The following is a 56,332-nucleotide window of genomic DNA, read 5'->3' as shown; positions in this document are numbered from 1 at the left end:
CGCGCCACGTGCTCGAAGGGCCGGGTATAGCCGGCACGCTCGAGGGCGAGCTGGGTGCGGTCGTCCATCGGCATCCCCTCCGCCTCCCAGCTGGTGCCGGCGGATCCCACCTCGATGCTGCCCGTCAGGCCCGCTTCCTCGACGGCGACGCGCAGCATCACGGCCGCGGCCGGGGAACGGCACACGTTGCCGGTGCAGACGGTCAGCAGACGAAGGGGCTCCATGGCCCTATTGTGCCAAGGTCCGCAGGAGGGGAGCGCCGAACTGCTCGGGAACGTACACTGGGGGCTGACTGCATGCGGTGCCTGCGGCAACGCGGAAGCAAGACCGCCCGGGCTTGATCGCCCGCGACCACGCAACGACGGCTCAGGAGGACACCCATGGCCGAAATCATCCGCGCCCACGACGACGACTGGTCGCTCGTGCGCGAGATCCGTCTCCGGTCCCTCAGCACGGACCCTGCCGCCTTCGGGCAGAGCTGGGACACGGAATCCACCTACGAGGACTCCGTCTGGCAGGAGCGGGTGCGGGATGCGGCCTGGTTCCTGGCGATCGAGGACGGGCAGCCGGTGGCTGTCGTCGCCGCACGCCACGAGCAGGACTCGCCCGCGAACGAGCGCGAGCTCCAGGCCATGTGGGTCACGCCGAGCTCCCGCCACTCCGGCATCGCCGGCGATCTCGCCGAAGCGGTCTTCACCTGGGCCGGCGCGGACGGCGCCGACACCGTCACGCTGTACGTCGGCCCGGAGAACGAGGGCGCCCGCGCGCTCTACGAGGCGCTGGGCTTCTCCGACACGGGCGAACGCTGGGAGATCGTCGAGGACGATCCGGACAGCGCCTGGCTGAAGATGGCCCGCGGCATCTGAGACCGGTGGGGATCTCCTCCGGCGTCGCCTCCGCCCGCAGTGCGCTGCGCGTCGTCGCCTCGCGCTCCCAGACCGACCGTCCGCACTGGGCGGCGCGGATCGAGGACATCAAGAATGCGGTGATGGGTCGAGCTCTGCGCGGACTGCACTGGGAACTGCGTCTGCAGCCGTTCCACGGCTTCGGCTCCGGTGCTCGGGTCCGGGTGCTGGCGAAGGTGCTCTACGCCTCCCCCGGCACCCCGGCGGACTTCCACGACCAGCCGGTCCATGACATGCGCACGATGGCGGTGCGCGGATGGCGGAACTTCGCCGGCCAGGTCGCACCGCACCGCACCGTCCATGTCCTGCTCGGCGATGAGCAGTTCACCGTCCGCGCCGACCGGTCCGGCATCGTCGACGCGGATCTCGAGATCGCCCTCCCCCCGGGACGCCATGAAGCGGTGCTGTGGACGGCCCCCGGCAACGAGGTGACCGCAGCCATCACCGTGGTCCCGGACCAGGCCGAGGTGGGCCTGGTCAGCGACATCGATGACACCGTGATGGTGACCTGGCTGCCGCGCCCCCTGCTCGCCTTCTGGAACGCCTTCGTGGTCCATCAGTCCTCGCGCCAGGTGGTGCCCGGGATGCCGATGCTCTACCAGCGTCTGGCGCGCGAACATCCCACGATGCCCGTCTTCTACCTCTCCACCGGGGCCTGGAACGTCTTCCCCGTGCTCGAGCGCTTCCTCTACCGCAACGGGTATCCCGACGGTCCGCTGCTGCTCACCGACTGGGGGCCCACCAACACCGGGTTCTTCCGCTCCGGTCCCGACCACAAGCACCGGGCCCTCACCCGGCTCGCGGCGGAGTTCCCGACGATGCGCTGGATCCTGATCGGCGACGACGGCCAGCACGACCCCTCGATCTATGCGGAGTTCTCCCGGCGCCACCCGGACCAGGTCGACTCCGTGCTCATCCGCCAGCTCACCGAGCCCGAGCAGCTGCTCGCCCACGGCTCCCGGCGACCGCGCGAGCACACCGCCCCCCTCCCCGCGACCCCGCTCACCCTGGAGGCGCCCGACGGCCACGGCCTGCTCGCCGAGCTGCAGCGCACCGGGAAGATCCCCTCATGACCGCTCCGCGGACCCGCGGGACCCGGCACAGCACCGAGGTCACGCTGCGCCCGGCGAACGGCGGGGATGTGCCCGAGCTCGTGGACCTGGTGCAGGCGGCCTATCGGGGCGAGGGCGGCTGGACCACCGAGGCACATCTCGTGGACGGGCACCGCACCGATGCCGACGAGGTCCACGCCATGCTCGCCGACCCCCGGGTCACGCTGCTGGTGGCGGAGCTCGGCGGTGAGCTGGCCGGCTGCTGCTACACGCGCCGCGAGCCCGCGGATCCGCACGGGAGCGACCGGGCGGAGCTCGGCCTGTTCGCGGTGCGCCCCGCGGTCCAGTCCCGCGGGCTCGGCGGGCGCCTGCTCGAGGCCCAGGCCGAGCTGCTGCGGAGCGCCGGCGTGGGCGTGCTGAGGATCCAGGTGCTGCAGGGCCGGCCGGAGCTGCAGGACTGGTACCGGCGGCACGGCTTCGCCTCCGTCGGCACGGCGGTGCCCTTCGCGGGCAACCCGGACTGGCTCAAGGTCGCCGGCCTCGGCATGGACGTCATGGAGCGCCCCTTGCGCTGACCGCTGCGCGCCCCCGCCGGGCGGACGCCGAGTCGCTGCCAGGTCGCTGACGAGCCACGCGCCAGAAAATGTCCCGGGACGACCGATGAGCGCGAGCACATGGGTCTTCCCGGGACATTACTGTCTCTGCACGGCGCGACGGGGTGGCGCGGGACGGCCGGGCGCAGCGCCGCCGCTCCCCCTCGGCGCGAACGCTCAGCCGGTGTTCTTCAGCCCCGCGGCGACACCGTTGATGGTGGTCAGCAGTGCACGCTGCAGCTCGGGCGAGAGCTCCTCGCCCCGCTCCGTGGCGGCCCGGGCCCGCTGCAGCATCGCGACCTGCATGTAGGAGATCGGATCCAGGTAGCGGTCGCGCACGGCCAGGGTGCGCTTGAGGATCGGCTGGTTGTCCAGCAGGCCCAGCACGCCGGTGAGCCGCTCGATCTCCGCGACCGAGAGCTCGTACTCCTCCCGGATCCGGTCGAAGAGGTACCACAGCCGCTCCGGCACCAGCGAGTGCACGTAGTGGGCGGCGATCTGCATGTCCGTCTTCGCCAGCGTCATCTCGACGTTGCTGATCACCGTGCGGAAGAAGTGCCAGTTGCGGTACATCTCGTGCAGGTCGGGCTCGAGCCCGGCCTCCCGCGCGGCCTTCAGCCCGGAGCCGGCGCCGAACCAGCCGGGCACGATCTGCCGCGACTGGGTCCAGCCGAACACCCACGGGATCGCCCGCAGGCCGTCCAGGCCCTTCTCCGAGGTGGCACGCTTCGAGGGCCGCGAGCCGATGTTCAGATCGCCGAGCTGCTCCACCGGGGTGGCGGAGACGAAGTACTCCGGCAGGTTCTCGTCGTCGACCAGCGTGCGGTAGCGGGCGAAGGACGCATCGGAGACCGACTGCATGACCTCCCCGAAGCGGTCGAGGGTCTGCGCCGGGGTGCGGGGCGCGGTGTGCAGCGCCGAGCCCTCGAGCACCGCGGCCAGCGACAGGTCCAGGTTCTCCCGGGCCAGCGAGGGCAGCATGTACTTGTCGGAGATGACCTCGCCCTGCTCGGTGAACTTGATCTCGCCCTCGAGCACGCCGTACGGCTGGGCCAGGATCGCGTCATAGGTGGGACCGCCGCCGCGGCCGACGGAACCGCCGCGACCGTGGAACAGCCGCAGGGTCACCCCGTGGCGGGCCGCCGCATCGCGCAGCGAGCGCTGCGCCTGGTGGATCTCCCACTGGCTGGTGATCACGCCGGCGTCCTTGTTGCCGTCGGAGTAGCCGAGCATGACCTCCTGGCGGTCGCCGCGCAGGCGCACGATCTTCCGGTAGGAGGGATCGCTGAGCAGCTCGTCGAGGATCTCCCCGGCGTGGCGCAGCTCCGAGACCTCCTCGAGCAGCGGCACGAAGCCGATATCGGCCCGGTGGTCCTCGCTGCCGGCGATGCTGATCAGCCCGGCCTCGCGGGCCAGCAGCGCGGCCGCGAGGACGTCGTCGGCGCCGTGGGTCATCGAGATGATGTAGGTCTCGATGGCGGAGGTGCCGTAGAGGCGGTGCGCGTCACGGATCTCCCGGAACACGTTGAAGGTGATGCGAGTGGCGTCATCGAGGATCGACTCGTCCTCGGTGATCGCGGACCCCACCAGCGGCCGACGGCTGCCGAGCTCGCGGCCCAGCACCACGGTCCGCTCGGACCGGCTGAGCTCGGTGTAGTGACGATCCAGCTCCCCCACCCGGTCGAACAGGCGGGCCAGCACCTCGTGATGCTTCTCGGAGTGCTCGCGCACGTCGAGGGTGGCGAGGTTGAGACCGGAGGCGGCGAGCACCTGCTGGGCGACGGCGAGGGCGCCGTCGGCGACGCGCTCTCCGCCGTGCCGGCGCAGCGCCCCGCGCAGCACCCGGAAATCGTCCTGGAGCTCGGCGCTGTCGCGGTAGTCACGACCGTGGACATGGCCGTCGCCGGAACGGATGCGCTCCTGGGTGGCGCGGAGCTTGGAGCGCATCGCTCCGAGCTTGAGACGGTAGGGCTCCTGGCGGTACAGCTCCTGCTGGACCGGGTCGACCTCGGTCCCGTGGGAGAGGTCCTCGCGCAGGCTCTCCAGCAGCTGCTCGTCCTCGCCGGTCAGCTCGCTGGAGACCGAGAGCTCGAGGATCAGGTCGGAGATCACCTCGACGGCGAAGTCGATCGCCGTCTCGGCCTGCAGCTCCAGCACCTCGCGGGTGACCTGGGCGGTGACGAAGGGATTCCCGTCACGGTCGCCGCCGATCCACGAGCCGAAGCGCAGCGGCACCTGGTCGTCGCGCATGTCCGCTCCGTGCTCTTTCAGCTCCTCGCGCAGGTCGTCGAGCATCTCCGGCATGGTCTGGCGGAAGATCTCCCGCAGGTAGTAGAGGGCGTTGCGCGCCTCGTCCTGCGGGGTGGGACGGTGGCGGCGCAGCTCATCGGTCTGCCACAGCGTCTCGATGAGCTCGGCGAGGTCGCGGTCCTGGCGCCGCCGCTCGACGGAGTCCTCCGCGGTCTCGTCGCCGAGGATGTCCGAGATGCGGCGCAGCTTGGTCAGCACGGCCCGGCGGGAGGCCTCGGTGGGATGCGCGGTGAAGACCAGGCGCACATCGAGCGAGTCCACCGCCTGCTGCAGGCCGTCGGCGCCGAGCTCCTCATGGATGGCGCGCACGGTGCGCGGCATCCAGGAGTCGGCGGCAGGGCGCTCGTCCAGCGCCCGCACCCGGTAGACCTGCTCCGCGGCGTTGGCCAGCAGGAAGTACTGCGAGAACGCGCGGGTCAAAGTGGTGGCCTGCTCGATGGGCAGGGCGGCGAGGCGGTTCTGGACGTCGAGGGCACTGGCCTCGGACTCGGAGGACTTCGCCTCCTTGGTGAGTTTGCGGACCTGCTCGACGAGGTCGAGCATCTCCTGACCGTGCTGGTCGGCGAGGGCGCCGCCCAACAGGGTCGACAGACGGCGAACGGTGGCTCGCAGCGGGGCGTCGATATGGGGGTCGTCGCCGACGACGGGGAACTCGCTCGTCAACGTGGGGACGGCGATGGCGTCGGGATCTGGCACAGGGCCTCCTGGGGTCGGCACACCGGGAAGCGGCCGCCGACAGCACTCAGGGCGACCGCAGCGGCGCGGAACGAACGGGGACAGACTACAGCGGGGGCCGCCGCCGCATCCGTCGGGGACACTCGGCGGACAGCCTCACGCCGTCACAGCACAGCGCGCAGGAAGTCCTGGGTGCGCTGGTTCTCCGGATCGCTGAAGATCTTGTCCGGCAGGCCCTCCTCGATGACGGAGCCCTGGTCGAACATCATCACGCGGTCGGAGACGTCCCTCGCGAACTGCATCTCGTGGGTCACGATCAGCATGGAGATGTCGGTCTCGGCGGCGATGTCCTTGAGCACCGCGAGCACCTCGCCCACCAGCTCGGGGTCCAGCGCCGAGGTGACCTCGTCCAGCAGCAGGATCTCCGGGTCCATGGCCAGGGCCCGGGCGATCGCGATGCGCTGCTGCTGACCGCCGGAGAGCTCGTTGGGACGGGCGTCCTTCTTCCACGCCATGCCCACCTTGTCGAGCAGGGCCTCGGCCTTGGCCTCCGCCTCGGCCTTCTTCAGCCCCATCACGTTGACCGGGGCCTCGATGATGTTTTCCATCACGGTCATGTTGGGGAACAGGTTGAAGTGCTGGAAGACCATCCCGATGTCGGTGGTGGTGCGGCGGCGGCGCTTGTCCGGGATCCGCACGCGCTTGCCGCCCTGCTCCTGGTACTGCAGCGGGGTCCCCCCGATGTGGATGTATCCGCCGGTGAGCTCCTCAAGGGTCATCACCAGGCGCAGGATGGTCGTCTTGCCCGAGCCGGAGGGCCCGATCAGGGTGACGCGCTCACCCTTGGTGACCGTGAAGTTCAGGTCGTCCAGCACCGTGTTGTCGCCGAACTTCTTGACCACGTCGCGGAACTCGATGTGGGGCACGTCGGCCGTGCCGGGAGGGGCTGTGTTCTCAGGCAAGTTTCTTCTCCAGTCGTCGGATCAGGAGCGAGGTGGGGTAGCTGGCGGCCAGGAAGATCAGTCCCGCCAGGGTGATCGCCTCGGTGTAGCGGAAATTGTGCGAGCCGTAGTTCTGTGCGACCCGCACGAGCTCCGGGATGTAGATCACGACGAAGAACGGGGTCTCCTTGAACATGGAGATCGCGTAGTTGCCCAGCGCCGGCAGGGTGTTGCGGATCGCCTGCGGGACGACCACCGCCCGCCAGGTCCGCACCCGCGGCAGGGAGAGGGCCGTGGCCGCCTCCCACTGCCCGGTGGGCACCGAGTCGATGCCGGCGCGGTACACCTCGGCCATGTAGGTCGTGTAATGGATGCCCAGCACCCAGATGCCGATCGCGAGCGTCGAGTCGAAGTACGGCGACAGCACGAGGTTCGCGAACACCAGCTGGACCACCAGCGGGGTCATCCGGATGAACTCGACCACCCAGGTGACCGGGGCGTTGATGATCGTCGGCGCGCTGCGCCGGACGATCGCGACGACCAGGCCCAGCACCAGGGCGATGAGGGTGCCCAGGACGGTGGCCAGGACGGTGATCTTGAAGCCGTCGAGCAACAGTGAGGGCAGGACCGCCGCAGCGTGGTCCCAATCCCACCAGGACGAGTTCGGGTTCATGCCAGACCACCTTCTCCCGCGGTGCCCGCCTTGGCGGTGGCCCGGTCACGGACGACGCGCGCCGAGCGGCCGCCTCCGGGGGTGCTGCCGGGGGCTCGGAAGAGCGAGCGCCACGTATCTTTCAGGGCCGGGCCGCGCCCGATCTGGTGCTTGGCCCGGATCTCCAGACCGTTCATGAGGATCACGATCAGCCAGGCGATCAGGTAGTAGGCCAGCAGTGCGAAGGAGTAGGCGAACCAGGTACCGGTCCGGTCACGCAGCTGCTCGACCTGGAAGAAGAGGTCGTACAGGGTCACCGTGCCGACGATGGCGCTGCCCTTGAGCAGCTGGATCCAGAGGTTCGACAGCGAGGGGAGCATCAGGGCCCAGGCCTGGGGGATCACGATGCGGAACATGCCGCGGGCCGGGCTCAGGCTGAGCGCGCTGATCGCCTCGTACTGCCCCGTGGGCACCGAGCCGATCGAGCCGCGCACGACCTCCGCCGCGTAGGCCCCGTAGTTCAGACCCAGGGCGAGCACGCCGACCAGCAGCGGATCGAGCTGGAAGCCGAAGGGGTACGGCAGCTGTGGGAGCACGAAGGCGAGCCAGAAGAGCTGGACCACGAGCGAGGTGCCGCGGAAGAACTCCACGAACACCCTCGCCACGCCGCGCACGATCAGGTTCTTCGCGAGCAGCGCGAGGCCGAAGGCGAACGCGATGAACAGTGCGAGCGCGGCACCCAGCACGCTGGCCAGCAGCGTGATCATGACGCCGTCGAGGATCATCGGCATCCGCTCCAGCACCAGCTGGAGGTTCGGGCCGAGATCCTGAATGAAGCCGATCACTCCATCCATCGGGGTATCACCTCTCGGGCGACGAACGACCCGGCACGGCCCGCGAGGGCTCGTGCCGGGACGACGTCATCGATGGAGCAGGGGATCACTGCAGGGAGGAGAGGTCACCGGAGCAGAGGATCTCGGTGGTCATCTCCTCGGGCGGCAGCTCCTCCTGGGTGAAGCCGAAGTCGCCGACGATCGAGAGGTAGCGCTCGGGATCGGCGATGATCTCGGCGAGCTTCTCGTTGTAGGCATCCAGCAGGGAGGTGTCCTCCTTGCGGAACACGGTGCCGCCGGCGCCGACCTGCTTGACCCCGTCGATCTCGGCGACGAAGCTGTCGGTCACCTCGACGTCGTCGACGGTGTTGTCGGCCAGCCAGTTCAGCGAGATGGCGGTCAGCGCGAAGGCTGCGGCGTTGCCGGCCTTGAGCGCGTCCACGCCGTCCTGCGGGCCGCCGACCTCGATGCTGTCCAGCCCGAGGTCCGCCGCGTAGCTGGACTCGATCGCACCGGACATGGTGGCCACGGTCAGACCGGAGTCCACGAAGGACTGCATGTCCACCAGTCCCTCCGGGTTGCCCGTGGGGACCATCAGTGCGGTGGTGTACTGGAACTCGGGCTCGCTGAAGGCGGCCTGGGCACAGCGGTCCGGGAGGATCGACATGCCGGCGCTGACCGCGTCGAACTGGCCCGCGTTCAGGCCCGGGATGAGCGAGCCCCAGTCGGTGAGCTTGCCCTCGACGGTGTCGATGCCGAGCTCGCCGAAGATCTCGCGGTGCATGGCGACGGTCGCGCCCTGGAGCTCGCCGCCGTCCTCGAAGCTGTAGGGGGCCTCACCGGCGAAGCCGACGGTGATCGTCCCGGCATCCTGCAGCCGGCTCAGCAGGTCGCCCCCGCCGCCACCGCCATCGCTGCCTCCGTTGCCACCGGCGTCTCCGCCTCCGGTGCTGGTGCGGCTGCAGGCGGCGAGGCCGCCCAGTGCGGCGGCCGACAGGACGAGACCGCTCCCTCGGATGAAGCTGCGGCGGTTCTGCATGTCAATGCTCCTTGGCGTGTGTCTCGTGGTCTGCAGTATCGACGATGTCCTGAGACCCTACAGGTGTCGGACAATCCGGCGATCTGCGGATCGAATCGATGCCCACGCTAATCCCACTGCCGGACCGACGCCGGGAACCGGCTGTTTTCGTCATGGGATCGTGATCCAGTGGAATCTGCATGCGCCGCCTGCGAACACGTGGTCCGGATCGGCGGGATGTGACGGCGATGACTCCCCCGGCGGCTGTCACGGACACGCCGGGGACGGATGATTAGATGACGCCCCGCGCGCCCTTCGCGCACGAGCCCAGGAGGAATCCATGCGCCCCCGCCCCGAGACGGTCCAGCTGCCGATGATGCAGCCGATCCGTCGACCCTCGATCATCGATCAGGCCGAGCTCGAACTGCGCAATGCGATCTATTTCGGTGATCTCCGCCCCGGCGACACGATCCCCGAGGTCCAGGTCTCCAAGCAGATGGGGATCTCGCGCTCGTCCCTGCGCGAGGCCTGCCAGCGTCTGGTCCGCGACGGTCTGCTCACGCAGATCCCCGGCCGCGGCCTGTTCGTGACCAGGATGGATGCCGGGACGATGTCGGACTTCATCGACTACCGGCTGGGCATCGAGATGCAGGCCGCCTCGATCGTGGCCGATCGGATCTCCGCGCTCCGCACCGCCGGCGACGACGCGGCCGCCGAGGAGCTGCTGGCACCGCTGCGGGACACCCTGGAGCGGACCCGTCGGGCGCTCGCGGCCGAGGAGGTGATCGAGGCCGGCAACGCGGATCTGGACCTGCATCAGCAGCTCGCCGAGATCGCCCGGAACCGCTTCCTGATCTCCGCCATGAGCACGATCGTGATCCTCACCCGGATGGGGAGCTTCTCGGATCCGCTCGGATTCGGCGTCCGCGCGGACATCACCGCCGCGCACCAGCGGCTGCTGGATGCCCTGTCCGCGGGCGACGCCTCGCGGGCTCGCGCGGTGCTGCGCGAGACGCTGCAGGAGCTCGCCGCCCGGCTGCGCAGCGGGGTGCACACGCAGCAGGTGGTGCGGGATCCCGATCTGCTGGAGTCGGACGGGCCGGAGTGGACGGCGCTGAACGAGCAGTGACCCCCCGCCGCCGCCGGTCACGGCGAAAGGCCCCTCTCCCGCGATATCATCGCAGGTGAGGGGCCTTCTCATGGGCGGAGACGAGAGGATTTGAACCTCCGAGGCGATTTTGGTCGCCTACTCCCTTAGCAGGGGAGCGCATTCGGCCGCTCTGCCACGTCTCCTGGCGCCGCACCGGTGCGCGGCACGCCGAGCCAGCATACGGGAGCGGGCGGAGTGCTCCAAAGCGGGAGCACGCAGATCACGTCACACTTGCGCCGAGGTCCTCCGTCGCCGGCCTCACAGGCCGAGCTTCTCCTGCAGCAGCGCGATGTGCGTCGGGGTGCCCACGCGGTACTTCACGAACGTCAGCACACCCTCGGCATCGATCGCGAAGGTCGAGCGGATCGTGCCCTGGACCAGCTTCCCGTACATGTTCTTCTCGCCCCAGGCCCCGTAGGCCTCCATCACCTGGCGCGACTCGTCGGAGGCGAGGGTGTACGGCAGGTCCTGCTCGGCGATGAAGCGATCCAGCTCCTCCACGGGATCCGGGGACACCCCGATCACGCGGTAGCCGGCGTCCAGGAAGAGCTGGTGATTGTCGCGCAGGTCACAGGCCTGCGTGGTGCACAGCGCGGTGTTCGCCGCCGGGTAGAACCACAGCAGGGCCGGGGCGCCGGCCAGCGCGGCGAGGTCCACCCTGCCGCCTCCGGCGGTGGGCAGGTCGAGGGCGGGGGCGGCCTCCCCGACGCTGAGCTTCACGGGTGCGGGCGACATGGATCTCCTGAGGACGAGAGGGGGGCCGCCAGCCTATCGTCGGCCCTGTCGCCGGCCCAGCCGGCGCCGACCGAGGTAGGTCTCGCGGAAGCGGCGCTCGGCGTGCCGGTCACCGAGCAGCAGCAGCTGTCCCGGGGCCGAGGGGATGGACTCGGTGTCATAGCCGAGGGTGCCGTCCTCGTCGAGCACGGCGACGATGTGACAGCCGGTGCGCCGGCGCACCTCGTCGTCGCGCACCGAGCGACGCGCCAGCGCGGCGGGCCGCGGCACCAGGAACAGCTCATTGCCCTCGGCGACCAGCACCCGGTGGCTGAGCCCGGCGCGGTTCCACAGGTCGGTCGCGCCGATGGTGGCGTAGGAGAGCACGCTGTCCGCCCCGGCGCGATAGAGCGTGGCGACGTTGCGCTCATAGGTGGCGCGCGAGACCATCTGCAGCTCGGGACGCAGCCGACGGCAGAACAGGGTGAGGTAGACGTTCAGGTCGTCGTCGCGCGGCGTGACCAGCACGGCCGAGGCGCTGTCGAGACCCGCCCGGCGCAGGATCCGCTGATCAGCGGCATCCCCCGTGACCACCGCGTAGCTCGCGGTCCCCTCGAGCACCGAGTAGGAGTTCTCGACCCGCCCGGGCTCCAGCTCGACGATCGTGTTGGGCACCCCCTCGTCGCTCAGCGCACGGGATGCGGCCCGCCCCACCCGGCCGCCGCCGAGGATCACCACCGGGTCCTCGGAGACCGCACGGCTCTGGAACTGCGCGTCGTAGCGGGCGAGGTCCTCCTCCTGGCCGGCGAGCACCAGCACGGTCGCGTCCGTGATCCGCAGATCGGGGGTCATCGCTCGCAGCCGCCCCTTGCGCATGATCGCCAGGATCCGCACCCGGGAGCGCAGCAGGGGCAGCGCCTCCCCCAGGGTCAGGCCCACCAGGCCGGTGCCGCGGGCCGCCGCCTCGGCGATGATCGTGGAGCCGAAGCTGCCGATGGCGTGGAAGCGTCCCGTCGAGCCCAGCACCCGGGAGGCCATCTCGCGTCCCAGCACCTGGCCGAGCTCGAGCACGTGGTCGGCGCCCGCGAGATCGAGCACGTCCACGGAGACCGGCTTCGAGGCGGTCACGGCGACGGGCACCTTGGCGGCGGCCTGCCGCACGGTGAAGGCGACGTTCGTGTTCGCGGTGTCGGAGAGGGTGGAGACCACCAGGCGCGCCCGAGCGGCCCCGGCGCTGCGGTACGTCATCGCGGAGTCCAGAGGGCCGACGACCACCTGCCGCCCCTGGTCGTGCAGCTCCCCGGCGAGGGCGATGTCCTCGAGGATCAGGACGGCCGGGACCTGGGAGCGCTCGGCCCGGGCGGCGAAGGCCTGGGTGACGGCATCGGAGCCCACCAGCAGCACGTGGTCCCGCAGCGTCGGCGCGACCCGCCGCGGCGTCCGGGCGGCACGCCGCCGGTCCAGCCACGGGGTGACGACGTACTGGATCACGTAGAAGGGCAGCAGCACCAGGATGTAGACGATCCCGCTGAGCAGCACGCACATCGAGAACAGTCGGCCCAGATCCGTGGTGAAGGTGATGTCGCCGTAGCCCAGGGTGGACATCGTGGTGACGGTCCAGTACACGGCGGTGGCCCAGGAGTGGTCCGCGACCTCCTGCGCCATCAGGAGCTTGAACACCACGGAGTACACGACCACCATCAGTGCGCCGACCCCGAGGATCACCACGCCCGACTTCGAGCGGCGGCGGACGAACAGCAGACGTTCGGCGCGCGGGCGCTCAGCTGTCGACAGGCCCATCGCTGTCCTCTCCACGACCTTCTGGGATCCGCTGACCGTTCGCGGGTGCGGACCGGCTTCCGTGATCTCCCGGAGCACAGTAGGCCGCGACCGGGCGTCGACGCATCCGGCCCGGGCCGGGTGAGCGGAGGGTCACGGCGCGGTGCTGTCGGGGCCCTGCGCCCACGCATGCTCGACCAGCTCGCGCAGCGTGGCGGGGTCGATCGTCTCGAGCGAGCGCACCCACACGCAGCCGGCGCCGCGGCGGTGCTTCCCGAGACTCGTCAGCAGCTCCTCGGAGCGGGGGAAGCCCTGGAGGCCGTAGAGCGCGAGCTCCGCCCTGCGCGGGCTGAAACCGAGCTGGAAGGTGTCCCCCTCCCGCCCGGAGGCGTACCGATAGTGCACCTCGCCGTAGCCGATCATGCTGGGCCCCCACATGGTCGCGCGTGCTCCGGTGGCCGCGCCGAAGATCTCCAGCAGCGCCTCCCCGACGCGCCGGCGACGGGGCTCGAGTCCGGCCACGTACTCGGCCGGATCGGCGGTGGTGGCATGGGTCTTCAGGTCGCTCGCGCCGGTCCCTGTCGCTCCCCGGGTGACCACGGCCCGGCCCGTCTGCGGGGCGGGCGGGTCCTGCATCGTGGCGCCGTGCTCGGCGAGCGCCGCCTGCAGCCTGCGCCCGGCCGCGGGGCCGACGCCGTGCAGCTGCGCCAGCTCCGGCCAGTCGCGCCCCGCGAGATCGCCGACGGCGTGCACCCCCTGGGCGGCCAGGGCACGGGCGGCCGGGCGGCCGACGCCGGGGACGAGACCGACAGGGGTGGTCAGAGCGCTCATGGGAGGAGCGTAGGCGAGGGCACCCCCACGTGTCCTCCCCGCACCGCGCTGCGGTCGTACCCGTCGGCGCACAGGGACCCGCGGGAGAGATCCCGTGCCGCGAGCGCCGCCGCCCCCCGTGACAGGATGGGACGTCGCCCGGGAGAGGAGCTGTGCATGGTGGGGGTGGGGAGTGCGGCCGCCCTGTCGTGGACGGCGTATCTGCTGCTGTTCCGTCAGGATGCCCGCAGGCTGCGGACCGGGGTCGTCCTGCTGCTGGCGACCTTCTCGAGCATCTCGCTCATGGTCCAGCTGTTCGCGGGGCACCTCCCGACGGGAGCGGCACTCCTCCTCGTCGCCGGTGCCCTCGGGCTGATCGGGACGCTGTTCCTGGGCCTGACCGTGGTCACCGGTTCCCTCGCGGTCTCCCCGCGGGAGGGCAGCCTGCGCGGCCGGCTGCTGTCGGGGCTGGGAGGGATCGCGCTGCTCCTCACCCCGTGGGTGGTGGGGGAGGCGGCCGCGAGCGCGGGCCCCGCCGGGATCGGGGCCGCCGCGACCGCCGGGGTGATCGCGATGCACCTGGGGCTCGCATATCTGGTGTTCCTGGGCACCACGGTGCCCTACCAGTGGTTCCCGCCGCGCTGCGAAGGCACCGGGATCATCATCCTGGGCTCCACGCTGCGCGACGGGGAGGTCCCTCCGCTGCTGCGCCGCCGCCTGGACCGCGCCGTCGCCGAGCGCGACCGCCTGCTCGGCCTCGGGATCGATCCGCTGCTGGTGCCCTCGGGGGGCAAGGGCGACGGGGAGACCCCGGCGGAGGGTGCGGCGATGGCGGCCTACCTGACCTCCGTGGCCGGCGTGCCGCCGGACCGGGTGCGGGCCGAGACCGCAGCACGGACCACCCGGGAGAACCTGCTCCTGTCCCACCGGATCCTCGACGAGGCCGGCCACCGGGGGTCGTACATCATCTCCACCAGCGGCTACCACGCCTTCCGTGCCGCGCTGCTGGCGCGCGGGCTGGGGTACGGCGACACCGCGGTCGGCGAACCGACCGCGGTGTCCTACCTCCCCACCGCGACGCTGCGCGAGTACGTCCTCACCATGTCGTACCGCAAGCGCTGGATCGCTGCCTCGCTCCCCGTGACCGCAGGGCTCGTGATCCTGCTGCTGCGCGCCGCCTGAACGACCGCAGGGCGCCCTCCGGGCAGGGGCTCAGCACCCCCGTCCCCACGGCAGGTCCCGGGCGCCGCCGGGATCACCGCCGCGCCAGCTCCCCCAGCGCGGTGCGCGTCCACCACGCGCCGGTCTGCCGCCGTTCCTGCCGGGTCGCGTACCGGTACTCGAACAGGCGCACCCGGATCCCCGTCGGCGCCTCGCCCGCGAAGGGGTCGATGCGCAGCAGCCGCCGCACCCCGGGGTCGCCGTCCCGCAGCCTCTCCAGCAGTGCCACGAACCACCGCTCGGGCCCCGGGCGCAGGGCGAGGAACCACATCTGCCAGTCGAGCCGCAGGTGGTACGGGGCGAACTGCCGCGAGCGCCGCCGCACGTCACCGGGCTTGCCGCGGAACTCGAAGGGCAGCCACTCCAGCTCCGCGGCGGTGTCGGGGTCGGCGGCGCGGGTTGCTTCGATGACCACCTCGTACCGCCGCTGGGTCATCGAGCCGAAGGCGCCGTAGGCGTTGACCAGGTGGAAGCGGTTGAAGCTCGCGTTCATCAGCTGGCGGGCGGAGAACAGGTTCCGCAACGGCGCCCAGGAGAGGACCGCGAGCAGGACGAACACGGCCAGGATCAGCAGCTGCCACCACAGCGGCGACGCCTCCCCCGCCACCGGTTGGCCGACCAGCGGCCACCGCCGCCATCCCCAGCCGGGCCACGGCCCGCCCCCGACCCAGCGCAGGAACGGATCGCTGACCGCGGAGAACGCCACCAGGATGGTGAGCCAGTTCAGCCAGGCGTAGTTGCCGGTGAGCACCAGGAACAGCTGGCTGAGGATCACCGCGGCCGCGGCGATCGACGCGATCGGCTGCGGCAGCAGGACCAGCCAGATCACCCCCAGCTGCACGGCGTGGCTGCCCAGCACCTCGAGCCGGTGCCACCAGCGCGGCATGAGGTGCGCGAGGCGGCTGAGCGGACCGGGCATCGGCTGGGTCTGATGGTGATGGTCCATCGCGGTGAGGTCGCGCCAGGCGGGATCCCCCCGCATCTTGATCATCCCCGCACCGAACTCGAGGCGCAGCAGCATCCAGCGCAGGAAGAGCAGGATCAGCAGCGGCGGCGCGACCTCATGGGAGCCGAGGAAGCCGACGAGGAACCCGCACTCCAGCAGCATCGACTCCCAGCCGAAGCCGTAGAACACCTGACCCACGGAGTGGATCGAGAGGTACAGGGCCCACATCGCCCCGAACACCGCGATCGTGGTCCAGGCCGGTCCCTGCTGGGGCAGGCCCAGCACGGTCAGCGCGCCGAGCAGCATCCCTGCCAGGCACATCACCCGCAGCAGGCGGTCGCTGTAGGGGGTGCGTCGCCAGCGGAAGAGGGTGGGTCCCGCACGGTCGCCGGCGCGCTCGAGGAAGTCCGTCACCGGCAGCAGTCCGCGCTCCCCCAGCAGCACCGGGAACTGGTGGAAGGTGGAGCCGAAGGCGAGGACGAACACGGCGGCGACCCCGCGCTGGATCACCTCCCGGGCGATCGTGTACTCGTGCCCGTCCAGCAGCCCCAGCCAGCTGCTCCAGTCCACGGCGCTCACCTCCGGCGGCTCGGTCCCTGCCCCCGATCATCCGCCGGGATCGGCGCCGTGTCACGCGTGCGGGGCCAGGGCCGACCCGGCCCACCAGGTGCAGGCCGCGAGCGCCACGGCGAAGCTCAGCGTCCACACCCATCCCGGCAGCGGTGACAGGGCGGCCAGCTGGGCGGGGTCGTCGGCGCGACCGCCACCGCGGATCACGGCACCGAGGTGGCGCCAGGCGCCCAGCAGCAGGAACCCACCGCCGGCGAGCGTGAGCACGGCAGTGAGCACCGGGCTCCCCCACCACCACAGCGCCCCCGCCCCTGCGGCGGTGCCGAGCACGGCCCCCAGGGTGTGCAGGGAACGGGTGAAGACGAGCGAGAGCACGAGCACCACCAGCGCCGCGAACAGGGCGGCGGGCGCCCAGCCGTGCAGGGCGATCTGCACCAGCACCGCGCCCACCAGCGCGGGCGCGGGGTATCCGGCCCAGGTGGAGGCCACGCGGCCGAACCCGCGACGGGGGCCGACGGTGACCGCGTGCCCGGACATGTTCGCGCTGACCACGAATCCGGTGAAACGGCGACCCAGCAGGATCCCGACGATCGCATGGCCGAGCTCGTGGACGATCGTCACCGCGAGCCGGGCGAGGCGCCACGCGGGCGGCAGCACCACCACCGCGAGCGCCAGGAGCAGCGCGGCCGGCACCCACCAGGCGCCGGCGGGGACGGCGTCGGGCAGCAGCCGTTCCACGATCTGGTGGCCGAGGGTGCGCAGGTCCATCCGTTCATGGTGACAGCACCGGCCCGGAGCGTGCTGGGAACGCCGTCCCGGGCCTCGTCCCCGGACGCGACGACGCCCGCCTCCTCCGGCTGATGCCGGAGGCGACGGGCGTCTGGTTCAAGCAGCCGCTCCTGGGAGCGACCGGAATGCTCAGATTCCGCGGATGTTCACTGCCTGCATGCCCTTGGGGCCCTGCTCGGTCTCGAACTCCACGCGCTGGTTCTCCTCGAGGTCGCGACGGCCGGTGCCGGCGATGGCGCTGAAGTGCGCGAACACATCGGCGGAGCCGTCCTCGGGGGCGATGAAGCCGTAGCCCTTGTCGGAGTTGAACCAGGTGACGATGCCAGTAGCCATGGCGATATTCCTTCGTAGTCGTGAACCACTCTCGTGGCCCGGGTATCCGTGACGACGGCGCCGCCGCGGATGGGGTGCGGCCGCAGGGGCCGCCTGAACCGCGGTCGACGACAGGACGTCGCCGATGCGGCAGCTGTGGGGCCCGCAGGCCGTGGGGGACCCTCCGGCGAGCGCGGCGACGGGTGCGTCGGCGACGGCTCGGGGCCGGGAGGGGAGGGAGCGCTCAGCGGTGACCGCGAGCGGGTGTCGAACATTGGCAGTGCGGAGGAGGTGATGTATTCCCAGTTTCTTCGGAGTGCTGCGCGACCGTCGTCGGTCGCCCCCGAGGGAGGCATCCTGCGCCGTGCACCGAAAGACTACGCCATGATGGAGGGTGCGCCCACCACGATGTGACCCACCGGACGATTCGGGCCGGAGGCGGGGATCCCGGCGCAGGGCGGCAGGCTCGTCCCTCAGCTCTCCGGATCACCCTCGCCATGCTCGTCGCCCTCCCAGCGCAGCAGATCCCCCACCTGGCAGTCGAGCACCTCGCACAGTGCGGCGAGGGTCGAGAAGCGCACCGCCTCGGCGCGGCCGTTCTTGAGCACCGCGAGGTTCGCCGGGGTGATGCCCACCTTCGCGGCGAGCACTCCGACGGGCATCTTGCGACGGGCGAGCATGACGTCGATGTCCACCACGATCGGCATTCAGCTCACCTCGTCGAGCTGGACGCGCAGGGAGCCGGCCGGGGAGTCCCCGCTGATGGCGCGCAGGATCTGGACGGGTACGGCACCCATGGCGACCTCCGGTGTCGACGACCAGGCTGGATCTGTCGCTCCTCGATAGGTCGGAGCAGGTCCGTGCGGCATCTCCCCGCACAGCCGTTCCTGGTCGGTGCGCACCGCCCCGTGATGTCATGGGGCATGGTGAAGAATCCGAGAAGTCCGCATGGCGGGGAGCGAGAGCCCGTGACACCCAGGACCATCATCCTCACCGGAGCTTCCGACGGGATCGGTGCGGCCGCTGCGCGACTGCTCTCCCCGCAGGGCCACCGTCTCCTCCTCGTCGGCCGCTCCCCCCAGAAGATCGCCGCCGTCGCGGGCGAGACCGGCGCCGAGCCCTTCGTCGCCGACTTCGCCTCGCTGGCGGAGGTGCGGAAGCTCGCGGAACGGCTGACGGACGCCGCCGGCGGTGACGGCATCGATGTGCTCGCGAACAACGCGGGCGGGATCTTCGGCGACCCGCGACCGACCGTCGACGGCTTCGAGAAGACCTTCCAGGTCAATCATCTCGCCCCGTTCCTGCTCACGAACCTGCTGCTGCCCGGGCTCCGGCGAGCCGACGGCAGCGTCGTGAACACCTCGAGCGCGGCCCATCGCGTCTTCGGGCATCTCGAGCTGGAGCGGCTCGGCGAGGTGCGGCAGGTGAGCGCCCGGCGCGACTACGGCGACGCCAAGCTCGCGACCGTGCTCTTCACCCGCAGCCTGCACCGGCGCTTCCATGACGACGGGCTCTCGGCGGTCGCCTTCCACCCCGGCGTCGTGCGCACCGGCTTCGCCGCCGGCTCCCGCGGCGGCATGCGGATGATCTACCACTCCGCCCTGGGCCGGATGCTCCCGATGATCAGTGCCGCGCAGGGCGGAGCGAACCTCGCCTGGCTGCTCGAGGGCACCCCCGGAGTCACCTGGAGCTCCGGGCGCTACTACCACCGCTATCGGCCCACCTCCCGGGTGCACCCTCAGGCCGAGGACCTCGACCTCGCCGACGCCCTCTGGCGTCGCAGCGCCGAGATGGTGGGCCTGGCCTGAGGGCCGGTGCGGGCCGACCCGTCGAAGCCGGTGACGGCACCCGCACGATGATCGAGAAGCGGTCCTGCGCCCGTAGGATCGCGGGATGTCCGAGTCCGCTGAGCCCGTTGAGATCACCGCCGAGCGCCCCTCCTCCGACCGCGGGGGCGTGCCCTGGGCGTCGATCCTGCGCAATGCGGTGTTCGTGCTCGTGGTGCTCGCGATGATCTGGCTCGCCCTGAACGTGCGCCTGCCCTCCCTGGACCAGCTGCAGGCCGGGATCGCAGATCTGGGGCTGTGGGGGCCGTTCTTCTTCATCGGTCTGTACGCGGTCGTCGCCGTGACGCCGATCCCGGTGACGATCATGGCGGTGGCCGCCGGGATGATCTTCGGACTGCCGCTGGGGACCCTGCTGTCGATGGTCGGCGTCGTGATCGGCTGCTGCGGCGGCTACGGGATCGCGCGGCTGCTGGGCCGGGACACCGTGATGAGACTGCTCGGCTCGCATGCCGGGGTGGTCGAGGAGCGGCTCGAGGACGGCGGGTTCTATGCGGTGTGCACCCTGCGCCTGATGCCCGGGATCCCGTACTGGCCGGTGAACTACGGCAGCGGTGTCCTGGGCATCAGCGGCCGCGAGTTCCTCATCGCGACCGCTCTCTCCGCGCTGCCGGGTCAGGTCTCGCTGATCGCCGTCGGAGCCTTCATCGCGGACGCCACGCTGATCAACGGCATCGCCGTGCTGATCTCCTGGATCGTCGTGATCGCCCTGACGGTGCTGGCCTACCGGCGCTGGCGGGCCGCCCTCACCCAGGTGGATGCTCCGTCGAAGTGACCGGATACCTCGGGCGCCGCAGGTAGACTCTCCCGTACGCCGACGGAGTCGCTCCACCTTCGAAGTCCGGGGCAGCCCCGCCAGGTGGCATCGCGTCACCCGACGCATGCCGTCCCCGCCGCGGCTCGCAGCGCCCCGGCCATCCCCGAGGATGTGGCATGAGCACGACGACCGAGGCTCCCAGCGGGTTCAGCCCGCGCATGGCCCTGCAGAAGGTCGGCACCTCCCTGTCGAACATGGTGATGCCGAACATCCCCGCGCTGATCGCGTGGGGTCTGCTGACCGCCTTCTTCATCCCTGACGGCTGGACCCCGAACGCACCGCTGGCGAGCGTCGTGGGCCCGATGATCCACTACCTGCTGCCGCTGCTGATCGCGAACACCGGCGGCCGCATGATCTACGAGGCGCGCGGCGCCGTGGTCGGCGTGATCGCCACCATGGGCGTCATCGGCGGCTCCGACTGGCTGATCGCCCAGGAGAACGCGCAGCTGCTCGAGACGTGGCTGGCCGAGGGCAATGCGGAGGCGGACTTCGCCGCGCTGGGCGAGGTCCACATGTTCATCGGCGCGATGATCATGGCGCCGCTGGCGGCCTGGGTGATGAAAAGGCTCGACCGGCTCTGGCAGGACCACATCCCGGCCGGCTTCGAGATGCTCGTGAACATGTTCTCGGCCGGCATCTTCGGCCTCGTCGCCCTGGCGGCCGGGTTCTTCGGCCTCGCGCCGCTGGTGAACGGGCTGATGACCCTGCTGTCCAACGGCGTCGCCGCCCTGGTGAACGCCGGGCTGCTGCCGCTGGTGTCCCTGCTCATCGAACCGGCGAAGGTCTTCTTCCTCAACAACGCGATCAACCACGGCGTGCTCACCCCGCTGGGCATCTCCGAGGCCGCCGTGGACGGCAAATCCGTGCTGTTCCTGCTCGAGGCCAACCCCGGCCCCGGTGTCGGCATCCTGCTCGCCTTCACCGTCTTCGGCCGCGGCGCGGCACGCGCCTCCGCCCCCGGCGCCGCGATCATCCAGTTCTTCGGCGGCATCCACGAGATCTACTTCCCCTACGTGCTGATGCGGCCGATCCTCATCCTCGCCGCGATCGGCGGCGGCATGACGGGCGTCGCGGTCAACGCCGCCTTCGGCACCGGTCTCATCGCCCCCGCCTCCCCCGGCTCGATCTTCGCGATCTTCGGCGTGGCCGCCCGCGATTCCTACCTGGGCATCGGGCTCTCGGTCCTCGCCGCGGCCGCGGTGAGCTTCACGCTCTCGGCCCTGTTCCTGAAGCTCGGCACGCGAGACGACGGCGACATCGCCGCCGCCACCGCCAAGATGGAGCAGATGAAGGGCAAGAAGTCCTCGGTCGCCGGCGCCCTGACCGGTGCAGGGGCCGGTGCCGCCGCGGCGGCCGACGGGTCCGGCCACACCGGCCCGATCCAGAAGATCGTCTTCGCCTGCGACGCCGGCATGGGCTCCTCCGCCATGGGCGCGACCGTGCTGCGCAAGAAGGTCCGCACCGCCGGTTTCGACGACGTCGAGGTCACCAACAAGGCGATCTCGAGCCTGAGCGACGAATGGGACGTGGTGGTGACCCAGAAGGAGCTCACCGACCGGGCCCGCCAGCGCACCGGCTCCGCCGTGCACGTCAGCGTGGACCAGTTCATGAACTCCCCCCGCTACGACGAGGTCGTTCAGCTGGTGGAGCAGCGGAATGCGGAGCACTCGGAGCCCGCGCCGGCCGCCGAACGCCCGCAGGAGGAGGCAGCGCCCGGCGCGACGATCCTCGCCCCCGAGTCCATCATCCTCTCCGGCACCGCGAGCGACTCCGCCTCCGGCATCGACGAGGCCGGCGCGCTGCTGGTCGCCGCCGGGGCCGTGGACGAGGGCTACGTCACCGCCATGCACGACCGCGAGGCGACGGTCTCGACGTTCATGGGCAACGGCCTGGCGATCCCCCACGGCACGGGCGAGGCCAAGTCCGGCATCCAGCGCTCGGCGATGTCCTTCGTGCGCTACCCCGGCGGGATCGACTGGAACGGCAACCCGACCACCTTCGTGATCGGGATCGCGGGCGTGGGCAACGAGCACCTCGAGCTGCTGCAGAAGGTCGCCATGACCTTCTCCGACCCCGCGCAGGTCCAGCGGCTCGAGAACGCGACCACCACCGAGGAGATCCTCGAGATCCTCGGCGAGACGAAGGAGTGAGCCGGCGATGAAGGCAGTGCATTTCGGGGCCGGGAACATCGGCCGCGGGTTCGTGGGCCTGCTGCTGCACGAGGCGGGCTGCGAGGTGGTGTTCTCCGACGTCGCCGAGAGCCTCGTCCAGCAGCTCCAGCAGGTGGACTCCTATACGGTCACCACCGTCGGCCAGCACCCCACCAGGACGAGGGTGGACGGGTTCCGGGCACTGAACTCCGCGACGGACCCGGAGACCCTCACCGAGGAGATCGCCACGGCGGAGATCGCCACCACGGCCGTCGGCGCGCGCATCCTGCGCTTCGTCGCACCGCACATCGCCGCCGGGATCGCCGCCCGCCCCGCCGGGGCGCCCCCGTTGGCCGTGATGGCCTGCGAGAACGCGATCAACGCGACGGACCTGCTGGAGCAGGAGATCCGGGCGAACTATCAGGGCGAGGACCTCGAGGAGAGGGCGCTGTTCGCCAACACCGCGGTGGACCGGATCGTGCCGGTCCAGGCCGAGGGCGCGGGCCTGGACGTCACCGTGGAGGACTTCTACGAGTGGGCGGTCGAGCGCGGCCCCTTCGCCGGGAACGAGCCCGACATCCCGGGCATCACCTGGGTCGACGACCTCGGCCCGTACCTCGAGCGGAAGCTGTTCACGGTCAACACCGGCCATGCCACGACCGCCTGGCACGGCTGGGCCGCGGGTCACGCCACCATCGCCGAGGCGATCCGCGACCCGGCGGTCACGACCCGGGTGGAGACCGTGCTCGCGGAGACCTCCGCGCTGCTGTGCGCCCAGCACGGCTTCTCCGAGGACGACATGGCCTCCTACCGCACGAAGGTGCTGGGCCGTTTCGCGAACACCGCCCTGCCCGATCCGGTGGAGCGGGTGGGCCGCGGACCGCTGCGCAAGCTCTCGCGCGAGGACCGCATCATCGGCCCCGCCGCCGCACTCGCCGAACGGGACATGGCGCACGAGGGGCTGCTGTCCGCCTTCGCCGCGGCGCTCGCCTTCACCCCGGAAGGGGACGAGGAGGTGGATCGCCTGCAGGAGCTGCTGCGCACCACGAGCGCCGACGCCGCGACGCTCGAGATCACGTCCCTCGCACCGGACCATCCGCTGCACCCCGAGGTGCGGGCGCTCATCGCCGCACGCCTCGCGGGACCCTGAACCCACCGCCCACCACCCGAGACGATATATTCCCCTCACAGCACGTGAGCCCACGAAAGGTACTTACCATGGCAGAGCGCACCGTCACGATCGCCAGCTCCTCCGGGCTCCACGCCCGCCCCGCCGGCATCTTCGCCCAGGCCGCGGCGCAGCAGCCCGCGACCGTCACCATCGAGAAGGCCGGCGGCAACGCCGTGCAGGCCTCGAGCATGCTGATGCTGATGACCCTCGGCGCCGGCAAGGGCGACGAGGTCACCCTGCGCGCCGAGGGCGAGGGCGCCGAGGAGTCGGTCGACGCGCTGGCCACGCTCCTGGAGAAAGATCTCGACGCCGAGGAGTGAGCGGGACCACGCCCGAAGGAACCCCCGGAACCTCCCCTCAGCGGGAGTGTCCGGGGGTTCCTCGCATCACAGCCCGAGCTCGCCCAGGATCGGCAGCCCGGCGCGGACCGCGCTGATCGCGTCGTCCGCGGTGCGGGCGGCGAGGGCCTGCGCCGCGAGCTCCCTGGCCTGCTCGAGGGTCACGCTGGAGAGCACCGTCGCCACCGCCGGCAGGGACCGCGGGGTCATCGACAGGCTGTTCACGCCCAGGCCCACCAGCACCACCGCGAGGCCCGGCTCCCCGGCGGCCTCACCGCACACGCCCACGGGCTTGTTCGCGCTCTCCCCGAAGGCTTCTGGGTCCCCGCCCGCGGCACGGGCCCCGTCGCAGGTGGCTCTCACCAGTGCGAGCACGGAGGGCTGCCAGGGCGTGTTCAGGTGGGCGAGGGAGCCGAGCTGGCGGTCCGCGGCCATCGTGTACTGGGTGAGGTCGTTGGTGCCGATGGAGGCGAAGTCGCAGGCCGCGAGGTGACGGTCCGCGGTGAGCGCGGCCGCAGGGGTCTCGACCATGATCCCGGCCGGGGCGAGGTCGCGCTCGCGGCACAGGGCGATGAAGTCCTCGGTCTCCTCGACGGTCGCGATCATCGGCGCCATCACCCAGGCCGTCGCCTCGGACCGCTCCGCGGCCGCGGCGATCGCGTCGAGCTGGTTGGTCAGCACCGAGCGCTTCTCCCAGGAGGTGCGGTAGGCGCGCACGCCGAGGGCCGGATTCGGTTCCTCGGCGTCGGTGAGGAACGGCAGCGGCTTGTCGGCGCCGGCGTCGATCGTGCGCACCACGATCTTCTTCCCGGGCAGGTGCGCGAAGGCTTCGGCGTAGGCGGCGCTCTGCTCCTCGACGCTCGGCTCGTCCTCGCGGTCCAGGAACAGGAACTCGGTGCGGAACAGGCCCACCCCGTCGGCGTTCGCGGCCGCCGCCGTCGCGGCGTCCTTGGCGCCGCCGATGTTGGCCAGCAGCTGCACCCGGGTGCCGTCGGCGAGAACCCCGCCCCCGCCCTCGTAGCGCAGCGGGTTCTTCTGCAGCTCGGCCCAGGCGGCGGAGAGGCGCTGGTGCTCCTCGGTGACCTCATCGGTGACGGTGCCGAAGCCGGCGTCGACGAACACCTCGGTGCCGTCGGCGAACTCGTGGATGTCCTTCGCGGCGACGATCGCGGGCAGGCCCAGCTGCCGGGCGAGGATCGCGGTGTGCGACTGGGGGCCGCCGTCGGAGGTGACCAGGGCCAGCACCCGGCTCGGGTCGAGGGTCGCGGTGTCGGCGGGGGCGAGGTCGATCGCGGTGAGCACGAAGGGCTCCTCGACCTCGGGGATCCCGGGCGCCTGCTCGCCGCGCAGCTCGGCGACGATGCGGGCGCGCACGTCGCGCACGTCGGTGGCGCGCTCGGCCATGTATCCGCCGAGGCCCTCGAGCATGGCGGCGACCTGGTCACCGGCCTCCCAGACGGCGCGCGCCGGGGACTTGCCGCCGGAGGTGACGAAGCCCTGCGCGGTCTGGGTGAGGGACGGGTCCGCGGCCATCTGCGCGGTGGCCTCGAGGATCGCCTTCCCGTCGCCGCTGGCCCGCTCGGCCAGCCGGGTCAGCGACGCCTGCACGGCGGTGGCCGCGGCGGGGATCCGCTCGGCCTCGGCGGCGGCGTCGGCGCCCGCCGGCAGCTTCTCCCCCGCAGGAGGTTCGGCGACCGGCGGGGCCATCGACCGGATGGTGCCGATCACTCGGCCGGGACTCACTGCCACACCTGTGTACTGGGCCATCGCTGCCATCTCCTCCGGTGGGCCGATCGGTCGGGTCGTGCCCGCCATGCTACGCGGCCGAGCGTGGGCGCTCTTCCGCGTCCGCACCTCTACGATGGCGCGATGAGTGCCATGGGCTGGGAGCATCTGCACGCGCCGGATCTGCGGGGGCGCACCGTCGTGATGACGGGGGCCAGTGACGGTCTGGGGCGCGAGGCGGCGCTCCAGCTCGCCCGCTGGGGCGCGGAGCTGGTCCTGGCGGTGCGCAATCGCGCCAAGGCAGAGGTGGTCCGCTCCCGGATCGTGCGCGAGACCGGCCGGCCGGAGGCGGTCCGCCTGGTCCACCTCGATCTGGCAGAGCTCGCCTCGGTCCGGTCCGCGGCGCGCGACATCGCGGAGCTCACCGGCGAGCGCGGGATCGACCTGCTGATCCACGTCGCGGGCCTGGTGACCCGGCGCCGTGCGGTCTCGGCCGACGGCTTCGAGCTGATGACCGGGGTGAACGCCCTGGCGCCCCTGCTGCTGACGGATCTGCTGCTGCCGCTGGTGCGGGAGCGGGTGGTGGTGACCGCCTCGGATGCCCACACCGTCGGGGCGATCGACCTGGCCGATCCGCACTTCTCCCGCGGCGGCTGGTCGCTGCCCGCCGCCTACGGACGGTCCAAGCTCGTGACCATGCTGTGGGGGCTCGAGCTGGCGGAGCGACTGCGGGAGCAAGCGGGGCCGGTGGATCTGCAGCTGGTCCACCCCGGCTGGGTGCTGACGAACCTGCAGAACGCCACCGGCTCCGCGCGAGTGGACCGGATGATCACCGAGATGACCCGTCCGCTGGCCATGCCGGCGATCCGAGGGGCCGCCACGGTGCTGTTCGCCGCCACCCAGCCGCTGCCGCCCGGTTCCTACATCGGTCCCGACGGTTTCCGCGCCCTGCGGGGGCGGCCCACGTTCCTGCGCCGCTCGCCGGCGGCGCTGGACCGCGACCTGGCCCGTGAGGTCACGTCCTGGGCGCGGGCCGAAGGCGGAGGGTGCGGGATTCGAACCCGCGGTACAGGGTCACTGCACAATGGTTTTCAAGACCATCTCATTCGGCCGCTCTGACAACCCTCCCGATGCCCGGAGGCACCCCCGGTACTGTACCGGGCTCAGCTCACCTGGGTGCGCCGCACCAGCCAGGCAGCGGCCGAGAGCAGCCCGAGCACGGCGATCACGGCCATCCACGAACCCCACCCCATCGTGAGCACGTCCAGCAGCGCGCGGCCGAAGCCGTCCAGGAGGATCGCTCCGGCGATGATGCCCAGGGCGATCAGCGCGAGGACCGCGCCGGCGCCCCAGAGGAAGACCTGGCCGAAGCGCAGGAAGGCCGCGGTGATCGCCGCCCCGAGGTACAGCACCGTCAGGATCAGCAGGAAGGTCTGCACCAGGGTCTGCCAGGAGGCGCCGGTGCCGGTGTAGAACACGTCGAAGAACCGCACGTGCAGACCGAATCCGTCGGTGGCCTTCTCGATGGTCTTGCCTATCGTGATCAGCACCGAGTAGGCGACGGCGTTGCCCAGGAACACTGCGCTCAGGCCTGCGGCGAACTCACGACGGGTCAGGCCCAGCCCGAGGGCCAGCGGGAAGTACTGGCCCATCGAGGTGAAGCCGTAGCCGATCAGCGGTCCCAGCAGGGCGAAGATCGCCCCGTTCCACTGCATTCCCTCGTTCATCCCGACCTGCGCCGCGGGGCCCAGGGAGCCGACGATCAGACCCACCGAGAGGATGATCGCGAAGGCGAAGACGACGGCGAACAGGGGCCACCCGAAGGCCTGCATCCGATTGACCAGGTGCATGTCGATGACATTGCGTGCGCGCATGGTGGCTCTCCTCTCACGCCACCGGCGCGGTGGCCGTGGCGCTGGTGCGGTGGACGATGTAGTTCTGCAGGGACACGGGGGCGACCTGGAGTCCGGCCGCACGGGCCCGGTCCGCGCTGCCGGGTTCGGCATGGACGACCGCGCTGGCCAGCGAGCCGATCTCCTGGACGTGGAGCACGTCGGCGCCGGCGAGGAAGGCCGTGACCTCGTCGAGCCGGCCGGAGACCTCGATCGCCGCGTTCTGCAGCTTCTCGCTCTCGGCGGAGATCGCGACCCGGCCCTCGTCCAGCAGCACCACGTGCTCGAGCAGGTCGGAGACCTCGTCGATGTGGTGGGTGGAGAGGATCACGGTGCGGGGGTGGGTGGAGAAGTCGACCAGCAGGTGGTCGAAGAACTGGCGCCGTGCCACGGCATCCAGTCCCAGGTAGGGCTCGTCGAAGAACGTCAGCGGGGCCCGGGAGGCGAGGCCGACGATGATGCCGACGGCCGAGAGCTGGCCGCGCGAGAGCTTCTTGATGGCCCGCTTCTCCGGCAGCCGGAACTCGGCGATCAGCTCCCGGGCGAGCTCATGGTCCCAGGCGGGGTAGAGCCGCCCGGCGATGCGCAGCACGTCCCGCGGCCGGAAGCCGTCGGGGTACTTCTGGCTCTACTGGATGAAGCAGGTCTGCGAGAGCACCTGCGCGTTCTCGACCGGATCCTCTCCCAGCATCCGCATCCTCCCGGAGGAGGCGAAGATCTGCCCGGTGAGCAGCTTCATCAGGGTGGTCTTGCCGGCGCCGTTGCGTCCCAGCAGACCGTGCACGCGCCCTGCCTCGAGGTCGAGGGAGACGTCCTCGAGGGCGGCGACGTCGCGGAAGTGCTTGGTGAGGTTGCGGGTCTCGATGGCCTTCATCGCAGCCTTCATTGCAGGGCCTCCATCATCTCGGTGAGTTCTCGGGGCTCGATGCCCAGGTGAGCGGCTTCGCGCAGCAGCGGGACGAGGTAGGCGCGGGCGAAGTCGTCGCGTCGGCGCTGTCGCAGCCGGCCGATGGCGCCGGGGGCCACGAACATGCCCACCCCGCGTCGCTTGACCAGCACGCCGGCGTCGGCGAGGAGGTTCAATCCCTTGCCGGCGGTGGCGGGATTGATCCGCAGGAAGGCGGCCAGCTCATTGGTGGAGGGCACCGGGGCGTCCTCCGGATGGGTGCCGTCGAGGATCCCGTCCTCGATCTGCTCCGCGACCGCGATGTAGAGCGGCTTCGTCTCGTCCAGCACGCGAGCCTCCCCGGTCGTCGGGACCGTCATCACGGTCCATCGGTTCGTTACTCTACTAATGAACCATGGAACCGGAGCGGCGTCAAGGGCATCCCTCCGCCCGAGGGGTCGGCGGTCGCCCGGGGCGGCGCATAGGCTGGAGGCATCCGCCCCGAGCGAGAGGAGCGCCCCATGCGCGCCGTACTGATCGAGTCCGAGGGCGCGGCCCCGCGCCTGCTGGAGGATGCCGACGAGTCCCTGCTCAGCGGGGACGTCGAACTGGACGTGCTGGCCTCCAGCGTTAATTACAAGGACGGCATGGCCCTGGCCGGCACGGGCATCGCCCGCAGCCATCCCCTGATCCCCGGCATCGACCTGGTGGGCCGGGTGACCGACGTCGCCGGTGCCGCCGAGGGGCGCTTCTCCGCCGGGGACCTGGTGGTCCTCAACGGCGACGGGATCGGCGAGTCGGTCCACGGCGGCTTCGCGACCCGTGCCCGGGTGCGCCCCGACGCCCTGGTGCGCCTGCCCCCGACCCTCTCCCCGGACCGCGCCGCTGCGATCGGCACCGCGGGGTTCACCGCGATGCTCGCGGTGCTGGCCCTGGAGGATGCGGGCGTCACGCCGGAGTCCGGGGATGTCCTGGTCACCGGCGCCTCCGGCGGTGCCGGCTCGATCGCCGTCGCCCTGCTGGCCGGCCGCGGCTTCCGGGTCCTCGCCTCCACCGGGCGGCCCGAGGAGAACGGTGAGTACCTGCGGGAGCTCGGCGCCGCCGAGGTGCTGGACCGGCGGGAGCTGTCCGAGCAGCCGGGCCGTCCCCTGCAGTCCCAGCGCTTCGCCGCCGCGGTCGACGGGGTGGGCAGCACCACTCTGGCCAACGTCCTCGCCCAGACCACCTGGGGAGGCACCGTCGCGGCCTACGGGATGGCGCAGGGCCCGGACCTGCCCGCGACCGTGCTGCCCTTCATCCTGCGCGGGGTGACGCTGGCCGGGATCAATTCGGTCCAGTGCCCGCTGCCGCTGCGCGAGCGCGCCTGGGACGCCCTGGCCCGCGAGCTCGATCCGGAGCTGCTGGACGGCATGACCACCGCCATCGGGCTCTCCGAGGTGATCGACCACGCCCCGCGGATCCTCGCCGGGCAGGTCCGCGGCCGCACCGTCGTGGCGGTGGACCAGTGACGATGCGTGCGATGACCATCACCGAGGACCATCGCCTCGAGCTCGCCGAGCTGCCCGAACCCGTCCCCGCCCCCGGCGAGGTGCTGATCGACGTGGTCGCCGCGGGCGTCAACCGTGCCGATCTCGCCCAGGTCGCCGGGACGTACCCGCCGCCGCCCGGGGCTTCCGAGCTGCCGGGGCTGGAGGTCTCGGGCCACCGCCGAGACACCGGCGAGCCGGTCGTGGCGCTGTTGGCCGGCGGCGGCTACGCGGAGGTGGTCGCCGTCCCCGAGCCGCAGCTGCTCCCGGCACCCGCGGGGAGGGACCTGGTCGAGGCCGCGGGAGTGATCGAGGCCTGCGCGACCGTGATCTCGAACCTCGTGCTCGAGGCCGGGCTCGCCGCGGGCGAGACGGTGCTGATCCACGGCGGCACCGGCGGCATCGGCACGGTCGCGATCCAGCTGGCCCGGCACCTGGGAGCCCGGGTGCTCACCACCGTCGGCTCCGACGAGGCGGTCCCGACGGTGCGCGCCCTGGGCGCGGACATGGCCTGGAACCGGCGCTCCGCCGATCTGCTGGCGGCGGTCCGGGAGACCGGCGGGGCGGACGTGATCCTCGACGTGGTGGGCGGGTCGCTGCTCGCGGGCAACGTGGGGATGCTGCGCGAGCACGGGCGCCTGGTCATCATCGGCACCCTCGGCGGGGCGAGCGGGGAGCTGCCGATCGGGATGCTGATGGGCAAGCGCGGCCGGGTCATCGGCACCACCCTGCGCTCCCGCCGCACCGAGGCCAAGCAGCAGATCCTCGAGGCCACCGAGGCGCTGGCATGGCCCCTGCTGGCCTCGGGCGAGCTGCGGGTCCCGCTCCAGGCCCGGCTCCCGCTCGAGCGCGCCGCGGAGGCGCACGACATCCTGCGCGAGGGCGGCCACGTGGGCAAGGTGATCCTGGAGATCACCGCACCCGATCGCTCGCGCTGATCAGCCCCGCAGCTGCTCGAGCACCAGCACGGTGCCGTCCTCGTAGATCGAGTCGGTGACGACGTCGGCGACGTCCTTCACGCCCTGCGGGGCCTGGCCCATCGCCACCCCCACGCCGGCCCAGGTGAGCATCTCGACGTCGTTGAAGCCGTCGCCGACGGCGATCGTGCGGCCGCTGTCGATCTCGAGCCGCCCGCGCAGCACCTCGAGGGCGCTGGCCTTGGAGATGCCGGGGGCGGCCATGTCGAGCCAGGCGGTCCAGCCGATCGAGTACTCGACGCCGTGGACGCCGGATTCGGCGATGACCTTCGAGAACTCCTGCGGGGAGAGGTCCGGCACGTGCACCACCACGCGGACCGCCTCGAGGTCCATCAGCTCGTCCAGATCGCTCTCGATCGCCTGGACCCCGAAGCTCGCGTCCTGGAATCCGGGGGTCGAGCGGAACCTGCCGTCGGGCATCTCCACCGCGTAGTGCGCATCCGGCGCCACCTCCCGCAGGGTGCGCAGCGCGTGCCCGGGCCGGAAGGCGCGGGTGTCGATGATGCGGTGCCCGCCGGGGGCCTCCGGATCCAGTTCGACGGTGACCGCACCGTTGGAGCAGACCGCGTAGCCGCGGGTGATCCCGGCGGTCTCGACGATCGGCAGCGTGGCCCCGAGGGAGCGGCCGGTCGCGATCACGACGGTGTGCTCCGTCGCGGCCCGCTGCAGGACCCGGTGCATCTCGGGGGTCATCGCACCGTCGTGGTCGACGAGGGTCCCGTCGACATCGAGCCCGATCAGCAGCCGCTGCCCGGCGAGCCCGGCCAGGTGCGGCCGGAGGCGGGCCCGGGTGGCCGCACGATCGGTGGTCGAGGTGCGGGCGGAGGTGGTCATGCCAGTCATGTCCTGCAGTGTGCCATCGGCGTGCGACGGACGGGTGAACCGCCGATGACGAAGAGCCTCCCACAGGCGGCGGACGGGGGACGACGACGCCATCTCAGGCTGCGCCCCCCACGACCTCGAAGACCTCGCGCCCACCGAGGTAGGGACGCAGCCCCTCGGGGACCAGGACCGAGCCGTCGGGGAGCTGATGGTTCTCGAGGATCGCGGCGAGGAAGCGCGTGGTGCCGAGGGTGCCGTTGAGCGTGGCGACCGGGCGCAGGCCGTCCTCGGTGCGCTCGCGGATGTTCAGCCGCCGCGCCTGGAACTGGGTGGTGTTCGAGGTGGAGGTCAGCTCGCGATACGTCTCCTGGCTGGGCATCCACGCCTCGCAGTCGTACTTGCGGGCGGCGGAGGTGCCGAGGTCACCGGCGGCGGTGTCGATGATGCGGTAGGGCACATCGATGCGCGCCATCATCTCCCGCTCCCAGTCCAGCAGCCGCTCGTGCTCCTGGTAGGAGTCCTCGATCCGGCAGTAGGAGAACATCTCCACCTTGTGGAACTGGTGGACGCGGATGATGCCGCGGGTGTCCTTGCCGTAGCTGCCGGCCTCGCGGCGGTAGCAGGCGCTCCAGCCGGCGTAGCGGATCGGACCGTCCGAGAGGTCGATGATCTCGTCCTTGTGGTAACCGGCGAGCGCCACCTCGCTGGTGCCGACGAGGTAGAGGTCGTCGCCCTTGTCCAGGTGGTAGACCTCATCGGCGTGCTCGCCGAGGAAGCCGGTGCCCTCCATCGCGTCGGGCAGCACCAGGGTGGGGGTGATCATCGGCGTGAAGCCGGCCGCCGTGGCCTGGTCGATGGCGGAGTTCAGGATCGCCAGCTCCAGCTGGGCGCCGATGCCGCGCAGGAAGTAGAAGCGGGCGCCGGAGACCTTCGCGCCGCGGGCCATGTCGATCGCCCTGAGCCCCTCGGCGATCTCGAGGTGGTCCTTGATCGGGTGCTCGAAGCGCGGGACCTCACCGACGTGCTCACGCACGGTGAAGTCGTCCTCGAGACCCTCGGGGGCACCCTCGGCGAGGTTCGGGATCTCCCGCAGCGCCGCGTCACGACGGCCCAGGGCCTCGCCGGCCTCGGCCTCGAGCCGCTTCACGTCGGCCGCGAGCTGCTTGACCTCGGCCAGCAGCGCCTGCTTCTGCTCGCCCTGCGCCTGCGCGACCTGCTTGCCGAAGGCCTTCTGCTCGGCGCGCGCGGACTCGAAGGCCGCGGTCATCTCGCGCCAGCGGACGTCGGCCTCCAGCACCGCGTCCACGGCGGCGGGGTCGCGTCGGCGCGCCCGCTGGGCGTCACGGACAGCTTCAGGGTTCTCGCGCAGGTGCCGCAGATCGATCATCCCTCCAGAGTACCCGCGGACGCCGGTGCCGATACCCTGACGCCATGGACCTCACTCTGCTGCTGCTGAGCATCACCACGGTGGTCATCGCCGTGATCACCATCGTGCTGCTCGTCCTGGTGCTGTGCCATCTGGGCCGCCACCGTCGCGAGCTCGCCGCCCTGAAGGCGGCCACCGCCGGGCTCGAGGTCGATGCCCGCGCCTCCGAGACATCCGGGGACACCACGGAGGAATCGACGGCCGCCGACGACTCCCTGCGCAGGGTCGCCGTGGTGCTGAACCCCTCGAAGTTCGAGGAGACCGACACCTTCCGCCGGAAGATCACCGATGCGGTCGCGCAGATCGAGGGGGCCGAGGTCGTCTTCTACGAGACCACGATCGATGATCCCGGCACGGGGCAGACGCAGCAGGCCGTCGCCGACGGCGCCGATCTGGTGATGGCCGCCGGTGGCGACGGGACCGTGCGCCTGGTCGCCTCGGTGCTGGCCGGCACCGACACCCGCATGGGCATCATCCCCGCCGGTACCGGGAACCTGCTGGCCCGCAACGTCGAGGTCCCGCTGGAGGACCCGACCGCAGCGATGGTCGCCGCGCTGACCGGCACGGACCGCCAGGTGGATGTGGGCTGGCTGCGCGTCGGCGACTCGATCGCCGCCGCCCGCTCCGCGGAGCGGCAGATCTTCCTGGTGATCGCCGGATTCGGGGCCGATGCGGAGATGATCGGGTACACCGATCCCGAGATGAAGAAGCGGATCGGCTGGATCGCCTACATCTTCGGCGGGATCCGCACCGTGCTGGGCCGCTCGGTGGACGTCGTCGTGCAGCTGCCCGACGAGAGCCGCCATGCGCACAAGGCGCGCACCGTGCTGCTGGGCAATGTCGGCAAGCTGCCCGGCGGCTTCGTGCTGATGCCGGATGCGACGATCGACAACGGGAAGCTCGAGGTGGTGGTGGCCGGCTGGCGCGGCGCCGCCGGGTTCAGCCAGGTCGCCGCGCAGGTCGTGAACCCGAAGCTCACCCCGAGGTTCGGTCCGAAGCTCGCGAGCATGGACCGCTACCTGACCACCGGGATCCAGGTCACCACCATGAAGCCGCAGCCGGTGCAGCTGGACGGGGACAGCGATGTCGAGGCCACCCACCTGATCGCCACCGTCGATCCCGGCGTGCTGCGCCTGCGGGTCCCCGAGGCCAAGGGGACCAAGCAGGCCTGATCACGCCACCCGCTCATCGCGCAGCGGCGGGACCACCATGATCGGTCGCCGAGCCCGGTGCAGAGTCGCCCGGGAGACCGAACCGAGCAGGGCGCTGGCGACGGCGCCGCGGCCGTGGGAACCGACCACGACCAGCTGCGCCTCGGGCACCGCGGCGTGGAGGACCTCGCCGGGCGCACCGATCCGGACCTCCCCCGTGATCTCGATGCCGGGCACGTGCTCGGCGATCCGCGCGGCCTCCTCCTGCAGCTCCTCCTCGAGGTCGGCCCGCCGCCCTTCGACGAGATCGGAGAGGTTGCGCGGCTGGAGCCGGAACCAGTATTCGCCGGTGTCGGGCGTCTGCATGGCGGTCACCAGCACCAGGGAGGTGCCGCGGTCGGCCGCTTCCTGCGCCGCGTGCAGAGCGCCACGGCGTCCATGGGCCGACCCGTCGACACCGGCGACCACCGGACCGTCGCTGAGCTCGGCCTCGACCGGGACCATCACCGTGGGGCACCGCGCATGCGCCGGCAGTGCCATCGACACGGACCCCAGCACCCGGCCGAGGAAGCCGCCCCGTCCGCGGGCACCGACGACCATCAGGTGCGCCTTCGCGGAGGCGTCGACGAGGGCTCCGACGGAGTCCCCCTCCATCGCCAGGTACGTGATCTCGCCGTCGTGGTCGGCAAGGCGCGTCGCCGCGTCCTCCAGCACGGCGGCGGCCGCCCGCTTGCCGGCCTCCTCCTCGTTCGAGGGCGGGAGCGAGGCGTAGTTGACGTAGAGCGGCAAGGGGACCTTGTACGCGGTGATGACGGTGAGCGGCGCGCCGCGGCGGGCGGCGACGGCGGCGCCGTAGTCCAGCGCCAGCTCGGAGTTCGGCGAGCCGTCGAACCCGACCACGATGCCGAGATCGCGTGCGGAGACGTCGAAGGGGATCTCGCGCAGCTCAGAAGTACCTTCGGTGTTCATGGCAGTTCCTCTGCGGGGCTCCCGGTGAGGACGACGATGACGCCCCGCCCTCGAGTTCATCCCCGTCGCCTCCCAGCCTACGTCGAACGGGAGGTCAGACCCAGGACAGAGGTCCTCGGGAGATCAGTCCGCGCGGTCGTCCGCCCGCAGCGGCACCACCATGACCGGTCGCCGGGCTCCGTGCAGCATCGCCCGGGAGACCGAGCCGAGCAGGGCGCTGGCCACGCGGCCACGACCGTGGGAGCCGACGACGACCAGCTGCGCCCCGCGCTCCGCATCGTGGAGCACGGCAGCGGCCGCCCCTCTGTGGACCTCACCGGTGACCTCGATGCCGGGTACGCGCTCCAGGATCCACGCGATCTCCTCCTGCAGGCGGTCCTGGAGCACGGCCCGGTGCTCCTCGACGAGCTCCGCGGCATCGCCGGGGGGCAGCGGGAACCAGTACTCGCCGCTGCCCGGCGTCTGCATGGCGGTCACCAGCACCAGGGAGGTGCCGCGCTCGCGGGCCTCCTGCGCCGCGTGCAGCGCGGCACGACGACCGTGCTGCGAGCCATCGGCACCGACCACCACCGGACCATCGCCGGGTTCCGACTCGGCGGGGACCACCACCACGGGGCACTGCGCATACGCGGGCAGCGCCATCGACACCGACCCCAGCACCCGGCCGAGGAAGCCGCCCCGCCCGCGGGCGCCGACGACCATCAGCTGTGCCGACGCGGAGACGTCGGCGAGGGCTCCGACGGAATCCCCCTCGATGGCCTGGTAGGAGACCGTTCCGGGGTGCTCCGTCAGCCGTGCCGCTGCCCCCTCCAGCACCGCCTCGGCCTGCTCTTTCCGTGCCACGTCCTCGGGGTCCGGCGGCAGCTCGTCGTTGGTGGGGTATCCCGGGATCGTGGGCCGGTAGGTGATCACGACGGTGAGCGGGCTGCCCCGGCGCGCGGCGACGGCGGCACCGTGGTCCAGCGCCAGCTCGGAGTTCGGTGAGCCGTCGAAGCCGACCACGATGCCGAGATCGCGCGCGGCGGGGTCGTCAGGGGTCGGGTGGTGCTCCGGTCGAGCAGCGGTGTGCATGACTGATCCTCCGCGGGGCTGCCGGCACGGACGACGGTGGCGCCCCGCTGTCGAGGCCACCTCGTCACCTCGTACTCTAGATCGACCTCTGCCGCCGTGTCCGGCACAGGTCCCGTCGATCAGTCCTTCAGCCTCCCGCTGCGGGCCAGCTCCGGATCGGTGCAGGAGGCGAGGTCGAAGCAGCAGGGGCGTCGCTTCCCGCTGCGCATCTTGTCGATCGTCACCTCGACGCGGCGGGCGCGGGTGTCGGGGTTCCGGGTCGCGCCGACCCAGCGCACCCATTCCCAGCGGGCCATGGGGGTGATCGACGCCCAGGTCGAGGCCAGGTCGTCGGCGTCCTCGAGGGCGGCGCCCAGATCGCTCGGGATCTCGGGCTCGGGCCAGGCCCTGGTCGGCGTGAGCGTGAACTCGATGGCGGTGCCCTCCTCGAGGCCGAGCTCGTCCCGCAGCGCGTCGTCGACGCGCAGCCAGTGACCCTTGCGCCCGTCGGGCTCGACGACGGTGGTGCGCTCGTGGTCGTTCAGCACGGCCTCGACGGCGACCTGGCCGCGGGAGGGCAGCGCGGCACTGGCCTCCTCCGGCAGCGGGATGATGAGCCGCTCGTCGATCGCCCGGACAGCGGTGCTGCCGTGGACGGGGGTGGTGGTCTTCGCTGTCATCGGTGCTCTCCCTCAGATCTCGGTGCTCGGGTCGGACGGGGTGATCATCTCCGTCAGTCGCTGCATCCATGCGTGGGCGTCGTCATAGGCGTGGTCGGCGAAGTCCTCGCGGACCTCGGCGCGCCGACCGTCGACCCGGGGGTAGGAGCCGAGGTAGTGCACCACCGGGCAGAGCCGATGCAGCGCCCGCAGCGCGGCGGCGACACGGCGATCCTCGATGTGGCCCTCGATGTCGAGGGAGAAGGAGTATCGGCCCAGGAAGTCGCCGATGGGGCGGGACTCGATCCGGGACATGTTCACGCCGTTGGACGTGAGGATCTCGAGCGCCTCGAGCAGCGCACCGGAGCGGTCGTGCGGCAGCTGCAGGACGAGGGTGGACTTGTCCGCGCCGGTGCGGGCCGGGATCCGTCCCTCGCGGGTGACCAGCACGAAGCGGGTGGTCGCGCCCTCGTAGTCCTCGATGCCCTCGGCGAGGACCGCGAGGCCGAAGTGCTCGGCGGCGAGCGGGGAGCAGACCGCTGCCCGGCCTCGTGCTGCGCCCGCCTCGGCGGCGGCGAGGTCCCGGGCGGCGGCCGCGGTCGAGGAGGCGGCGGCGATGTGCGCGCCGGGCACCTGCTCCCGCAGCCAGCCCTGGACCTGCGCCTGGGCGTGCGGGTGGGAGGAGACGCTGGTCAGCTGGTCCAGCGCGGTGTCCTCCCGGGCTGCGAGCACGAAGGTGATCTGCACGGTCTGCTCGGCGACGATGGTGATGGAGTCCGTCGCGGCGAGGACGTCGAGCGTGCCGGAGACCCCACCCTCGACGGAGTTCTCGATCGGGGCCATGAGGGCGTCGATGTCGCCGGCCCGCAGATCGGCGGCAGCGGTGGCGACGGAGGAGAAGGGCACCAGCTCCGCGGCGGCGGCGAACTCCTCGGGCATGACCGCGAGCGCCTGCAGGAGTGCCTGGTGGGTGAAGGTGGTCTCGGGACCGAGGAATCCGTACCGCATGCGGAAAGGGTAGCGCTCAGGCGCGGGGGCGAGGTCCTGCGCCGATCCGGTAGCGGCGCTTGCCCGCACGGATGTCCTCGAGCTCGAGGGCGGCGGAGGCGATCCCCTGGCGCCTGGCCGGGACCGCACCGAATAACCGATGTGGCCGCCCTGCGCGAGCAGGAAGGCGCTCAGCCGGTGCCGGATCGCGATGAATGCGCGCATCTCCCCGGCGCGGCGGATGCCGCGCGACATCAGCACGTGGTGGCATGGCAGGTCGTCTCAGAACGGCGGGTCGATGTCCCAGGACGCGCGCCGGAGGTCGTCCTCATCGAGGCAAGCCTCCTCGACGGCGGTCTCGACCGGTCCCCATTCCCGGTAGATCCGATCCACCTCCCCGCGGCGTTCCATCTCCTCCATCATGCAGAGCCACTGGTAGTGCTCCCAGGATTCCCACATGGCGGTGGCGAGACGGGGCGTGGCGAGGTCAGGGCGTGGTGACACCCTCGTGGTGACCAGGGGTGGGGAGCCGATGGTCCAGGTGGTGGAACTGTCGGGTTCTCGGACGGGGTCCACGCGCCCGGCGGTCTTGAGGTCGTGATGCCCCCAGTGCAATCGGTGGAGGTTGTCGAGACTGGTGGGGCCCCCACGTTCCGGGTGAGCGTGGTCGAACTCCTCGATGTGGTCGTTCTCCGCGTCATCGGTGGTGCCCTTCGTGCAGCCGGGGACGGCGCAGCGAGGGGTGGTCAGCCGCAGGTGCTCGACCATCTCGGGAGTGGGACGGTAGCGCTGGGCCGGGAGCGGGAGGAAGGCGCCGGTGGCCGGATCGGTGAAGACCCGGTGCCAGACGGGCTCGGTCTCGGCGAGCTGGCGGGCCATCGCGGCGGGCAACGGGGTCACACCGTCATAGGTGGCGGGGGTGTCGTCCAGCCCCATCATCGTCAGGACGGGGACGACCACGTTGATGCGGTGGCGGGGGGCGGGCACCTCGACCCCGGCGGTGTCCAGCAGGGTGCGGTGGATGATCGCGTAGCGCAGGGCGGCCAGGGTCATGGCGCGGCCGTCCCGGGCGACGTCCCCGTCGAGGTCGAAGGGGATCGGCGCCCCGTCCGCGAGGGCATGGCGCTGCTCGGCCCGGACCGCTTTCGCCGCGGCGTCGATGCGACGGGTGAGGGCGAGGATCTCGGGGATGGGGCCGGTGATGCAGAGGCGGGCCACGCCGTCGTCGCGTCCGCTGGACTCGACGGTGACGTCACGGGAGTGCTCCGGGCAGTGGCGCGGCGCCTCCCTCTCGAACCAGGAGACCAGCTGCCGCAGCTCGTCCTGGAATCGATCGGCGGGAATGGAGGCGAGATCCCAGGCGGCGATGAATTCATCCGCCTGCGAGCGCTGGAACAACGTGAGGTCGCGGACGGACCGCAGCATCTTCTGATGCCATTGTGCGGGCATGTCACCGGCGGCGAGGCGCTCGAAGGTCCGCGGCATCTCGACGACAGCGATATGCGCGTCACGGATCCGGCAGGAGGCCCGGGCCGTGGTGGTGCGCAGGGCGATCGCGATCGCGAGGCTCCGCTCTTCGCGGTCCTCCGAGAGGTCCGGGTCCTCGTGGTCGATCCAGAACGGGGCGAGGTCCAGCAGGTGCCGGGCATGGCGCCGGGACTCCTCGCGCTCGGTCTCCATCATCCGGGTGATCGCGGCGGCGTCGGCGCCGCCGGCCTCGAGCCTCCCCCGTGCGATCAGCGACTCCGGCGACAGCGGTGAGCGCGCCCGGACCCGGGAGGAGGGAGCCGCGGCGCCGGAGCGGCCGGCAGGATGCGGCTGGGTCACGGTCATCGTCTCCACCTCCTCGTCGGGCGCTCCATCACGTCCGGTGCTCCATCGTGAAATGCGCGACCCGGAGATACTCCGCCCCTGAGAGATCGAATCGCAATTCTTTTCGATGCTCCCATTTTATCCCGCGCCCACCATCGAGAACAAGACATGACAGCAGATGGGGATGAATCTGTGGATAACTCGACGTGGGGAGGAATGGTCACATCCATCCACCACGTCGTACACCATCAATTCACATTTTGCGCAGGCCCTTGACGACGCAGATCGATCCTGATTCAGCGCTCGCGCAGCTCGAGGATCCAGCGCTCCACGCGTCGTGCCGCATCCGCCGGATGTCGTTCCGTCTCGTGCGTCGCCCGTGCGCCGATGCTCCGGGCGAGGGCGTGCGAGGCATCGTTCGTCGGCGCGATGCGCAGCACGAGCCGAGAGATCCGCGCATCCTCCCGCGCACGGGCGACCAGGGCCGCCACCAGCTCGCGGCCATGCCCCCTGCCCCGGTGCGCGGCCAGGATCCAGTAGGTCAGCGCCGCCTCGCCGCGCTGGAGACCCGGGTCCAGGAGATTCAGGCCGCCACCGCCGAGGAGGATGCCCGCGCCGCGGTCCGCAGTGTCACCGTCACCCGTCGTGCCGCCCGCAGCGTCAGCCTCCCTCTCCCACGTCGCCGCGAACTCCTGGATCGGCCCGTCGGCCCGCCAGCGCGCCGCGCGCGCGAGGAAGGCGTCGAGGCTCGCGCGGCTCCACCGCTCCCCCGCGATCTCGTCGGCGAGCTCGGCGTCCTGCCCCGCGAGGATGCCCGAGGCATGCTGCGGGCCCAGACGCTCGAGGCAGATCATGCGGGCAGGCGCGTCCCCATGACGACCTTCTCCGGTGAGTGCCCGCCCACCCGGTCCCCGGTGTCGGTTCCGAGGGCCTCGTGCACCATGTCCGCCCGCCATTGGCCACTCACCCCTACGTATCCCCAGGCGAAGCCGAGCAGCTCATCGTCCTGCTCCGCCGCGATCAGGCGGAAGTCCGCACGCCCGCGGTGCTGCTCGCAGAACCGGGTGCGCCCGCCCTCCTCGTCCGCGACGGGCTCGACGACGCTCGGCCACGGGGCGAGGATCCGGTCGCGGTACGGCGGCGCGGAGGCGGCGTCGTGCTGCGACGGTCGCACCCTCACGCCGCTCCCCCGCCGTTCTCCCCCGCGAGGGCCGCGCGCACCGAGGCGAGAATCTCCACGTCGCGGGCACCGCGGGCACGGGCGGCGACGATCGGGGCCGCGAACAGCGCCACCAATCCCGCGTCCGTCGGGCCGCCGCCCTCGCGCTCGGCGGTCGCCGCGAGCTTGCGCGCCTCCATCACCGCTCCCTGGGCGATGGTCGTGCCGGCGCCGCGACGGGTGACGATGATCTGCGACTCCTCGAGGAGCTTGTAGGCACGGGCCACGGTGTTGGCGGCGAGGCCGAGGTCGGAGGCGCGGGTGCGGATCGGGGGAAGCCGGTCCCCCGGCTTCAGCTCGCCGGTGCGGACCTGCTCGAGGATCTCGCGGCGCACCTGCTCGTAGGGAGGCTGTGGAGAGGACATGGCGACCACGATAGAGCGTGTGGGAGGGGTGGAGGATCTGCGCAGGCCGCAGACCGCGTCCGCCCTTCCCCGTAGCATCGGGGCGTGCCTCAGGATCTCCTCGTCTCCGCGCCCCGCCGGTTGCTGCTCGGGCTGCTGCTGGGAGTGCTGCTGCTGGGGCTCTCGGTCGCCGCTCCCAGTCCGTCGGCCTCCGCCGACGGTCCCGAAGGAACCGCCGGCGCCGACGCCCCCGTGCGTCTGGTGATCGCGACCGCCGGGCTCACCTGGGAGGACCTCGACCCCGCGACCACCCCGCACCTGCAGTGCCTGGCGGACCGCTCCGGGGCCGGCGCCATGAACACCACCTCCACGTCCGTGGTCTCCACGAAGCGGCAGGGCCTGGAGACCCTGCACACCGGGTATCGGGGCCTGGCGGAGGAGGCGCCGCGCACCAGCGGCATCCCCGTCCCGGCGACGGACCAGTGGGAGCAGCTCGATGTGCCGGTGAGCACGGTCGGGCTGGACGGGCGTGGCGCACCCTCCGGGACCGCCTCCGCCGACATCGCCGCCGCCCTCGGTGCCGGGGACCTCGTCGAGGTCATCGCCCCGTCCCTCCCCCGGGCTGGCGATCCCGCCCGCGAGCAGTCATTGACCGCCCTGGACGCGACCGTCGGCGCGATCCTCGACGAGCTCGGCGGCTGCGAGGCCGCGGAGCTTCCGCGCACCCTGCTGGTCTCCGTCGCGGCCACCGATCCCGAGCATCCGGAGTCCGTCGAGAATCCGGGCGCGGTCGCCTCGCGCACGGCCGGGCTGCAGGTCGCCCTCGACACGGGCTTCCCCGGACAGGCGCTCACCAGCGGCTCCACCAAGCAGACCGGGGTGGTGGTGCTCACCGATGTGCTGCCCACGATCCTCGCCTCCCACGGCGCGAGCCCCGAGGGGCTGGTCCCCGGCCAGCCGTTCCGCGGCACCGAGCACGCCGATCCGCTGCAGCTGGCGCTGGACCGCTCGCAGGCCGCGGAGCAGGTCGATGCCGCCACCGTCCCCGCGCTCGGGTCCTGGTTCGTGCTCGGCGTGATCGGGATCGTGATCGTGCTGGTCCCGCCGCTGGCGCGGCGGCCACGGCTCGCCGTCCTCGGCCGTGCTCTCGCGGCGATCGCGCCGCTGCCGCTGGCCGTGGGGCTGTTCGCCTCCCTGGTGCCCTGGTGGCGGGCGGAGCACCCGACCCTCGCGCTGACCGGCGTGATCTGGACGGGCGGTGCGCTGCTGTCGGTGCTGGTGCTGGCCGGTCCCTGGCGGCACCATCGGCTGGGTCCGGTGGGTGTCTCGGCGGCGCTGGTCGCGCTGCTGATCCTCGGGGAGGCCGCGACCGGCTCCCGGTTCCAGCTGTCCTCGCCGCTGGGGGCGCAGCCGATCTCCGGCGGGCGCTTCTACGGACTCTCGAACCACCTGTTCGGGATGGTGCTGGCGGCATCGCTGATGGCGCTGCTGTGTCTGTTCACGGTGGTGCGCACCGCGCGCGCGAGGACGGTGTGGACGGTGGTCGTCGGCGGTCTGGTCGCGATCGTGTGCGTCGCCCCGTCGATGGGCGCGGACTTCGGCTCGATGCTGGCCACGGTCCCCACCTTCGGGCTGCTGGCACTGCTGGTCTCCGGGATCCGACCGCGGCTGTGGCACCTGCTGGCCCTCGGGGTGGGCGGCGCGGCCGCGGTGCTCGGGGTGTCGTTCCTGGACTGGCTGCGACCGGCGGAGGAGCGCACGCATCTGGGGCGCTTCATCGATGAGCTGCTCAGCGGTGAGCTGCTCGACGTGGTCATCCGCAAGCTCGCTCAGAACGTGGCGATGACCACCGGCTATCCCGCGCTCGCGGTGGTCATGCTGTGCGCGGTGGTCGCCTCGGTCGCGATCCTGATCCCGGGCCGGCTCCGCTGGCGGCGCCTGGCGGCGCTGGATGCCGCGCACCCCGCCTCCTACCCGGTGCGGGTGGCGCTGGTGGCCGGGGCGTGGATCGGCTACGCGGTCAACGACACCGGACCGGTGCTGATCGCGGCGATGCTCGGGATCTGGCTGTGCCACCTGCCCGCCGTGCTGCCCGACCCCGCCGCACCTGCCCCGGGTCCCGCGTCCCGGGCACCGACGACCTGAGCGTTCCCCCGGACCTACCGCGGCATCCGGCCCAGGAACCGGTGCGGATCCAGGGCGGGGCGGCGCGACGTCTGCAGCCGACGGCGGAAGGACTCGTCGATGCTGCCGACGTACAACCAGCCCAGCAGCTGCTCCGTCTCGGCGAGCCCGTGCGCGGCGCGGACCTCGTCGCTGTCCGCCAGCACGCCGGTGCGCCACATGACGCCCCATCCCGCCTGCCACAGCGCCAGCTCGAGCAGATGGCCCGCGCCCGCGGCCACCGCGAGCTGCTCCCAGCGCGGCACCTTCGGGTGCTCCGTCGGGCTCGCGACGATCGCGATCAGGAGTTCGGCGCGGAAGGGCTTGCGGTTGTGGTCCCCGTGCTCGCGCACCACGCCCCCGGCCGCATCCAGTGCCTCGCCCAGGGTCGTGCGGTCCTCGCCGCGCAGCAGGAGGAGCCTCCAGGGACGCAGCGCCTTGTGATCGGCCACGGGGGTGACCGCCGCGAGGAGCTCGGCCAGCTCCGCATCGCTCGGCGTCTCGGGCCCCACCTTGGAGACCGAGCGCCGGGTCGCCATCGCCTCGAGGACCGGGTCGGAGAAGAACCTCACTGCTCGGTGCTCCCGGCCTCGTTCTCCGCCTCCACGGCGGCGTGCACGACCAGGGAGGTGTACTCGTCGGGGCTGAGGGGCGTGGGCAGGGAGTCCGGGATCGTGGGCTCGTCCATCTCGAGGTGGGAGGCGATGATCACCGCATGCTCCGGGGCGAAGCGGGACGCGACCGGGGCGTCATGGAGCCGGACGGCGAGCATCTCGAGGTCGATGCCGGCGAGGAAGACGATGTCGTCGGGGGCGAAGTCGTCCTCGACCGGCAGATCGCGCAGCAGCGCGTCGAACGCGGCCACGTCCACATCGCCCAGCGCCCGGGCCTCGTCATCGGAGAACTCGCCCGAGACGGGGAGGTCGGCGAGCGTGGCCCGGCGTCCCTCGGCGCGAGCGGCGGCGGCCTCGACATCCTGCTCGGGGACGACGGTCCAGGTCTTCTCCTGGTCGTGATCGGTGGGCCCGGCGGGCAGCGGGGTCTCCTCCGGCTCCTCGAGGGAGGAGCGCCGAGCCTCGCCGAGAGCGGCGTCCTCGAGCTCCGTGTCCTCGAGGTCCGCGGACAGGTGGCGCTTGCGGGCCAGGGCCCGCACCACGTCGCGCAGCTGGGCGGCGCGGTGCAGCTGACCGCGCAGATCCCTGCCGGTGGCGCGGTGGTGGAGCTCGGCCGGGATCTCCTTGACCCAGAACCCGGCGGTGAGCGCGTCGATCGTCAGCGAGGTCTCCACGCCCCAGCCCGGGGCGAGCGGGAGGCAGGCCTCCCAGGTCTCGCGGGTGATGCAGCGCGTGCCGGACAGCGGCTGGGTCGGCTCCCAGCCGGTGGTGCGCAGGATGCCGCGACGGGCGGTGCGCACCACGATGCCCATCCCGCTCGCACCGTCCTGCGGGGGCAGCAGGGCGATCGCCATGTCCACGCCCTCGTCGAGCACCGCGTCCACCAGCGGCTGCGCGGCCTCGGCGGTGTCGGTCATGTCGGCATCGAGGAACAGCAGGGCACGGGGCATGGTGTCGCTCGGATCGATCACCGGCAGCGGGCCGATATGGCCGGGCTCCCGCGGCTCGGCATGCAGCTCCTCGGAGAAGCCGTTCCCGCCGTCGGCACGTTCGGCGCCCTCGCGGATCGCGACCAGCTGGGCACCGGTGGCCATCGCCGCCGCCTTGCCGCGGTTCGTCTTGTGCCGCACCACCAGAGCACCGGCCCCCATGGCGACGGCGGAGGTCGCGTCGGTGGAGCCGTCGTCGACGACGACCGCCAGGTCCACCCCGGTGATCCGGCGGGCGGACGCGATGGTCGCCTCGATCCGCTCCGCCTCGTTCTTGGCGGGGATCACGACGGCCACGCGCTCGGGACGGTGCGCGGTCAGCGGCCCCGCGGCGCTCATCGCAGCGTCACCTGTCGTGCCACGATGCCGCCGCGCGCCCGTCGCTCCAGCGCGGTCAGCGGCTCGGTCACGGCCAGCGCCTCCTGGAAACGGGACCGGAAGGCCGCCGCCTCGGCCTCGACGCCACCTGCGCCGTACCCCTTGGGGAGGTCCCACACCGGGATGGTGAGGCCCTCGGCGCGGAAGGAGCCGACGTACTTGGTGCCCTCGCCGATGGCGGACTCACGGCGGGCGTGGAGGCGGGTGACCGCATCGATCACCTTCTCCTCGTCGGCGTCCAGCACCCAACGCAGGTGCTCCTTGGCGCCGGCGTCGACCCAGTAGGCGTGGGGCAGGCCCTGCACCGCACGGGTGGGCATGATCGAGTCGTTGGCCTGCGAGATCGCGGCCTCGATCTCGCCGGTGCGCTCGGCGCTGGGGTCGAGCCAGAACTCGAAGGTGTCCTGGACCTGGATCTCGAAGGAGCCCTCGAGGTCGAGGATGTCCTGCAGGCGCGGGGCGTCCTCGTCGAGGGTCACCGTGGTGATCGGGTTGCCGGGCTCGAGAGCGGCGGCGAGCCTGATCGCCTGGCCGATCCCGCGGGAGAGGTCGCCTCCGGGGTAGCCGGCCTGGATGCCGACGGTAACGGACCCGTCGGTGCGGCGCACGGCCGGCCAGGCCATCGGCAGGATGGTCGCGATCTGGACGTCGAGGGAGCCGTACTCGGCGGTGGTCTTCGCGGCCATGGTCGCCGCCGGGATCAGCTGGCGCATCGCCACCAGGTCCTGCTCGTGGGGCAGTCCCTGGAAGGGGCGGCGGACCAGGTCGTTGCTCGAGGTGGAACTCATGGTGGCAAGTCTACCGACCCGGAGGCACGCTCCGCCGGACCCGCGCCGCCGGCGCCATTGACCTTCCCCTGACCCGGGCCCATGATGAGGAGCCCGGACCGAGGAGCTCGTCATGGTCGCTCTGACCAACGTCATCACCCTTGCCATCGACCGTGCCCGAGAGGCCGCGGACGGCCATTTCACGCACCACCTGGTGCGCACCGGACCGTTGCAGCAGACGGTGATCGCACTGCGCGAGGGGGTGCGCTTCAAGGAGCATGAGTCGGAGGTGCCGGGAACGCTCTACATCCTGCGCGGGGCGATCCGCGTCGATGCCGCCGAACCGTTCGTGCTCCAGAGCGGCACGCTCCATGAGATGCCGCCCCATCGCCGGTCCTTCGAGGCGATCCAGGACACCGTCATGCTCCTGACCGCGGTGCCCGGGCCGACCTCTGTCGAGGGCGAGGACATCGTCTACGTGCTGCCGCCGGCCTGATCGGTGCGCCGCGGCGCCTCACGGGTGCGTCCCGACCTCCATCAGCTCCTGCGCGCACTCCTCGAGATCCCGGGGTTCGACCCCGTCGAGCATGTGGAGGGCGAAGTCGGTGCTGAGGCGTTCGAAGAAGAGGGTGCCGCGCACCGAGTTGCCGTGCAGGTCCAGCTGCGGGGCGTAGCTGGCCACGCCGAAGCGGGAGGGCAGGGCCGCGATGATCCCGCCGCCCACGCCGGACTTCGCGGGCAGGCCCACGTCGCTGACCCAGTCGCCGGCGTTGTCGTACATCCCGCAGGTGAGCATCACCGAGAGCACCTGGCGGGCGGCGACCCGGGAGAAGACCACCTCGCCGGTGAGCGGGTTGGTGCCGCCCGAGGCCAGGGTCGCGGCCATCACGGCGAGATCGGTGACGGAGGTGAGCACCGCACAGCCCTCGATGTAGCCGCCCACCACCTCGGTGGCGTCCTCCGTCATGGAGCCGGCGGCGCGGAGCATGTAGGCCAGCGCCAGGTTGCGGTCCGCGCTCTTGAGCTCCTCCTGCCAGGTCTCGCGATGCGGCTCCAGCGGTCTGCCGGCGGCGGCGTCGAGCACCGCGCGCAGGCGCTGCGTGCGCTCGGCCTTGGTGGTGCCGAGCATCGCGTGGGTGCGGATCGCACCGATGTTGACCAGCGGGTTCTTCGGCTTCTTGGTGACCGGGTCGAGGCTGAGGGCGTTGAACTCCTCCCCCGAGGGCTCCTCGTCCACGATGGTGTCGACGTAGTCCATGCCGTGCAGGTCGATCGCGGCCCCGTAGGCGAAGGCCTTCGAGATCGACTGCATCGGGAACTCGTGGGCGCTGCCGGCCCCGGTGATCTCCCCGTCGATGTCGCAGATCGCGACCCCGAGATGGTCCTCCTGCGCACCGGAGAGGAAGGAGAGGTCGGGGATGTCGCCCTGGGTGTCCACATCCCCGGTGATCCCGCGATCGGGGAGCACTGCGTCGGGGTCGGGCGGCTCGGCGGCCGTCGCGGTGGACAGGGCGGTGGTGAGTCGGTCGAGGTACGTGGTCAGTGCGCTGGTCACGTCCCGACGGTACAGGCCGCAGACCCCTCTCCCTGCCGGGATACCGTGGGGCATGACCGTTCCGCCGCTGCTGGACACCGATGTCGTCGCCCGGCACACCCTCGCCCACGACGCCTCCCACTACTTGCTGCTGCCCGAGGCGGTGACCGCCCCGGCCGACGAGGCCGAGGTGGTGGCGCTGCTGCGGCAGGCGACGCTGGACCGTCGGCCGCTGACCTTCCGCTCCGGCGGAACGAGCCTGTCCGGGCAGGCGCAGTCGGACTCGGTGCTGGCCGATGTGCGCCGCCACTTCCGCCGGATCGAGGTGCTCGACGCGGGCGAGCGCGTACGGGTGGGTCCCGGGGCGACGCTGCGGCAGGTCAATGCGCACCTGCTGCGGCACAGGCGGCGCCTCGGCCCGGATCCGGCCTCCGAGATCGCGTGCACGATCGGCGGGGTGATCGCGAACAACTCCTCCGGCATGGCGGCGGGGGTCGCCGAGAACTCGTATCGCACGCTCGAGTCGCTGCGGTTCGTGCTGCCCTCCGGGACCGTCGTGGACACCTCTGCACCGGATGCGGATGCCCGCCTGCGCGAGGCCGAGCCCACGCTCCACGAGGGGCTGCTGCGACTGGTCCGGCGGGTGCGGGACGATGCGGCGGCGACCCGCATCATCCGGGAGCGCTTCGCGCTGAAGAACACCATGGGCTACGGCATCAACGCGCTGCTGGACTTCGAGACCCCGGCCGAGGTGCTCGCCCACCTGGTGGTCGGCTCCGAGGGCACGCTCGCTTTCGTCTCCTCCGCCGTCTTCCGCACCGTCCCGATCCAGAAGCACATCGCCACCGGCCTGCTGGTGCTGTCCTCCCTCACCGCTGCGACCGCCGCCCTGCCCGAGGTGGTGGGGGCAGGGTTCGCGACCGCGGAGCTGATGGACGCCCGCTCGCTGATCGTCGCGCAGTCCCTCACCGGCGCCCCGCAGGAGATCCTCGGGCTCGCGGTCCAGGGCCACGCGGCGCTGCTGGTCGAGCATCGGGCCGACGAGGGCGAGGTGCTCGCCCAGAAGTCGGCCGACGCCTCCTCCCTCGCCGCCTCGCTCGACCTCGCCGCCCCCTTCGACATGACCACCGAGGCGTCCCGTCGCACCGCGATGTGGACCACCCGCAAGGGGCTGTACGCGGCGATCGCCGGGGCGCGACCGGCAGGATCCACCGCGCTGCTCGAGGACGTCGCGGTGCCGGTGCCGGAGCTCGAGGCGACCTGCCAGGGGCTGCAGGGCCTGTTCGACCGGCACGGCTACGACGAGTCGGTGATCTTCGGGCACGCGAAGGACGGCAACATCCACTTCCTGCTGAACGAGCATCTCGGGGGCGGCGGGGACCGGCTCGAGGCCTTCACCGAGGACATGGTCTCCCTGGTGCTGGGCCACGGCGGGAACCTCAAGGCCGAGCACGGCACGGGGCGGATGATGGCACCGTTCGTCCAGCGGCAGTACGGGTCGGAGCTGTACGGCGTGATGCGGGAGATCAAGGCGCTGGTGGATCCGGCCGGGATCCTGAATCCGGGGGTGGTGCTCACCGATGATCCCTCCGCGCATATGCGCGATCTGAAGCCGGTGATCGCCATCGAGGAGGAGGCGGATCGCTGCGTGGAGTGCGGCTACTGCGAACCGGTATGCCCCTCGAAGGATCTCACCCTGACCCCGCGCCAGCGGATCGTGCTGCGCCGCGATGCGAACCTCGCCGAGCAGCGCGGCGACCTCGCCACGGCGCGCGCCATCCGGGAGGCGTACGAGTACGAGGGGCTGCAGACCTGCGCGGTCGACGGGATGTGCGTGACCGCCTGCCCCGTCGACATCGACACCGGTGACCTGGTGCGACGACTGCGGGCCGAGGAGGCGACCGCCGCCCCGAATGCGGCGTGGTCGGCGGCGGCCGGGAGCTGGGATCTGCTGACCCGGGGGGCATCGGCCGCGATGGGTGCGGCGGGGGCGGTGCCGGCGGTGCTGCCACGCGCCGCGACCGACGTGGGCCGGGCCCTGCTGGGCGCAGAAGCGGTGCCGCAGTACCGGCCCGAGCTGCCGCGCCGGGGAGGAGCGGTGCGGCTCGCCGGCGGGCGGGGGCGAGCCTCGGCCGACGTCACCGCCGTGTACCTGCCGGCCTGCGTGCACACCATGTTCGGGGCCGCCGAGGAGCCGCGCCGGACGGGCAGTGGCGGGTGCGGGGAGAGCTGCGGGTGCGGGTCCTCGGCGGACTCCGCTGCCACGACCTCCGCCGGCGCGCCCGCCGCGCTGAACCTGCTGGCCCAGCGCGCCGGGATGCGGCTCGCGGTGCCCGACGACGCCGCCTCGCTGTGCTGCGGGACCCCGTTCTCCTCCAAGGGCATGACCGCGGCGAAGGAGCGGATGCGCGAGAAGGTGCGCACCGCGCTCCTGGCGGCGAGCGATGGTGGGCGGCTGCCCGTGGTCATCGATGCCGCCAGCTGCACCGAGGGGATCCTCGAGACGATGGCGGGCACCGGGGTCGAGGTGGTCGATGCGATCAGCTTCGTGCGCCGGCATGTGCTGGACCGGCTCGAGATCCGCGAGCGCGCCGGATCCGTCACCGTGCATCCCACCTGTTCGACCACGCACCTCGGGGCGACGGGCGACCTGGTGGCGATCGCCGAGGCCTGCGCCGCGGAGGTCGTGGTGCCGGTGGACTGGGGATGCTGCGGCTATGCGGGCGACCGCGGGATGCTGCATCCCGAGCTGACCGCCTCGGCCACCGCCGCCGAGGCCGCCGAGGTGGCCCAGCGGGAGACGGACTGGTACGTCAGCGCCAACCGCACCTGCGAGCTGGGGATGCAGGCCGCGACCGGGAAGACGTATCGCCACGTGCTCGAGCTGCTGGCGGCGGTGGCCGGGTGAGCCGTGCGGAACCAGTCATGACCCGCCGGTAGTCTTCTCCGCGGCCCGCGCCGGATGACTGCCGAGGAGGCGATGCCCATGCTGGGCGGACACCACGCGATCAGCGGCACCGCCGCCTGGATGGCCCTGGCCGGCTCGACCACCGTCCTGGGCCATTCGGCAGGGTTGGACCTGTGGGACCTGAGCTCGGCGCAGGTGATCGCCGGGGCCGTGGTCGCCACGGGCGGCGCCCTGCTGCCGGACGTCGACCATCCGAGCGCCACGATCTCCCGCTCCGGAGGTCTGCTCACGAAGGGCCTCACCCGGGCGGTCTCGCGCGCCGCGGGGCATCGCGGAGCGACCCACACGCTGCTGGCCGTGGTGGTCTTCACCGGGCTCGCGGCGTTCGTGAACGGGCTCGACTGGCAGGTCGAGGTGCCCGTGCTCGGCGAGATCGAAGCGGGTGCCGCACTGCTGGTCACCGTGATGTGCGCCCTCGGGGCCCGGGCGCTGAAGGTGGTCGAAGGTCTGCTGCTGCCGTGGACGGTGGGGCTCGGGGCGGGACTGCTGGTCGCCGTCGTCGCCCCGGACACCTCCTTCTGGCTGCCGGCCGCGGTGGCAGTGGGGGCGCTGGCCCATCTCATCGGCGACCTCCTCACGACCGACGGGATCCCCTTCCCCACCTGGCCTCTCGTCGCGAAGCCCGCGAAGCGGCTGGCCTCGCCGCTGTGGCAACGCAGCGGGGACATCGCCCTGCCGCTGCTGGGCGATGCCGGCAGCGCCCGCGAGTGGCTGCTGTGCACGGTGCTCGCCGGCTTCGCCGCCACGACCGTCGGCGCGACGGTCGCCGGCGCCCCCGGGATGCTGGCGGTCTGAGGCTCTCAGGTCGGCGAGCACCGAGCTCTCCGCCTGACCCGGGCGCTCGTCCGCAGCGCTCCCCGAGTCGAGGCATCCCGTCGACTGAAAGTTCTTGCAGGTTTCTCCCTCCCGCTTGAGCATGCACGCTGCGCCGCCTACGGTGGAGGTGGCGGAGGTCGCAGAGACGCGGTCAACGTCACGCAAGAAGTTGCAGGATGGTCGACCCTCGTCGCCCCCTGCGCGCCCTCCCCCGTCGGCCGCCGCCGATGCCTGTGCTCGGACAGAGGAGTCCCCGCATGCCGGTCGTCCCGCTCGCCCGCCCCGCCCGATCCCGTACCGCCTCGTGCGCCATCGCGCTGTTCAGCTCGCTGCTGGTGGCGTCGGCGACGATCCTGAGCAGCGCACCGCTGGTGCATGCCCTGGCTCCCGATCAGCCGGTGCTCACCGGTTCGCTCCAGGACGAGCTGGGCTGCGCGGCGGACTGGGACCCGGCGTGCGAGGCCACCGCGCTCGCGCTCACCGACACGGCAGGCATCTGGGAGTCGACCTTCGAGGTCCCCGCCGGGCAGTTCGAGGTCAAGGCCGCGGTCGGCGGCAGCTGGGATACGGCCTACGGCCTGGACGGCGGCGCGGACAACATCCCGCTGGCCGTCGCCGCTCCCACCGACGTGACCTTCCGCTTCGACGAGTCGACCTCGCGGCTGTCCGTCGCGCTCGCGGACCAGGGCGGGGAGTACACCGAGGCGGACGCCGAGCTGGCGGACGCCCCCTACCGCCACCCTGGCGGCGGCGAGATCTTCTACTTCGTGCTCACCGACCGGTTCGCCAACGGCGACCCCGGCAACGACACCGGCGGCATCGAGGGCGACCGGCTCGACCACGGCTTCGACCCCACCGGCAAGGGCTTCTACCAAGGCGGGGACATCGCGGGCCTGCACTCGAAGCTGGACTACATCGAGGGCCTGGGGATGACCTCGATCTGGTTGACCCCCTCCTTCACGAACAACCCCGTGCAGGGGGAGGGCGAGGGCGCGAGCGCCGGCTACCACGGCTACTGGGTCACCGACTTCACCACCATCGACCCGCACCTGGGCACCAACGCGGAGCTCAAGGCCCTCATCGACGACGCCCACTCGCGCGGCATCAAGGTCTACTTCGACATCATCACCAACCACACCGCGGATCTCATCGACTACGAGGAGGGCCAGTACGGCTACGTGGATCAGGCCGCTTCCCCATACCTGGACGCGGACGGCGACCCCGTGGACATCACCGCGCTGGCGCAGTCCCCCGACTTCCCGGCGATGGATCCGGCCACCTCGTTCCCGTACAGCCCGGTGCGCCCCGCGGAGCAGCCGCGGATGGTCCCCGAGGCGCTGAACGACGTGACGATGTACCACAACCGCGGCAACTCGACCTGGCAGGGCGAGTCGGTGACCTTCGGCGACTTCGACGGCCTGGACGACCTCATGACCGAGGACCCGCGGGTGCTGGCGACGATGGAGGACATCTACACCACCTGGATGGACTTCGGCATCGACGGGTTCCGCATCGACACCGCCAAGCACGTCGACTTCGCGTTCTGGCAGTCCTTCACCGACACCCTGGTCCAGCACCAGGGCGCGACCCCGGCGGGCGAGCAGTTCTTCACCTTCGGCGAGGTCTACGACGCCGACGCCACGAAGCTCTCCCCCTACGTGCGCGAGACCGAGATGGACTCGGTGCTCGACTTCGCCTACCAGTCCTCCGCGACGAACTGGGCCAAGGGCTTCACCGCCGCCGGGATGTCCGGCCTGTTCGCGGCCGACGACTACTACACGACCGCGGACTCCTCCGCCGCGGACCTGCCCACCTTCGTGGGCAACCACGACATGGGCCGGGTGGCGAACCTGCTCTCGGGCTCCGATCGTCTCGCCGAGCGCACCGCCTTCGCGCACGAGACCATGCTGCTCACCCGCGGCCAGCCGGTGATCTACTACGGCGACGAGCAGGGCTTCGTGGGCGACGGCAACGACAAGGACGCCCGCCAGTCGATGTTCCCCAGCCAGGTGCCGTCCTACCTCGACGACCCCCTCATCGACGGCACCCCCTACGGCGACGGCGCGCACTTCGCCACCGACGCCCAGCTGTACCCGATGATCAGCGAGCTCGCCCAGCTCCGCTCCGGTACGCCAGCGCTCTCCACTGGGGCGCAGATCGAGCTGCACGCCGCGGACGGCGCCGGCGTCTACGCCTTCTCCCGCGTGGACCGCACCGAGAAGATCGAGCACCTGGTGGCGCTGAACAATGCCCCCGAGGCCCGCACGGTCACCCTGACCGCCCTCACCCCCGGTGCCACGTTCACCACGCTGTACGGCGATCACGCCGCGGTGACCGCTGGGGCGGACGGCTCGCTCGAGCTCACCGTGCCCTCCCTCGGCGCCGTGGTGCTGGTGGCCGACGCCCCCGTCGCCGCCGCCGGGGACGCGCAGAGCATCAGCCTGGACCTGGCCGATGGGGGGAAGGTCGAGGGCCTCGCCCCGATCAGCGCACAGGTCGCCGCGGACCGCTGGGCGGAGACCTCCTTCAGCTACCGCCTCGCGGGTGAGGTCGCCTGGAGGGAGCTCGGCACTGCGGAGGACGACACCCCGCGCGTCTTCCACGACGTCGCCGCCCTGCCGGCCGGCACCCTGATCGAGTACCGCGCCGTCTCCACCGACGCGACCGGGAACCGGGTCGCCGACTCCACCACCGCCGTCGTCGGCGCTGATCTCTCCGCCGCCGGCTCGGGCGGCGAGGACTCCGGCGCGATCGGCGCCGAGTCCGTGACCGTGCCCGGTTCGCACAACGCCGCGATGGGCTGCGCGGGCGACTGGATGCCCGACTGCGAGGCCGCTCAGCTCACCCTCGATACGGTCTCCGGGACGTACACCGGCAGCTTCGACCTGCCCGCCGGCGACTATGAGTACAAGGTCGCCATCGGCGGCAGCTGGGACGAGAACTACGGCGCCGGCGGCGTGCCCGGCGGTGGCAACATCGCCTACCACCACGACGGCGGGCCGCTCACCTTCTGGTACGACCCCGTCACCCACATCGTCCAGAACTCCAGCCAGGCCCCGCTGATCACCCTGCCCGGGTCGTTCAACGCGGCGCTGGGCTGCCCCGAGGACTGGATGCCCTCCTGCCTGACCACCTGGATGCAGGACGGCGACGGCGACGGCACGTTCACCTTCACCACCGACGCGATCCCCGGCGGGTCCCACGAGCTGAAGGTCGCCCACGGAGGATCCTGGGGCGAGAACTACGGCGTGGACGGAGCCCGTGACGGCGCGAACCTCTCCTTCTCCACGCAGGACGGCGAACTGGTGACCTTCTCCTACGACCTGAGCACGCACCTGCTGAGCATCGAGGCGGCCTCGCCGCAGCTCGAGGGCATCGGCAGGCAGCTCGGTCACTTCGTGGACGCCGACACCATCGCCTGGCCCACGAACCTCGTCACCGACGGCGCACAGACCCGCTGGGAGCTGATCACGGCGCCCGAGGGCGGGATCGAGGTGGCCGACGGAGTCATCGCCGGCGGCACCGGCCTCGGCGAGCTGACCCGGCGTGATGGGGCGCTGGACGCGGCCGAGCTCGAGGGCCGCGCGCATCTGAAGGACTTCCTCGCGCTCGATCTGCCGGAGCTGGACCGCTCGGTGCTGGTGGAGGCGCTGCGCGGCCAGCTGGTCGTGGTCCAGCACGGCCCGGACGGCCTCGAGGTGCTCACCGGGCTGCAGATCGCCGGGGTGCTCGACGCCCTCTACGCTGAGGGGGCCTCCGCCCAGGACCTCGGCGTGAGCTGGGACGGCGCCGTGCCGATCCTGTCGCTGTGGGCGCCGACCGCGAAGAGCGTGAACCTGCAGCTGCACGGCCCGGCCGTGGACGCCGCAGGGAGCACCGCCGCCCCGACCGAGGTCGCGATGGAGCGCAGCGAGGACGGCGTCTGGACCGCCGTCGGCAGCGAGGACTGGACCGACCAGGCCTACACCTACGCGGTCGAGGTCTACGTGCCCGAGCTCGGCGAGGTGGTCACCAACACCGTCACCGACCCGTACTCCGTGGGCCTGACCCTGAACTCCCAGCATTCGGTGGTGCTGGACCTCCGCGATCCGCGCTGGGCGCCCGAGGTCTGGACCGACACCCCCGCCCCCGTGGTCGAGCAGTTCGCCGACCAGACGATCTACGAGCTGCACCTGCGGGACTTCTCCGCCGGGGACGTGGCGCTGCCCGAGTCCCTGCGCGGCAGCTACGCCGCCCTCGGCCACCCCGAGTCGACCGGTTCGGCGCGTCTGGCCGAGCTCGCCGAGGCGGGCATGACCACGGTGCACCTGCTGCCCACCTTCGACATCGCCACCATCGAGGAGGACCGCGCGCTGCAGGCCGTGCCGGAGATCCCGGCGGACGCCGGACCGGCCTCGACCGCGCAGCAGGCGGCGGTCGCCGCCGTCGCGGACCAGGACGCCTACAACTGGGGCTACGACCCGCTGCACTACATGGCCCCGGAGGGCTCCTACGCGACCGGCGGCCACCAGGTGGGCGGCGAGCGCACCGCGGAGTTCCGCGCCATGGTGGGCGAGCTGCACGGCATGGGCCTCCAAGTGGTGCTCGACCAGGTGTACAACCACACCGCCGCCCACGGCCAGGCCGAGAGTTCCGTGCTCGATCGCATCGTGCCCGGCTACTACCAGCGGCTGAACCTCGCCGGCGCGGTGGAGAACTCCACCTGCTGCTCGAACATCGCCACCGAGAACGCGATGGGCCAGAAGCTCATGGTCGACTCCACCGTGATGTGGGCCCGCCAGTACCACGTGGACGGCTTCCGCTTCGACCTGATGGGCCACCACTCGGTGGAGAACATGCTGGCCGTGCGCGAGGCGCTGAATGCGCTCACCCTCGAGGCCGACGGGGTGGACGGAAAGAGCATCTACCTCTACGGCGAGGGCTGGAACTTCGGCGAGGTCGCGGACGATGCCCGCTTCACGCAGGCCACGCAGGGCCAGCTGGGCGGCACCTCGATCGGCACCTTCAACGACCGCCTGCGCGATGCGGTGCACGGCGGCAGCCCCTTCGACGTCGACAAGCGGACCCA

The 56,332-nt window shown here is 71.7% G+C and carries 48 protein-coding genes, 2 tRNA genes and 2 pseudogenes (2 of these 52 only partly in view); 19 read left to right on the top strand and 33 right to left on the bottom strand.

Translation table 11 applies throughout. The annotated features are described in order from the left end of the window. Positions 1-224, bottom strand: partial view of an arsenate reductase/protein-tyrosine-phosphatase family protein gene (locus ACHUEU_RS06470; protein ID WP_394215087.1) — the 5' portion only. It extends 295 nt beyond the left edge of the window; the window shows 224 of its 519 coding nt (coding positions 1-224); it begins with the start codon at positions 222-224; its stop codon lies beyond the left edge, outside the window. A gap of 156 nt (positions 225-380) precedes the next feature. On the opposite strand from ACHUEU_RS06470, the gene ACHUEU_RS06465 reads away from it, so the two are divergent. From ACHUEU_RS06465 to ACHUEU_RS06455, 3 genes are read left to right on the top strand one after another with little or no spacing between them, the layout of a single operon-like run. Further along, positions 381-866: a GNAT family N-acetyltransferase gene (locus ACHUEU_RS06465; protein WP_394215086.1), complete on the top strand. Its 486-nt coding sequence runs from the start codon at positions 381-383 to the stop codon at positions 864-866. A 5-nt stretch (positions 867-871) separates the two neighbouring features. Beyond that, a complete protein-coding gene (locus ACHUEU_RS06460; protein WP_394215085.1) occupies positions 872-1,978 on the top strand; it encodes an App1 family protein in 1,107 nt (368 codons plus the stop codon). Beyond that, positions 1,975-2,532, top strand: coding sequence for a GNAT family N-acetyltransferase (locus ACHUEU_RS06455; RefSeq protein ID WP_394215084.1), 558 nt, complete (start codon positions 1,975-1,977; stop codon positions 2,530-2,532). The genes ACHUEU_RS06460 and ACHUEU_RS06455 overlap by 4 nt, the downstream gene beginning before the upstream one ends. A 195-nt stretch (positions 2,533-2,727) precedes the next feature. On the opposite strand, the gene ppc is transcribed toward ACHUEU_RS06455, so the two are convergent. The 5 genes from ppc to ACHUEU_RS06430 form a co-directional block, all read right to left on the bottom strand. Continuing rightward, entirely contained in the window at positions 2,728-5,556 is a 2,829-nt protein-coding gene (gene ppc / locus ACHUEU_RS06450) for a phosphoenolpyruvate carboxylase (RefSeq protein WP_394215083.1), read from the bottom strand. A gap of 143 nt (positions 5,557-5,699) precedes the next feature. Beyond that, a complete protein-coding gene (gene ehuA / locus ACHUEU_RS06445; protein WP_394215082.1) occupies positions 5,700-6,497 on the bottom strand; it encodes an ectoine/hydroxyectoine ABC transporter ATP-binding protein EhuA in 798 nt (265 codons plus the stop codon). After that, complete coding sequence (gene ehuD, locus ACHUEU_RS06440) at positions 6,490-7,149, bottom strand: ectoine/hydroxyectoine ABC transporter permease subunit EhuD (RefSeq protein ID WP_394215081.1); 660 nt, start codon at positions 7,147-7,149, stop codon at positions 6,490-6,492. Before ehuD ends, ehuA begins: the two co-directional genes overlap by 8 nt. Beyond that, a complete protein-coding gene (gene ehuC, locus ACHUEU_RS06435) occupies positions 7,146-7,982 on the bottom strand; it encodes an ectoine/hydroxyectoine ABC transporter permease subunit EhuC (RefSeq protein ID WP_394215080.1) in 837 nt (278 codons plus the stop codon). Before ehuC ends, ehuD begins: the two co-directional genes overlap by 4 nt. 85 nt (positions 7,983-8,067) lie before the next feature. Next, on the bottom strand, positions 8,068-9,000 hold the full coding sequence (locus ACHUEU_RS06430; RefSeq protein WP_394215079.1) for a transporter substrate-binding domain-containing protein: 933 nt from the start codon (positions 8,998-9,000) through the stop codon (positions 8,068-8,070). Positions 9,001-9,319: 319 nt separating this feature from the next. Here ACHUEU_RS06430 and ACHUEU_RS06425 point away from each other — a divergent pair, with 319 nt between their 5' ends. Then, complete coding sequence (locus tag ACHUEU_RS06425) at positions 9,320-10,108, top strand: GntR family transcriptional regulator (protein WP_394215078.1); 789 nt, start codon at positions 9,320-9,322, stop codon at positions 10,106-10,108. Between the two features lie 75 nt (positions 10,109-10,183). Here ACHUEU_RS06425 and ACHUEU_RS06420 read toward each other — a convergent pair. From ACHUEU_RS06420 to ACHUEU_RS06405, 4 genes are all read right to left on the bottom strand, one after another. Then, positions 10,184-10,272: transfer RNA gene (locus tag ACHUEU_RS06420), tRNA-Ser, on the bottom strand. Positions 10,273-10,387: 115 nt separating this feature from the next. Next, a complete protein-coding gene (locus ACHUEU_RS06415; RefSeq protein ID WP_394215077.1) occupies positions 10,388-10,864 on the bottom strand; it encodes a peroxiredoxin in 477 nt (158 codons plus the stop codon). A 33-nt stretch (positions 10,865-10,897) separates the two neighbouring features. Beyond that, entirely contained in the window at positions 10,898-12,643 is a 1,746-nt protein-coding gene (locus ACHUEU_RS06410) for a potassium channel family protein (RefSeq protein WP_394215076.1), read from the bottom strand. Between the two features lie 132 nt (positions 12,644-12,775). After that, a complete protein-coding gene (locus tag ACHUEU_RS06405; protein ID WP_394215075.1) occupies positions 12,776-13,453 on the bottom strand; it encodes a DUF1801 domain-containing protein in 678 nt (225 codons plus the stop codon). A gap of 156 nt (positions 13,454-13,609) precedes the next feature. Between ACHUEU_RS06405 and ACHUEU_RS06400 the strand changes: the two genes are divergently transcribed. Continuing rightward, a complete protein-coding gene (locus ACHUEU_RS06400; protein WP_394215074.1) occupies positions 13,610-14,614 on the top strand; it encodes a YdcF family protein in 1,005 nt (334 codons plus the stop codon). A 73-nt stretch (positions 14,615-14,687) separates the two neighbouring features. On the opposite strand, the gene ACHUEU_RS06395 is transcribed toward ACHUEU_RS06400, so the two are convergent. The 4 genes from ACHUEU_RS06395 to ACHUEU_RS06380 form a co-directional block, all read right to left on the bottom strand. Then, positions 14,688-16,169 carry a lipase maturation factor family protein gene (locus tag ACHUEU_RS06395; RefSeq protein WP_394215073.1) on the bottom strand — a complete coding sequence of 494 codons (1,482 nt, stop codon included), beginning with the start codon at positions 16,167-16,169 and terminating at the stop codon, positions 14,688-14,690. Positions 16,170-16,229: 60 nt separating this feature from the next. Then, positions 16,230-16,937, bottom strand: coding sequence for a M50 family metallopeptidase (locus tag ACHUEU_RS06390; protein ID WP_394215072.1), 708 nt, complete (start codon positions 16,935-16,937; stop codon positions 16,230-16,232). A gap of 150 nt (positions 16,938-17,087) precedes the next feature. Continuing rightward, positions 17,088-17,291: a cold-shock protein gene (locus tag ACHUEU_RS06385; protein ID WP_089065594.1), complete on the bottom strand. Its 204-nt coding sequence runs from the start codon at positions 17,289-17,291 to the stop codon at positions 17,088-17,090. Positions 17,292-17,743: 452 nt separating this feature from the next. After that, complete coding sequence (locus ACHUEU_RS06380; RefSeq protein WP_394215071.1) at positions 17,744-17,977, bottom strand: helix-turn-helix domain-containing protein; 234 nt, start codon at positions 17,975-17,977, stop codon at positions 17,744-17,746. A gap of 261 nt (positions 17,978-18,238) precedes the next feature. Between ACHUEU_RS06380 and ACHUEU_RS06375 the strand changes: the two genes are divergently transcribed. From ACHUEU_RS06375 to ACHUEU_RS06355, 5 genes are all read left to right on the top strand, one after another. Then, the gene (locus tag ACHUEU_RS06375; RefSeq protein WP_394215070.1) at positions 18,239-19,078 is read left to right on the top strand and encodes an SDR family NAD(P)-dependent oxidoreductase; all 840 of its coding nucleotides are present in this window, start codon (positions 18,239-18,241) and stop codon (positions 19,076-19,078) included. Positions 19,079-19,163: 85 nt separating this feature from the next. After that, on the top strand, positions 19,164-19,889 hold the full coding sequence (locus ACHUEU_RS06370; protein WP_394215069.1) for a TVP38/TMEM64 family protein: 726 nt from the start codon (positions 19,164-19,166) through the stop codon (positions 19,887-19,889). A gap of 158 nt (positions 19,890-20,047) precedes the next feature. Continuing rightward, the gene (locus tag ACHUEU_RS06365) at positions 20,048-22,081 is read left to right on the top strand and encodes a PTS sugar transporter subunit IIA (protein ID WP_394215068.1); all 2,034 of its coding nucleotides are present in this window, start codon (positions 20,048-20,050) and stop codon (positions 22,079-22,081) included. Positions 22,082-22,088: 7 nt separating this feature from the next. Then, positions 22,089-23,231 (top strand): mannitol-1-phosphate 5-dehydrogenase, encoded by a 1,143-nt coding sequence (locus ACHUEU_RS06360; protein WP_394215067.1) that lies wholly within the window; start codon positions 22,089-22,091, stop codon positions 23,229-23,231. Between the two features lie 68 nt (positions 23,232-23,299). Continuing rightward, positions 23,300-23,572 carry an HPr family phosphocarrier protein gene (locus ACHUEU_RS06355; protein ID WP_394215066.1) on the top strand — a complete coding sequence of 91 codons (273 nt, stop codon included), beginning with the start codon at positions 23,300-23,302 and terminating at the stop codon, positions 23,570-23,572. 66 nt (positions 23,573-23,638) lie between these two features. On the opposite strand, the gene ptsP is transcribed toward ACHUEU_RS06355, so the two are convergent. After that, positions 23,639-25,357 carry a phosphoenolpyruvate--protein phosphotransferase gene (ptsP, locus tag ACHUEU_RS06350; protein ID WP_394215065.1) on the bottom strand — a complete coding sequence of 573 codons (1,719 nt, stop codon included), beginning with the start codon at positions 25,355-25,357 and terminating at the stop codon, positions 23,639-23,641. 102 nt (positions 25,358-25,459) lie between these two features. Between ptsP and ACHUEU_RS06345 the strand changes: the two are divergent. Next, positions 25,460-26,107, top strand: a pseudogene (locus ACHUEU_RS06345) (SDR family NAD(P)-dependent oxidoreductase); the annotation flags it as partial. A 248-nt stretch (positions 26,108-26,355) separates the two neighbouring features. Here ACHUEU_RS06345 and ACHUEU_RS06340 read toward each other — a convergent pair. From ACHUEU_RS06340 to ACHUEU_RS06325, 4 genes and pseudogenes are all read right to left on the bottom strand, one after another. After that, a tRNA-Ser gene (locus ACHUEU_RS06340) sits at positions 26,356-26,443 on the bottom strand. A 35-nt stretch (positions 26,444-26,478) separates the two neighbouring features. Continuing rightward, a complete protein-coding gene (locus ACHUEU_RS06335) occupies positions 26,479-27,189 on the bottom strand; it encodes a hypothetical protein (RefSeq protein ID WP_394215064.1) in 711 nt (236 codons plus the stop codon). 13 nt (positions 27,190-27,202) lie between these two features. Continuing rightward, positions 27,203-28,081, bottom strand: a pseudogene (locus ACHUEU_RS06330) (ABC transporter ATP-binding protein). 8 nt (positions 28,082-28,089) lie between these two features. Further along, positions 28,090-28,473, bottom strand: coding sequence for a GntR family transcriptional regulator (locus ACHUEU_RS06325; protein ID WP_394215063.1), 384 nt, complete (start codon positions 28,471-28,473; stop codon positions 28,090-28,092). A gap of 141 nt (positions 28,474-28,614) precedes the next feature. Here ACHUEU_RS06325 and ACHUEU_RS06320 point away from each other — a divergent pair, with 141 nt between their 5' ends. Both ACHUEU_RS06320 and ACHUEU_RS06315 read left to right on the top strand, forming a co-directional pair. After that, positions 28,615-29,601, top strand: coding sequence for an MDR family oxidoreductase (locus ACHUEU_RS06320; RefSeq protein ID WP_394215062.1), 987 nt, complete (start codon positions 28,615-28,617; stop codon positions 29,599-29,601). A gap of 2 nt (positions 29,602-29,603) precedes the next feature. Next, positions 29,604-30,557, top strand: coding sequence for an NAD(P)H-quinone oxidoreductase (locus ACHUEU_RS06315; RefSeq protein ID WP_394215060.1), 954 nt, complete (start codon positions 29,604-29,606; stop codon positions 30,555-30,557). Here the strand turns inward: ACHUEU_RS06315 and ACHUEU_RS06310 are convergent, their stop codons facing one another. Beyond that, positions 30,558-31,430 (bottom strand): HAD family hydrolase, encoded by an 873-nt coding sequence (locus ACHUEU_RS06310; protein WP_394215162.1) that lies wholly within the window; start codon positions 31,428-31,430, stop codon positions 30,558-30,560. A gap of 103 nt (positions 31,431-31,533) precedes the next feature. Beyond that, positions 31,534-32,805 carry a serine--tRNA ligase gene (gene serS, locus ACHUEU_RS06305; protein WP_394215059.1) on the bottom strand — a complete coding sequence of 424 codons (1,272 nt, stop codon included), beginning with the start codon at positions 32,803-32,805 and terminating at the stop codon, positions 31,534-31,536. Between the two features lie 44 nt (positions 32,806-32,849). On the opposite strand from serS, the gene ACHUEU_RS06300 reads away from it, so the two are divergent. Further along, on the top strand, positions 32,850-34,016 hold the full coding sequence (locus ACHUEU_RS06300; RefSeq protein ID WP_394215058.1) for a diacylglycerol/lipid kinase family protein: 1,167 nt from the start codon (positions 32,850-32,852) through the stop codon (positions 34,014-34,016). On the opposite strand, the gene ACHUEU_RS06295 is transcribed toward ACHUEU_RS06300, so the two are convergent. The 8 genes from ACHUEU_RS06295 to ACHUEU_RS06260 form a co-directional block, all read right to left on the bottom strand. Beyond that, entirely contained in the window at positions 34,017-34,964 is a 948-nt protein-coding gene (locus tag ACHUEU_RS06295) for a universal stress protein (RefSeq protein WP_394215057.1), read from the bottom strand. It abuts the gene before it with no gap. A gap of 123 nt (positions 34,965-35,087) precedes the next feature. Next, complete coding sequence (locus ACHUEU_RS06290; protein ID WP_394215056.1) at positions 35,088-36,035, bottom strand: universal stress protein; 948 nt, start codon at positions 36,033-36,035, stop codon at positions 35,088-35,090. A gap of 119 nt (positions 36,036-36,154) precedes the next feature. Further along, positions 36,155-36,694 (bottom strand): YdeI/OmpD-associated family protein, encoded by a 540-nt coding sequence (locus ACHUEU_RS06285; protein WP_394215055.1) that lies wholly within the window; start codon positions 36,692-36,694, stop codon positions 36,155-36,157. 12 nt (positions 36,695-36,706) lie between these two features. Further along, positions 36,707-37,681: a prephenate dehydratase gene (gene pheA, locus ACHUEU_RS06280; RefSeq protein WP_394215054.1), complete on the bottom strand. Its 975-nt coding sequence runs from the start codon at positions 37,679-37,681 to the stop codon at positions 36,707-36,709. Positions 37,682-37,942: 261 nt separating this feature from the next. Next, positions 37,943-39,493 carry an HNH endonuclease signature motif containing protein gene (locus ACHUEU_RS06275; RefSeq protein ID WP_394215053.1) on the bottom strand — a complete coding sequence of 517 codons (1,551 nt, stop codon included), beginning with the start codon at positions 39,491-39,493 and terminating at the stop codon, positions 37,943-37,945. Between the two features lie 275 nt (positions 39,494-39,768). Beyond that, complete coding sequence (locus tag ACHUEU_RS06270) at positions 39,769-40,326, bottom strand: GNAT family N-acetyltransferase (RefSeq protein ID WP_394215052.1); 558 nt, start codon at positions 40,324-40,326, stop codon at positions 39,769-39,771. Next, positions 40,323-40,652 carry a hypothetical protein gene (locus ACHUEU_RS06265; RefSeq protein ID WP_394215051.1) on the bottom strand — a complete coding sequence of 110 codons (330 nt, stop codon included), beginning with the start codon at positions 40,650-40,652 and terminating at the stop codon, positions 40,323-40,325. Before ACHUEU_RS06265 ends, ACHUEU_RS06270 begins: the two co-directional genes overlap by 4 nt. Then, on the bottom strand, positions 40,649-41,056 hold the full coding sequence (locus ACHUEU_RS06260; RefSeq protein WP_394215050.1) for a GntR family transcriptional regulator: 408 nt from the start codon (positions 41,054-41,056) through the stop codon (positions 40,649-40,651). The genes ACHUEU_RS06265 and ACHUEU_RS06260 overlap by 4 nt, the downstream gene beginning before the upstream one ends. Before the next feature lie 84 nt (positions 41,057-41,140). Between ACHUEU_RS06260 and ACHUEU_RS06255 the strand changes: the two genes are divergently transcribed. Continuing rightward, entirely contained in the window at positions 41,141-43,180 is a 2,040-nt protein-coding gene (locus ACHUEU_RS06255; protein WP_394215049.1) for a hypothetical protein, read from the top strand. A gap of 14 nt (positions 43,181-43,194) precedes the next feature. Here ACHUEU_RS06255 and ACHUEU_RS06250 read toward each other — a convergent pair whose 3' ends face one another. Genes ACHUEU_RS06250 through ACHUEU_RS06240 form a run of 3 tightly spaced genes read right to left on the bottom strand, consistent with a single transcriptional unit; the run spans position 43,195 to position 45,967 of the window. Beyond that, a complete protein-coding gene (locus ACHUEU_RS06250) occupies positions 43,195-43,770 on the bottom strand; it encodes a nitroreductase family protein (protein WP_394215048.1) in 576 nt (191 codons plus the stop codon). Then, positions 43,767-45,140 carry a glycosyltransferase family 2 protein gene (locus ACHUEU_RS06245; RefSeq protein ID WP_394215047.1) on the bottom strand — a complete coding sequence of 458 codons (1,374 nt, stop codon included), beginning with the start codon at positions 45,138-45,140 and terminating at the stop codon, positions 43,767-43,769. The genes ACHUEU_RS06250 and ACHUEU_RS06245 overlap by 4 nt, the downstream gene beginning before the upstream one ends. Further along, on the bottom strand, positions 45,137-45,967 hold the full coding sequence (locus tag ACHUEU_RS06240; protein WP_394215046.1) for a DUF5926 family protein: 831 nt from the start codon (positions 45,965-45,967) through the stop codon (positions 45,137-45,139). The genes ACHUEU_RS06245 and ACHUEU_RS06240 overlap by 4 nt, the downstream gene beginning before the upstream one ends. Positions 45,968-46,079: 112 nt before the next feature. Here ACHUEU_RS06240 and ACHUEU_RS06235 point away from each other — a divergent pair, with 112 nt between their 5' ends. Next, positions 46,080-46,442 carry a cupin domain-containing protein gene (locus ACHUEU_RS06235; RefSeq protein ID WP_394215045.1) on the top strand — a complete coding sequence of 121 codons (363 nt, stop codon included), beginning with the start codon at positions 46,080-46,082 and terminating at the stop codon, positions 46,440-46,442. An 18-nt stretch (positions 46,443-46,460) separates the two neighbouring features. On the opposite strand, the gene glsA is transcribed toward ACHUEU_RS06235, so the two are convergent. Next, positions 46,461-47,501, bottom strand: a complete 1,041-nt coding sequence (gene glsA / locus ACHUEU_RS06230; RefSeq protein WP_394215044.1) for a glutaminase A — start codon at positions 47,499-47,501, stop codon at positions 46,461-46,463. Positions 47,502-47,553: 52 nt separating this feature from the next. Between glsA and ACHUEU_RS06225 the strand changes: the two genes are divergently transcribed. From ACHUEU_RS06225 to pulA, 3 genes are all read left to right on the top strand, one after another. Continuing rightward, positions 47,554-50,388: an FAD-binding and (Fe-S)-binding domain-containing protein gene (locus tag ACHUEU_RS06225; protein WP_394215043.1), complete on the top strand. Its 2,835-nt coding sequence runs from the start codon at positions 47,554-47,556 to the stop codon at positions 50,386-50,388. Positions 50,389-50,460: 72 nt separating this feature from the next. After that, the gene (locus ACHUEU_RS06220) at positions 50,461-51,243 is read left to right on the top strand and encodes a metal-dependent hydrolase (RefSeq protein ID WP_394215042.1); all 783 of its coding nucleotides are present in this window, start codon (positions 50,461-50,463) and stop codon (positions 51,241-51,243) included. Between the two features lie 278 nt (positions 51,244-51,521). Continuing rightward, a protein-coding gene (gene pulA / locus ACHUEU_RS06215; protein WP_394215041.1) for a pullulanase-type alpha-1,6-glucosidase crosses the window boundary here: on the top strand, positions 51,522-56,332 show its 5' portion. It continues 1,153 nt past the right edge of the window; the window shows 4,811 of its 5,964 coding nt (coding positions 1-4,811); the start codon lies at positions 51,522-51,524; the stop codon falls past the right edge of the window.

Origin of the sequence: Brachybacterium vulturis (assembly GCF_043641765.1) — a bacterium.
Classification (GTDB): Bacteria; Actinomycetota; Actinomycetes; order Actinomycetales; family Dermabacteraceae; genus Brachybacterium; species Brachybacterium vulturis_A.
This window is presented reverse-complemented; position numbering and strand designations above follow the sequence as displayed.

Coding starts and splice junctions, on each gene's coding strand:
- ACHUEU_RS06465 (WP_394215086.1), top strand. CDS start 381: ATGGCCGAAATCATCCGCGCCCACGACGACGACTGGTCGCTCGTGCGC.
- ACHUEU_RS06455 (WP_394215084.1), top strand. CDS start 1,975: ATGACCGCTCCGCGGACCCGCGGGACCCGGCACAGCACCGAGGTCACG.
- ehuD (WP_394215081.1), bottom strand. CDS start 7,149: ATGAACCCGAACTCGTCCTGGTGGGATTGGGACCACGCTGCGGCGGTC.
- ehuC (WP_394215080.1), bottom strand. CDS start 7,982: ATGGATGGAGTGATCGGCTTCATTCAGGATCTCGGCCCGAACCTCCAG.
- ACHUEU_RS06430 (WP_394215079.1), bottom strand. CDS start 9,000: ATGCAGAACCGCCGCAGCTTCATCCGAGGGAGCGGTCTCGTCCTGTCG.
- ACHUEU_RS06425 (WP_394215078.1), top strand. CDS start 9,320: ATGCGCCCCCGCCCCGAGACGGTCCAGCTGCCGATGATGCAGCCGATC.
- ACHUEU_RS06415 (WP_394215077.1), bottom strand. CDS start 10,864: ATGTCGCCCGCACCCGTGAAGCTCAGCGTCGGGGAGGCCGCCCCCGCC.
- ACHUEU_RS06410 (WP_394215076.1), bottom strand. CDS start 12,643: ATGGGCCTGTCGACAGCTGAGCGCCCGCGCGCCGAACGTCTGCTGTTC.
- ACHUEU_RS06405 (WP_394215075.1), bottom strand. CDS start 13,453: ATGAGCGCTCTGACCACCCCTGTCGGTCTCGTCCCCGGCGTCGGCCGC.
- ACHUEU_RS06400 (WP_394215074.1), top strand. CDS start 13,610: ATGGTGGGGGTGGGGAGTGCGGCCGCCCTGTCGTGGACGGCGTATCTG.
- ACHUEU_RS06390 (WP_394215072.1), bottom strand. CDS start 16,937: ATGGACCTGCGCACCCTCGGCCACCAGATCGTGGAACGGCTGCTGCCC.
- ACHUEU_RS06385 (WP_089065594.1), bottom strand. CDS start 17,291: ATGGCTACTGGCATCGTCACCTGGTTCAACTCCGACAAGGGCTACGGC.
- ACHUEU_RS06380 (WP_394215071.1), bottom strand. CDS start 17,977: ATGCCGATCGTGGTGGACATCGACGTCATGCTCGCCCGTCGCAAGATG.
- ACHUEU_RS06370 (WP_394215069.1), top strand. CDS start 19,164: ATGTCCGAGTCCGCTGAGCCCGTTGAGATCACCGCCGAGCGCCCCTCC.
- ACHUEU_RS06365 (WP_394215068.1), top strand. CDS start 20,048: ATGAGCACGACGACCGAGGCTCCCAGCGGGTTCAGCCCGCGCATGGCC.
- ACHUEU_RS06360 (WP_394215067.1), top strand. CDS start 22,089: ATGAAGGCAGTGCATTTCGGGGCCGGGAACATCGGCCGCGGGTTCGTG.
- ACHUEU_RS06355 (WP_394215066.1), top strand. CDS start 23,300: ATGGCAGAGCGCACCGTCACGATCGCCAGCTCCTCCGGGCTCCACGCC.
- ptsP (WP_394215065.1), bottom strand. CDS start 25,357: ATGGCCCAGTACACAGGTGTGGCAGTGAGTCCCGGCCGAGTGATCGGC.
- ACHUEU_RS06335 (WP_394215064.1), bottom strand. CDS start 27,189: ATGCGCGCACGCAATGTCATCGACATGCACCTGGTCAATCGGATGCAG.
- ACHUEU_RS06325 (WP_394215063.1), bottom strand. CDS start 28,473: ATGACGGTCCCGACGACCGGGGAGGCTCGCGTGCTGGACGAGACGAAG.
- ACHUEU_RS06320 (WP_394215062.1), top strand. CDS start 28,615: ATGCGCGCCGTACTGATCGAGTCCGAGGGCGCGGCCCCGCGCCTGCTG.
- ACHUEU_RS06315 (WP_394215060.1), top strand. CDS start 29,604: ATGCGTGCGATGACCATCACCGAGGACCATCGCCTCGAGCTCGCCGAG.
- ACHUEU_RS06310 (WP_394215162.1), bottom strand. CDS start 31,430: ATGACCACCTCCGCCCGCACCTCGACCACCGATCGTGCGGCCACCCGG.
- serS (WP_394215059.1), bottom strand. CDS start 32,805: ATGATCGATCTGCGGCACCTGCGCGAGAACCCTGAAGCTGTCCGTGAC.
- ACHUEU_RS06300 (WP_394215058.1), top strand. CDS start 32,850: ATGGACCTCACTCTGCTGCTGCTGAGCATCACCACGGTGGTCATCGCC.
- ACHUEU_RS06295 (WP_394215057.1), bottom strand. CDS start 34,964: ATGAACACCGAAGGTACTTCTGAGCTGCGCGAGATCCCCTTCGACGTC.
- ACHUEU_RS06290 (WP_394215056.1), bottom strand. CDS start 36,035: ATGCACACCGCTGCTCGACCGGAGCACCACCCGACCCCTGACGACCCC.
- ACHUEU_RS06285 (WP_394215055.1), bottom strand. CDS start 36,694: ATGACAGCGAAGACCACCACCCCCGTCCACGGCAGCACCGCTGTCCGG.
- pheA (WP_394215054.1), bottom strand. CDS start 37,681: ATGCGGTACGGATTCCTCGGTCCCGAGACCACCTTCACCCACCAGGCA.
- ACHUEU_RS06275 (WP_394215053.1), bottom strand. CDS start 39,493: ATGACCGTGACCCAGCCGCATCCTGCCGGCCGCTCCGGCGCCGCGGCT.
- ACHUEU_RS06270 (WP_394215052.1), bottom strand. CDS start 40,326: ATGATCTGCCTCGAGCGTCTGGGCCCGCAGCATGCCTCGGGCATCCTC.
- ACHUEU_RS06260 (WP_394215050.1), bottom strand. CDS start 41,056: ATGTCCTCTCCACAGCCTCCCTACGAGCAGGTGCGCCGCGAGATCCTC.
- ACHUEU_RS06245 (WP_394215047.1), bottom strand. CDS start 45,140: ATGAGCGCCGCGGGGCCGCTGACCGCGCACCGTCCCGAGCGCGTGGCC.
- ACHUEU_RS06240 (WP_394215046.1), bottom strand. CDS start 45,967: ATGAGTTCCACCTCGAGCAACGACCTGGTCCGCCGCCCCTTCCAGGGA.
- ACHUEU_RS06235 (WP_394215045.1), top strand. CDS start 46,080: ATGGTCGCTCTGACCAACGTCATCACCCTTGCCATCGACCGTGCCCGA.
- ACHUEU_RS06225 (WP_394215043.1), top strand. CDS start 47,554: ATGACCGTTCCGCCGCTGCTGGACACCGATGTCGTCGCCCGGCACACC.
- ACHUEU_RS06220 (WP_394215042.1), top strand. CDS start 50,461: ATGCCCATGCTGGGCGGACACCACGCGATCAGCGGCACCGCCGCCTGG.